We start from the raw sequence: 57,671 nt of genomic DNA, 5'->3' as shown, positions 1-57,671 counted from the left end.
ACTAACAGCCGGTGCACGGATCCTGTGGCGAGGGAGCTTTGATCGTTCCTCACGCTCCGCGTGGGAATGCCGCCAGGGACGCTCCGCGTTCCGCTTCTGGAAGGTGACGCAGAGCGTCACGGGATGCATTCCCACGCAGAGCGTGGGAACGATCAACGCCGACAGGAATCAGAGCTGGCTTATATAGGTACCCGTCCCCTTGAGGATGTTCTGCAACGTCAGTTCCACTTCCGCCAGGTCCGCCGCATCGGTGTCGTGGATGATCTCCAGCATGTCGTCGCCGTTCAACGCATCGGCATCCGCCGCCGCAATCTCAATCAGCAAGCGGGTAGGGCTCAGCGTGACTTTCACGCCGTCCAGCGTCGAAGGCTCGCCATCCAGGGCAATCTCCAGTTCGTCTTCGTCGGGGTAGCGGGTCATCAGGAACATTTCACCCTGGGCGCTGTGGCAGCAGAGCATGGCCATGTTGTCTTCTTCGTCGTCGCACGGATTGGCGATCAGCAGGGTGGTGGTCATTTGCATGGTGATGGCTCCTGGCTCGATGAGCCGAAAAAAGTGGATTTTGCCAGCCTGGAGGACTTTGCGGTGGATTACCGCAATCGGGCTGCGATTTCACACTGCCAGGTGCCGTTTCGCCCCTGGGCTGCTAGGGTTGTTCGATGAACTCGGGCCGGTTTAGCTTGCCGATGACCGAATATGTCGCAGCGCTGCAAGCAGGCACATTGTCGCACTCGTTAAGCTGCGCAACGGATGTGCACCTGCAAAGGCCACCCCGGAGTGGTTTTTGCAGGTGTCCATGACATGAAATTACATGGAAAAGGATGTGACCTGCCGGTCCTGTCCAGCTTCACCCACCTGTCATCCTGTTTCCTCTGCCCGAGAATCAGGAACGGGATGGCCGACAGCCCCGCAGGGGTTGCACGCGACGCTTCAATCAATAACAAGCCCAAGCGGAGTACCACAGATGGCGTTCTTCACCGCAGCCAGCAAAGCCGACTTCCAGCATCAACTGCAAGCGGCACTGGCGCAGCACATCAGTGAACAGGCACTGCCACAAGTGGCGCTGTTCGCTGAACAATTCTTCGGCATCATTTCCCTCGATGAACTTACCCAGCGCCGGTTGTCCGACCTTGCTGGCTGCACCCTGTCTGCCTGGCGCCTGCTTGAGCGCTTCGACCACACGCAACCGCAGGTGCGCGTCTACAACCCCGATTACGAACGCCACGGCTGGCAGTCGACCCACACGGCAGTGGAAGTGCTGCACCACGACCTGCCATTCCTGGTGGATTCGGTCCGCACCGAGCTGAACCGTCGCGGCTACAGCATCCATACCCTGCAAACCACCGTGCTGAGCGTGCGTCGCGGCAGCAAGGGCGAGTTGCTGGAAATCCTGCCCAAAGGCACCCAGGGCGACGACATCCTGCAAGAGTCGTTGATGTACCTGGAGATCGACCGCTGCGCCAACGCCGCCGAACTCAACGTCCTGAGCAAGGAACTTGAGCAAGTGCTGGGCGAAGTGCGCGTGGCCGTGGCCGACTTCGAACCGATGAAAGCCAAGGTCCAGGAAATCCTCGACAGCCTGGACAGCAGCGCCTACGCCATCGACGCTGATGAAAAGAGCGAGATCAAGAGTTTCCTGGAATGGCTGGTGGGCAACCACTTCACTTTCCTGGGCTACGAAGAGTTCGTGGTTCGCGATGAGGCCGATGGCGGCCACATCGAATACAACCCTGATTCGTTCCTGGGCCTGACCAAATTACTGCGCGCTGGCCTGACCGCCGAAGACCTGCGCATCGAAGACTACGCCGTCAATTACCTGCGCGAACCGACGCCGCTGTCGTTCGCCAAGGCCGCGCACCCGAGCCGCGTGCACCGTCCGGCCTACCCGGACTACGTGTCGATCCGTGAAATCGACGCCAACGGCAAGGTCATCAAGGAATGCCGCTTCATGGGCCTGTACACCTCTTCGGTGTATGGCGAGAGCGTGCGGGTCATCCCGTACATCCGCCGCAAGGTCGCGGAAATCGAGCGTCGCTCGGGCTTCCAGGCCAAGGCGCACCTGGGCAAGGAACTGGCCCAGGTGGTCGAAGTGCTGCCCCGTGACGACTTGTTCCAGACCCCGGTGGACGAGCTGTTCAGCACCGTCATGTCCATCGTGCAGATCCAGGAACGCAACAAGATCCGCGTGTTCCTGCGCAAAGACCCGTATGGTCGTTTCTGCTACTGCCTGGCCTACGTGCCACGCGACATCTACTCCACCGAAGTGCGCCAGAAGATCCAGCAAGTGCTGATGGATCGCCTGAAGGCCTCGGACTGCGAGTTCTGGACCTTCTTCTCCGAATCCGTGTTGGCCCGCGTGCAGTTGATCCTGCGAGTGGACCCGAAGAACCGTCTCGACATCGATCCGGTCCTGCTGGAAAAAGAAGTCGTGCAGGCCTGCCGCAGCTGGAAGGACGACTACGCCAGCCTGGTCGTCGAGAGCTTCGGCGAAGCCCAGGGCACCAACGTGCTGTCGGATTTCCCGAAAGGCTTCCCGGCCGGCTACCGCGAGCGCTTTGCCGCGCACTCGGCCGTGGTCGACATGCAACACCTGCTGAGCCTGAACGAAAAGAACCCGCTGGTCATGAGCTTCTACCAGCCGCTGGGCCAGGTCTCCGGCCAGCGTGAGCTGCACTGCAAGCTGTATCACGCCGACACGCCGCTGGCGTTGTCCGACGTGCTGCCGATCCTGGAAAACCTCGGCCTGCGCGTGCTGGGCGAGTTCCCGTACCGCCTGCGCCACACCAACGGCCGCGAGTTCTGGATTCATGATTTCGCGTTCACCGCCGCCGAAGGCCTGGACCTGGACATCCAGCAACTCAACGACACCTTGCAGGACGCCTTCGTCCACATCGTGCGTGGCGATGCCGAGAACGATGCGTTCAACCGCCTGGTGCTGACCGCCGGCCTGCCATGGCGCGACGTGGCGCTGCTGCGTGCCTACGCCCGTTACCTGAAGCAGATCCGCCTGGGCTTCGACCTGGGTTACATCGCCAGCACCCTGAACAACCACACCGACATCGCTCGCGAGTTGACCCGGTTGTTCAAGACCCGCTTCTACCTGGCGCGCAAACTCACTGGCGATGACCTGGAAGACAAGCAGCTGCGCCTGGAGCAAGCGATCCTCTCGGCCCTGGACGACGTCCAGGTGCTCAACGAAGACCGCATCCTGCGTCGCTACCTGGACCTGATCAAGGCCACCCTGCGGACCAACTTCTACCAGACCGACGCCAACGGCCAGAACAAGTCCTACTTCAGCTTCAAGTTCAACCCGCACCTGATCCCGGAACTGCCGAAACCGGTGCCCAAGTTCGAGATCTTCGTCTACTCGCCACGGGTCGAAGGCGTGCACCTGCGCTTCGGCAACGTTGCCCGCGGCGGCCTGCGCTGGTCCGACCGTGAAGAAGACTACCGCACCGAAGTGCTGGGCCTGGTAAAAGCCCAGCAAGTGAAGAACTCGGTGATCGTGCCGGTGGGCGCCAAGGGTGGTTTCCTGCCACGTCGCCTGCCATTGGGCGGCAGCCGGGACGAGATCGCGGCCGAGGGCATCGCCTGCTACCGCATCTTCATCTCGGGCCTGTTGGACATCACCGACAACCTGAAGGACGGCGCACTGGTACCGCCGGCCAACGTCGTGCGTCATGACGACGATGACCCGTACCTGGTGGTGGCGGCGGACAAGGGCACTGCGACCTTCTCCGACATCGCCAACGGCATCGCCATCGACTATGGCTTCTGGCTGGGCGATGCGTTCGCCTCCGGCGGTTCGGCTGGCTACGACCACAAGAAAATGGGCATCACCGCCAAGGGCGCGTGGGTCGGCGTGCAGCGCCACTTCCGCGAGCGCGGCATCAATGTCCAGGAAGACAGCATCACCGTGGTGGGCGTCGGCGACATGGCCGGCGACGTGTTCGGCAACGGCTTGTTGATGTCCGACAAGCTGCAACTGGTCGCGGCCTTCAACCACCTGCACATCTTCATCGACCCGAACCCCGAGCCTGCCAGCAGCTTTGCCGAGCGCAAGCGCCTGTTCGACCTGCCGCGTTCGGCCTGGAGCGACTACGACACCAGCATCATGTCCGAAGGCGGCGGTATCTTCTCGCGCAGCGCGAAGAGCATCGCCATCTCGCCACAGATGAAAGAACGCTTCGACATCAAGGCTGACAAGCTGACCCCGACCGAGCTGCTCAATGCCTTGCTCAAGGCACCAGTGGACCTGTTGTGGAACGGCGGTATCGGCACCTACGTCAAGGCCAGCACTGAAAGCCACGCCGACGTCGGCGACAAGGCCAACGATGCATTGCGCGTGAACGGCAACGAACTGCGCTGCAAGGTCGTGGGCGAGGGCGGCAACCTGGGCATGACCCAACTGGGTCGCGTCGAGTTCGGCCTCAATGGCGGCGGTTCCAACACCGACTTCATCGACAACGCGGGCGGCGTGGACTGCTCCGACCACGAAGTGAACATCAAGATCCTGCTCAACGAAGTGGTGCAGGCCGGCGACATGACCGACAAGCAACGCAACCAGTTGCTGGCGAGCATGACCGACGAAGTCGGTGGCCTGGTGTTGGGCAACAACTACAAGCAGACCCAGGCCCTGTCCCTGGCGGCGCGCCGTGCCTTCGTGCGGATCGCCGAATACAAGCGTCTGATGAACGATCTGGAAGGCCGCGGCAAGCTGGATCGCGCCATCGAGTTCCTGCCGTCTGAAGAGGCGATCAACGAGCGTGTCGCGGCGGGCCATGGCCTGACCCGTGCCGAACTGTCGGTGTTGATCTCCTACAGCAAGATCGACCTCAAGGAAGCGCTGCTCAACTCCCTGGTACCGGACGACGATTACCTGACCCGTGACATGGAGACGGCTTTCCCGCCGACGCTGGTGAACCAGTTCTCCGAGGCCATGCGTCGCCATCGCCTCAAGCGCGAGATCGTCAGCACCCAGATCGCCAACGACCTGGTCAACCACATGGGCATCACCTTCGTTCAGCGGCTCAAGGAGTCTACGGGCATGAGCCCGGCGAACGTGGCGGGTGCGTATGTCATCGTTCGGGATATCTTCCACCTCCCGCACTGGTTCCGTCAGATCGAAGCCCTGGACCACCAGGTCTCGGCCGACGTGCAACTGGAGCTGATGGACGAGTTGATGCGCCTGGGTCGTCGCGCCACGCGCTGGTTCCTGCGCAGCCGCCGCAACGAGCAGAACGCTGCCCGTGACGTCGCGCACTTCGGTCCGCACCTGGCCGCGTTGGGCCTCAAGCTCGACGAACTGCTGGAAGGTCCGACCCGCGAAGGCTGGCAGACCCGCTACCAGGCCTACGTGGCCGCCGGTGTGCCGGAACTGCTGGCGCGCATGGTTGCCGGCACCACGCACCTGTACACCCTGTTGCCGATCATCGAGGCGTCCGACGTCACCGGCCAGAACGCCGCCGACGTGGCCAAGGCCTACTTCGCCGTGGGCAGCGCCCTGGACATCACCTGGTACCTGCAACAGATCAGCGCACTGCCGGTGGAAAACAACTGGCAGGCACTGGCCCGTGAAGCGTTCCGCGATGACATCGACTGGCAGCAACGGGCGATCACCATCTCGGTCCTGCAGGACGGCGACGCGACCCAGGACGTGGAAACCCGCCTGGCGCTGTGGCTTGAGCAGCATCACGAAATGGTCGAGCGCTGGCGCGCCATGTTGGTGGACATCCGTGCCGCCAGCGGCACCGACTACGCCATGTACGCGGTCGCCAACCGCGAACTGCTGGACCTGGCGTTGAGTGGTCAGGCGGTCGTGACGGCCAACTGATCCGGCGTTGAATGAAAAAGCCCCGCATTGAGAGATGCGGGGCTTTTTTTTTAGATTCGCTGTGAGTCCCTGTGGGAGCGAGCAAGCTCGCTCCCACAGGGGGGCTGTGCTGGGGCCGTTAGTTTTTCAGCGGTATCAACACCGCTTCATCCTCACCCATCACCATGAACACCAACAATTTTGCCGGCTGGCTCGTGCTGGCGTTTCTCGAGACCAGGTGCTCGGACCCCGCCGCTTCATACCAGAACTCCCCAGCCTTGTAGGTCTTCGCCGGCTCACCCTTGACCTGGGAAGTGATGGCGCCTTCCAGTACGTAGGCCATGGCCGTGCCCTCATGCTTATGGGCAATGGACGCTTGGCCGGGGGCATAGTCGACGGAAAGCATCATGGTTTTTTTACCTGGAACGTTTTTCAGCAATTGCTCCTGCAGCACCGTGACCTTCTCCGAAGGCGCGGCTTCGTGGGCGTAGGCCTGGGTAATGGGCAGCAGACCGAGGGCGGCGATCAGACAGAGCGTTTTCATGAAGGTATGGCCTGTGTGGTTTCGAGTGATTTCGCGCTGTCGCGGCGATGGATTCACCCTAAGCCCCACGGTGGGGCAAGCAAACGTCCAATCTTTCGGAAGGTGGGTAGACCAATACCGCGATCCACCCAATTTGAAAGGTACCCCCTGTAGGAGCTGCCGAAGGCTGCGATCTTTTGATCTTTCGCTTGAGACTCAATTGGATTGGGCAAGATCGCAGCCTCGTTGCACTCGGCAGCTCCTACAGGCGCGGGGTGTCAGCTATTGAAGTCGACGCTGCGCGCCAGTCGGTTGTCGATCAGACTGATGAAGCCTTGCACTTCCGGGCAGTTGAAGTGGGCTTGCATGGCCGCTTCCGACTGCCAGCGGGCACTGACGTTCCAGCGGTCGCCATCGTCCGGGCAACGGTCGACCAGGTAGGCATCGCAGCCCGGCTGGGCACGCAGGGTCTCGACGATTTGCTGCAATTGCCGGCCCAGTTCTTCCGAGCGACCGGCGGCGGCTTGCACCTGTACGGTATTGATCACTTGACGAGACATTGTTCAGGCTCCTGAATCAAGTCGCAGGGGTTTGCTCAACATCAATCACACCCGTGCAGGATAGGCCCGCGGGGGCAAGGCTCAAACAGCCAATGGGCGGATAAATGCCCAGTCCAATCCCTCAGGCCACTTGCTGCAGAATGTCGCGCAAGCGGTCCAGGGCGATGTCGATGTCCAGGGTTTCGATCGCGCCGAAACCAAAGAACAGGCCTGGCCGCACCGGGGCCTCGTTGAAAAAGCCATCAAGGCGGTAGAGCCCGACTTCGGCTTTTTTCGCCAACTCGATCACCAATGCCAGGTCCACCGGGACCTTGCACAACACCGCCATATGAAAGCCCGCGGTGGTGGGCACGGCCTCGAACCAGGGCGACAAGTCCCCGCCCATGCGGGCCAGGATTCGCTCGCGGCGACCGGCATACAGGGTGTGGCAGCGGCGGATATGCTTGAGCAGGCAACCCTCGGCGATGAACTTCGCCAGCGCCCACTGGGGCAGGGTGGAGGTGTGCTGGTCGGTGAGGCGCTTGGCCAGGATCACCGCTTCAAGAATCGCTGGTGGCAGGATCGCATAGCCGAGGCGCAGTTCCGGCAATAAGGTCTTGGAGAAGGTGCCGACGTACGCCACGATCCCGCGCTCATCCATGCTCTGCAGTGAATCGGCGGGCCTGCCTTCGTAGCGGAATTCGCTGTCGTAGTCGTCTTCGATGATGATCGCCCCCAGCTCATAGGCCCGCGCCAGCAAGGCCTCGCGGCGGGCCTGGCTCATGGGCATGCCCAGGGGAAACTGGTGGGAGGGCGTCACATAAATCAACCGTGTGCCGTCGGGAATGAGGTCGATCCGCATGCCTTGCTCGTCCACCGGCACTCCGACCACCGTGGCGCCCTGGGAGCCGAACAGCAAGCGCGCCGGCGGGTAGCCCGGATCTTCCATGGCCACCAGGCTGCCGGGCCGGGTCAACACTCGCGAGATCAGGTCCAGGGCCTGCTGCGCGCCGTTGCACACCACCACGTCTTCATCCTGGCAATTGACCCCGCGGGAAAACGCGATGTGCCGGGCAATGGCATTGCGCAGCGACGGCAGGCCTTCGGGCTGGCTGTAGAAGCCCTTGGCGCTGGCGATCTGGCGCAGCGCGTGGGCCGTGCAGCGCCGCCAGTCGTCCAGCGGAAACTGGCCCTTGCCCGTGGCGCCGCCGATGAAGTCGTAGCGCAACGCACCTTCGAGGGTGGGATGGCGCATCAGGTCGGGCATGGTGCGCCAGGCTTCGACGACGTCGGCGCCGGCCAGCTCGCGGTGGCTCTGTTTGCGCACGATCCTGGCCGGCCGTGCGTTGACGTAGGTGCCTTTGCCGATGATGCCGGTGAGCAGGTTTTCGTAGGTCAGTTGGGCATAGGTGTCGGAGACGGTCTTGCGCGAGACTCCCAGTTGTTCGGCCAGCAGGCGGCTGGGTGGCAGTTGCGTGCCGGCCGCCAGGCGACCGCTTTCGATGGCGCTGCGTAATTGTTGATACAACTGGCTCGACAGGTCCTTGCGGCCGTTGATGACAACATGAAGTTCCATACCCGCAAGCTCCTGGGCGATTGTTGGGCCGCCAGCGTCAAAGGCGCAAGATTACCCGCATTGTGCGACTGCATAGAAGTTGCGTGGGGAAAATCCTGCCCATTGGACTTGTCTCCGGGTTTTTCGGGATATTGGACCTGTCATTGGCCGGTCCCAGGGCCTAGCGTGAAGGTCTCGAATACCACGGAGCCCGCCATGAGCCCGCGTCTGGATTACTACACTGCATCGCCTGGGGCGATGAAAGCCATGATCGGCCTGGAAGCCCTGACCAGTCGCCTGAGTATCGAACCGGCGCTGCTGCACCTGATCAAGATCCGCGCTTCACAACTCAATGGCTGTGCCTTTTGCACCGACATGCATTCGGTGGAGGCGCGACGCCAGGGCGAGACCGAGCGGCGGCTCTACGCGGTGGCGGTGTGGCGCGACAGCGGTTTTTTCACCGCCCGCGAACGCGCCGCCCTGGCCTGGACCGAGGCGGTGACGCTGTTGGCTGAGAGCCAGGTGCCGGACGACGTCTATGCCCAGGCCCGGGCCTGCTTCAGCGAGGAGGAACTGGTGGACCTGACCCTGGCGATCAGCACCATCAACAGCTGGAACCGGCTGGCGGTGAGTTTTCGCCAGAGTCCGGGTGGCTGATCCGCGAGGGCCAACTGTGGGAGCAAGGCTTGCCCGCGATGAACGATGATGAGGTGAATCTGGCGGACCGTGTCGCCTGGATCGCGAGCAAGCTTTGCTCCCACAGAGCAGGTCTGTCGTATGCCTCTATTTATTTCCATTGGGCAGCGGCGAGGTGTTGGTCGGAGCCGGCGGCCGCTGGGGCTTGACCGAAGTGCCAAACGTATTGCCCATGCGCACGCCAGTGGCCGCCGGGGTTGCCAGGCCGATGCTGTTCGGCGCGCGTTCGTTGATCGGCACACTCATGGCGTCCTGGGCCCGTTGCGCAGCTGTTGCAGCCTGCGGGTCGTTGCCCATCTGCCGGCTCAGGCAGTTGTAGTCGGGGGTCTTGTAGCCACCGACGGTCACCTCGATACACGCCGGGGCTTCTTCGCCCTGGGCCCACGGCAGGGCCAGGAGCAGCCCGAGGCCGGCCATCATTTTCGTCCACTGGTTCATCATCGACCTCCTGCCCGTCACACCCGACGGTTCGTTGTCTGGGCACCAGTCTAGTGCGGCCCGGAGGATTTGTATCAGATGTCATACGACATTCATAAACACCCCTCAGGATGACGGTTTTCAACGGATACGTCAGTCGTGCAGCAGGGCAGAGCCGGGGGCGGACGCGGGCGTGGATTGACCAGGGCGCCCTTGCGGTGGCTGATGGTGGTGCTGTGTCTGCTGGCCGGGCCGATCCAGGCGGTCGGCCTGGTGGACCTGGACATCGCGCCCCAGGAACTGACCACGGCGCTGGAGCAGTTCAGCCGGGCGACGGGCATGGCGGTGCTGGTGGACCACCAGTTGTCGAGCCAGCGCCATACGCTGGGTGTCCAGGGGCAATTCACACCTTCCGAAGGGTTGAGGGTGTTGCTCAGCGGCACCGGGCTGGCGGCGCACTATGCCCGGGAGGATGCGTTCACGTTGCAGCCGGTGCAGGTCCGCGAGGTGCCGCTACCTCCCGGCGTCACCCCAGGCTTGAGTGACAGCAACTACGCGGCAGCGATCCAGACGGTCATCCAGCGCAATTTGTGTCGTTCACCGTTGACCCGCCCAGGCAGTTTCCGGGCGGTGCTGCAAGTGTGGATCGGCCGGGACGGCGTGGTCCAGCACAGCCGCCTGGTCAGTTCCACGGGCGATCTGATGCGGGACAAGGCCTTGGTCAACAGTTTGCAAAACCTCAGGATCGACCGCCCGGCGCCCAGCTCGTTGCGCCAGCCGGTGACCCTGCTTTTGTTACCCGACTCATCAGGAAGAAGCATGGAATGCATAGCAGGGGAAGGGGTGTCCGGGCGATGAAAGACTCCGGTCGCAGCCCGTTGGTGAAGTTGTTCCTCACCTCGTACGAGGATTTCAAGGTGCGCCTGCGCAGACGCCTGGGCTCCGAGGAACTGGCCAACGATGTGTTGCATGAAACCTACCTGCGGGTCGATCGCATGGTCGATACCCAGGAGATTGCCCAGCCCAACGCTTATTTATATCGCATGGCCCTGAACATCGCCGCCGACCGTCGACAGGCCGATGCGCGTCTGCTCACCGGCGATGAAATCGAGGAATTGCTGCAGGTCTCGGATGAAGCGCTGGATCCGGCCCGGGTGGTGGGCGGGCAGAAGGAGTTGCAGACCCTGCTCAAGGCCTTGTACGAACTGCCGTCGCGCCGTCGCAGGATTTTCATCGCCGCACGCCTGGAGGAAGCGCCGCACCTGGAAATCTCCCAGCGCTTCGGTATTTCCACGCGCATGGTGGAGAAGGAAATCAAGGCTGCGTTGGGGCACTGCGCCCTGCGCCTGGAAAGAAAAGTCATTCAGCGGTTCGGTCCCGGCGCGGGAAAACCGTCTTGAGAGTAGAGACCCGACCCTTTCGTGAGTGTGTGTGCGCTTGAACATCTTCAGCATCACTTCCCCTGACGCCACGCCCCAGGCCCGATTGGCCAGCGAGGCCCGAGACTGGCTGATCCTGCTGACCTCGGGACGCGCCACCGTGGCCGATGCCCGGGCCTTGCGCCTGTGGTGCGGGCAAAGCCCTGAACATGCCCGGGCCTTCGAACAGGCCAAGGCGCTGTGGCAGGGGCTGCAACCTGCCGCCGCGGCGGTGCAGGCGCCCCGGCATTTCGGTCGTCGGGCGTTGTTGGGTGGCGCCATCGCGGCGTCGGCGGCTTTGCTGTTGATCCGCGCCACGGTGCCCGGTGGTGTTTCCGGGCTGGGAGCCGACTACGTCACCGACGTCGGCGAACAGCGCCGGGTGGAACTGGCCGAGGGCGTCAGCCTGGAACTCAATACCCAGACCCGCCTCAGTCGCCGCGCGCTGGCCGATGGCGGACAAGGACTGGAATTGCTCAGTGGTGAGATTGAAGTGCAGGGGCGCAGTGCCGAGGTGGTCAGCATCCAGGCCGGTGCCGGCTGGATCAGCGCTGCCCGGGCACGCTTCAACATCCGCTACACCGACCAGAGCGTCTGCGCGACTTGCCTTGAGGGTGTGGTGCAGGTCGAGGTACAAGGCCAGCGGTTTCGCCTGGAGCCGGGCATGCAGCTGACTTACGACCCTGGCCGGGTGGACGCTCCCAAGCGTGCCGATGTGTCGGCAGCGATTGCCTGGCGTGAGCAGGTCCTGGTGTTCAACGACGCGACCCTGGCCAGTGTCATTGATGAGATAAACCGCTATCGGCCTGGCATGTTGCTGCTGCTCAACCGCGAACTGGGCCAGCGCAAGGTCCAGGCGCGGTTTCGCCTCGATCAACTGGCGGGCGTGGCGCTGTTGATCCGCGATGCCTACGGCGCCAAATGCACTGAATTGCCGGGTGGGGTGGTGGTGCTGAGCTGAGGCCAGTGGCGTCTGGGCAGGCCTCATCGCGAGCAGGCTCGCTCCCACAAGAGCCCGGTGCTTGGCCCAAATCTAGAGTTCACCCAATACCCCTGTGGGACCTGTGCTGTGCCAAGCCTTGAAGGTCACCCAATAATCTGGGGGGCTATTCCAATGGCCCCAGCACCTGTCGATATTTCTCTACGCCCTGAGGCGTCTGGCGAGTCAGGCTGATTTCGATGCCCATCGGGTTTTCCTGGCGGTTGCCGCTGAGCTTGCGCCAGCCTTTTTCCTTGTCCCAGAACCGCAGTCCGGCGTCGCTGACGTCACTGAGCACCGCCACGCCCGGGCCGGGCGCGGGCAGTGGATAGCGACTGCGGGCCTGGCCTTGGGCGCGGTAAAGCGTGTCGCCCTTGAGCCACCAGCGCACCCGTTGCAACTCGCCCTCCTGGGTCGCCGCCACGCGGATCACATCCAGGCGGAACCCCCGGCCTTCGGTACTGCGCACGGTGAGGGCGGGCGGGGCGGTCGAGGGCGGGTCGTCGACGCCGGGCTTTACCGGTTCACTCAGCTCGATGCTGGCGCGCAGGGCCACGTCGCGCTCCAGTTGGTTCAATACCCGCAACAAGGCTTCGGTCTGTTCGGTACTGGCCTGCAAGTGGCTGTCGGCACGGGTCACGCTGTCCAGCCCGCGCCAGGCGATCAGGCTGACCACCGCCATCAGCAGGATCGCCACCATCACTTCCAGCAAGGTGAAGCCTGTCTGCCGGGCGCTCATTGAAGTTGCACCCGCCCGGCGGCACTGCGTTGCACCGTGAGACTGTTCAGGCCGTCCGACAAGCGGATCTGCCAGGGCTCGCCGATCCACTCGGCATTGAGTACGACCCGCTGCCTGGGTTCCACGCGAACCTCCATCGACGGGCTCTGCCAACGACGTGGATGCAGTTGCGGGTCGTCCTTGAAGCGATCCAACCCGGTGCCTTGATCGGCGCGGCGACTGAAGCCAAACCCCTTGGCATCCCAGCGCCAGGTAATCGGCCGCCCGTCGGTGCGGGCTTCGGTCTGGGCCAGTTGCAACAGTTGCACCAGCCGCTCACCGTCCTGGCGCAGCAACTTCAACGGATCCGGCTTGATGCTCAGGCTCACGGCGGCGCTGGCAATGCCGATGATCACCAGCACCACCATCAATTCGATCAGAGTGAAACCGCGTTGCTTGCCGAGGTTCATGCGCGCTCCTTTGCGTGAAAGCCATCCTGCACGGTGAAGATGATAAGGATGTGAAATAAAACGGAGAGAATTGACGCGTACGCTGGACGCTGGAACCAAAAAAAGGAGATTCAGGCCATGGCGTTCATCGAGCGTGTGTCCCCGGCGCAAATCGTCCAGGCCGTTGGCCTGTTGGCGGCGTTGGCCGGGGTGGCGACCTGGTCTTCGCTGCTGCTCACGTCGGCCGAGTCGCGCACGCCGGATGTCGCCCCGCAACGCATGGCCGAGCGTTCCGATAACCCGGCGTTGCAATGGTTCTCCAACCAGCCGGCGCCAGTGGACATCAAGGTCAGCGGGGTGATGGCCGGCGCGCGCGCGCCCGTGGCCATCCTCAGCCTCAACGACGGACCGCCGCGCAGTTTCCTGGTCGGTGAACGCGTGGCCCAAGGGGTACGGCTGGTGGCGATCGAGGCGCAGGCGGTGGTCATCGAACGCGGCAATGAACAGACTCGGTTGGCCCTTGCCCGATTGCCGGACTCAGTGAATTTGCCTTCCCTGTGGGAGCAAGGCTTGCCCGCGATGAAGACGACGCAGTCTCCGAGGAAATGAGGCGCCTGCATCGCGGGCAAGCCTTGCTCCCACAGATAAACCCCTCGCCACAAAGGATGTGTTAGCCCACGCCGCTCAAGGTTTCTCTCGGCTGACCAACGTCTCCAACCGAGCCAACGGCGGTGCTTCGCGACTGCGGTCCGACACGCTCAGTTCAACCCGCAGCAACCGGCCGTTTTCCGCCGGTCGCAGGTTCTGTTCGCAACGCAGCAACAGTCGTCCCTGGTCGCATTCGAACACTTTCGAGCCCTGGGTAAAACGGCCTTCCAGACGCAACTGCGCCAGCTGGCTGCGGGCGGCCAGCAGGGCGATGGATTTGTCGCGCAGCAGGCCGTTGCTCTGGGTCATCACCGCAGCCACGCGCACGGCGGCCGACATGGCCACGGCGATGATCGCCAGGGCCACCAGTACTTCGATCAGGGTGAAGCCGGCTTGTGGCGCGGGGCGTGACATGGCGCGGGCTCGGCGGCGAGGGCAGCCTTCAAGGCTAGCCGCCGTTCATGACCAGTTGACGACGCAAGCTCCTGAGCAATTTCAATATCACTGACATATATTCTTGCAACACTGCGCCTCGAATCGAATCCAGCGAAGGACCGTCGAGATGCAGATCGCCCGTTACAACGCCCGTTCCCAAGGCCCTCGCGGGCAGCGGGGTTTCACTCTGATCGAAATCATGGTCGTGGTGGTGATCCTCGGCATCCTGGCGGCGATGGTGGTGCCCAAGGTGCTCGACCGTCCCGACCAGGCGCGGGCAACGGCGGCGAAACAGGACATTGGCGGCCTGATGCAAGCCTTGAAGCTGTATCGCCTGGATCACGGCAGTTACCCGAGCATGAACCAGGGCCTCAAGGTGCTGGTGGAAAAACCGGCCGATGCGAAAAACAGCACCTGGCGTTCTTATCTGGAGCGCCTGCCCAATGATCCGTGGGGACGTCCCTACAACTACCTCAACCCCGGTGCCAACGGCGAAGTCGATATCTTTTCCCTCGGTGCCGACGGCCAGCCTGACGGCGACGGCGTGAATGCCGACATTGGCTCCTGGCAGTTGTAAGGGCCGTGATGCAGACGGATTCGCCCCTCGCGGCGAAGCAGCGCGGCATGGCGGTCATCAGCGCCTTGCTGATCGCTGCCGTGGTGGCAGTCATCGCCGGCGGCATGCTGACCCGCCAGACCCTGTTCACCCGCAGCCTGGAGGCCGAGCAGTTGCGCGTCCAGGGCACGGCGCGGTTGCAGGGCGGTTTGCAACTGAGTCGCCAGTTGCTCTGGGACGCCCGCCAGCGCGATCCGCTGACGCGCTTTGGCCAACCCTGGGCCAAACCCATCGTGATGCCGGGCTCGGGCCAGATCGACACGCCGTTCGAAGGCCAGCTGGAAGATGAACAAGGCAAGTTCAACCTGCGCAATCTCGTCGCCAATGAGCGTGTGGACGAAGAACAAGTGCGCGCCTTCGAACGCCTGTGCCAGCAGTTGGGCGTGGCACAAGCGGTCCGCACACGCATCGTCGAAAGGGTGGTCGAGGCCTATCCGCGCCTGTTGAATCCGCCGCGGGCGGACCAGGCGCCGAAGGCCAACACCTTCAACAGCGGCCGCGAAACCTCGCCACAGGCCGACAACACGCCGCAGGCACCGACACGCCCGATGCTGCGCACCTTGCAAGACCTGCGCAGCGTCAAGGGCGTCACCACGCGGTTGCTGGACACACTGGCGCCGTACGTGACGATCCTGCCGACCAACACCTGGCTCAATGGCAACACCGCCAGCGCCCCGGTGCTGGCCGCCTACGTGCCGGGGCTGTCGCTGCAACGGGCCGAGGCACTGGTCAGGGAGCGCGACGGCGGCCACTGGTTTATCAATCGTGGGGATTTCGTCAATCGCCTGCGCATGCCGGAGCTGGACACCGCCAGCGTCAAGGTTGGCATCACCAGCGACTGGTTCCGCCTGCGGGGCCAGGCACGCAGTGGTCAACGGCAGGTCGAACTGGAGGCGTTGCTGCAACGCACCGAGGACCGCTTGCCCCTGGTGATCTGGTCCAGGGTGGGCGTATGACGCGCTTGCGCATCGCCCTGGCGCCGCTGGGCAGCCTGGATCTCGACAGTGAGGTGGCATTTGCCTGGCTGGATCGCCAGGGCCAGGTTCGCGAGCAAGGCCGCAGCAGCCTGCGGGCATTGGGCCAAGGCGGTAAGAATATTTCGGTGGAATGCTTCCTTCATCCCCGCGACAGTTTGCTGACCCGCCTGGAGTTGCCGTTGTTGCCAGCGGCCAAGATCACCGCCGCAGTGACGTGTGCAGCCCAGGCCCTGATGCTCGGTGCCAGCGAACACATGCAGGTGGCGCATAGCCAGCGCGGGGTCGACGGGCAGGTGCAGATCGCTTGGCTGGACCGTGAATCCCTCGCCACGCTGGGCCGGCTTGTGCACCAGGCTGGCATGAAATTGCGCGGCCTCTACCCGGCGGCCTACGCCTTGCCGGTGCTGTCGGGGCCGGTGGCCTGTATCGAGAACGGCCACCTGCTGGTGCGCCACGACCTGCAGCACGCCGTGGTGCAACCGTTGCAGGAGGAGGCGCTGGACGAGTGGCTGCTGGAAACGGGGCCCGGGTTGCACTGGGTGGGCGAGGCGTCGCCGCAACCTTCGATCAGCACCTTGGCCGAAACCCAACGCTGGACTGGCCCGGCGCCGGGCTGGGGCTTGCATGCCGGCCTTGCACGCAACGCGGCCGAGCGCGGCGGTTGGGGCCGGGCGGCGGCGATCTGCGCGACGGCGCTGGCGGTATGGGTGATTGGGCTGAACCTCTACGCCGCCCGCGAAGCGGCCCAGGGCCAACGGCTCAAGGCGCAGATGAGCCAGCGGGTAAAGCAGGCGTTTCCCGAGTTGCCGGTGATTCTCAACCCGCTGCAACAGGCGCGCCAGCAAATCGCTGCGCGCCAGAGCGGTGCGGCGACCGACCCGACACAACGCTTCGCCAGCCTGGTGCAACAGGCGGGCAGCGCCATGCCGTTCATGAGCGGCAATGTCCAGGCGCTGGTGTTCGAGAACGGTGAGTTGCGCCTGAATGTCGTGGCCGAGGCGCAGAAAACCACCGCCGTTGAGGATTGGAAAATCCCCCTGGCCCAGGCTGGCATTGACGTCGCCGCCATCGATCAGGGCTGGACCCTGCGCGTGGCCCCGGCCGGCCAGGGCAGCCAGGACACCTCCGACGAAACCCCGGACGCCGAAGATGAATAAGCAATCCCTGGCCCTGGCGTGGGGGCGTTGGCAAGTCTATCGCACGGGTTTGCGCACGTTCTGGCAGGGGCTGGCGGTGCGCGAGCAAGCCGCCGTGGCCCTGGCTGCGCTGGTGTTGGGCGGCTGCCTGGTCTGGCTCGCACTGATCCAGCCGCCGCTCAAGACCATCGCCTACTGGCAAGCCGAAACCCCGAAGCTGCGTTCACAGACCGAAGCCCTCGAAGTGCTGTTGCGTGACGTCAGTGGGCCCGCACCAGACCAGCCCCTCGAAGCTGCCTTGCGCCAGACCCTGGATGCCAGCGGCTTGAGCGAGCACTACCAGTTACAACCACCGGGCGCTGAGCCCCCCAAGGCCTGGCAGCTCACGTTCGACAATGCCCCGGCGGACGCGGTGATCAACTGGCTGCTGGTTAATCCACGGCAATTTTCCCTGGAAGTGATCGAGGCCCGTTTGCAGCGCTCGGCCCCGGCCAATCCCGACAACCTCGACAACACCGCCGGCACACTGTCCGGAACCGTTCGCATGGATCAGGCGCAAGGCGCTAAGGAAGCTTCATGAAAGGGGCCAGATACCCACGTCATTGGCGCAAGGCTGCACCGCTGTTGTTGCTCGCGTTGAGTGCGTGCAACAGCACGCCGCCCGCGTCGCAGCCACCGTTGCTGGTGGACAGCGAACTGGGCATTCCGTTGGGGAGTACCCAACGCAGTGGCGATGCGCTGCTCGATCGCCAGCGGGCCCAGGACCTGCGTGAACGCAAGCCTGCGGTGCGGCATCAGGTCGACCTTACCGCCCGTGCCCGTGAGCCGCGCAGCACTGCGCCGGCGCGCACGCCCCTGGGGGATCAACCGGTGACGCTGAATTTCGTCGAGGCCGATATCCAGGCGGTGGTGCGGGCCTTGTCCCGCTCCACCGGCCAACAGTTCCTGGTAGACCCGCGGGTCAAGGGCAACCTGACGCTGGTGTCCGAAGGCCAGGTCCCGGCCCACCAGGCCTACGACATGCTGCTGGCCGCGCTGCGCATGCAAGGCTTCAGCGTGGTAGACGTCGGCGGCGTGGCCCAGGTGGTGCCGGAGGCCGATGCCAAGCTGTTGGGTGGGCCGATCTACAGCGCCGACAAACCGGCCGGCAACGGCATGCTGACCCGCACCTTCCGCCTGCAATATGAAAACGCCGTGAACCTGATCCCGGTGCTGCGCCCGATCGTGTCGCCGAACAACCCGATCAATGCCTACCCGGGCAACAACACCATTGTCGTCACCGATTACGCCGAGAACCTGTCGCGTGTGGCGCAACTCATCGAAGGCATCGACACCCCCAGCGCCATTGACACCGACGTGGTGCCGATCCACAACGGCATCGCCGTCGACATCGCGCAAATGGTCTCCGACCTGCTGGAAACCCAGGGCGGCGACCAGACCCAGAAGATCAACGTGATCGGCGACCCGCGTTCCAATTCCATCATCATCCGCGCCGGCAGCCCCGAGCGCACGGAGCTGGCGCGCAACCTGATCTACAAACTCGACAACGCCCAGAACAACCCGAGCAACCTGCATGTGGTGTACCTGCGCAATGCCCAGGCCGGCAAACTGGCCCAGGCCCTGCGTGGTTTGCTCACCGGGGAAAGCGAAGGCGAGAGCAGCGACAACTCGCGTTCGGTGCTCAGCGGCATGGGCGGCAACACCAATGGTCAGAGCGGGCAGAGCAGCACTGGCGATGGCACCAGCACCACCACCGGCGGCAGTGCGTCGACCAGCGGCAACGGCTACGCCCAAGGCAGCAACGGCACGACTTCCGCTTCGACGAAAAATGAACAGGGCACTGCCTTCAGCGCTGGCGGCGTGACCATCCAGGCCGACGCCACCACCAACACCTTGCTGATCTCCGCCCCGGACCCGCTGTACCGTAACCTGCGGGAAGTCATCGACCTGCTGGACCAGCGTCGCGCCCAGGTGGTGATCGAGAGCCTGATTGTCGAGGTCGGCGAGGACGACGCCAGCGAATTCGGCGTGCAATGGCAGACCGGCAACCTCGGTGGCAGCGGCGTGATCGGCGGGGTCAATCTCGGCGGCACGGCGCTCAACCTCAACGGCAAGACCAGCATCGATGTGTTGCCCCAGGGCCTGAACCTTGGCGTGGTCAACGGCACCGTGGACATTCCCGGTATCGGCAAGATTCTCGACCTCAAGGTCCTGGCCCGGGCCTTGAAGAGCAAGGGTGGCACCAATGTACTGTCGACGCCGAACCTGCTGACCCTGGACAACGAAGCGGCGAGCATTTTTGTCGGCCAGACCATTCCCTTTGTCAGCGGTAGCTACGTCACCGGCGGAGGCGGCACCAGCAACAACCCGTTCCAGACCGTGACCCGCGAAGAGGTGGGTTTGAAGCTCAATGTCCGGCCGCAGATTTCCGAAGGCGGGACGGTCAAGCTCGACATCTATCAGGAGGTCAGCAGCGTCGACAATCGCGCGTCGAGCACCACCGGCATCGTCACCAACAAGCGCGCCATCGACACCAGCATCCTGCTCGACGACGGCCAGATCATGGTCCTTGGTGGGCTGTTGCAGGATGGCTACAGCCAGAGCAACGACGCGGTGCCGTGGTTGTCGACCATTCCGGGGATCGGCGCGCTGTTTCGCAACGAGCGTCGGCAGATCACCAAGACCAACCTGATGGTGTTCCTGCGGCCCTACATCATCCGTGACACGGCGGCGGGCCGCGGCATCACCCTCAACCGCTACGACTTCATGCGCCGCGCCCAGGGCCTGCTGCAGCCGGAGCGCAGCTGGGCCCTGCCGGACATGCAAGCCCCGCAACTACCGGCCTCGGCCCGGGCCATCCCGGGGGCTGCGCCGGTGAGCTTGCAAACGCCCAGGGCGGTGATCAAGGCGGTGCCCGTAACAACGCCGGTTGGCCAATGAGCACCGTGGCGAGGGAGCAAGTTCGCGCTGGGTTCTGTAGGAGCTGGCGAAGCCTGCGATCTTTTGATCTTGATCTTTCGCTTGAGATTCAAGTGTCAGGGGAAAGATCGCAGCCTCGTTGCACTCGACAGCTCCTACACGGCGTAGATGCTTGCGCGGGAGTAAGCGCCCTCGCCGCGGGGTGCATGTCAGTCGGCATAGAGGAGGAGGCGCCATGAACACCCTCCCATACGCCTGGGCCAAGGCCCAACGCCTGGTGCTACGCCAGTCCGAAGAGGGCGCGGTGCTGATGGTGTGTCCGTCCACGCCGGGCTGGTCCATCAGTGAAGTGCGCCGCCAGTTTGGCGAGGTACGGCTGGAGCGGGTGCGCGACGAGGAGCTCGACGGGCTGCTCAACAGTGCCTATGCCGACACCGGCAGTGCCGCCGCAGTCGTGGGTGCGGCGGAAAACGAAGTCGACCTCGATCGGCTGATGCAGGACATCCCCGAGATCACCGACCTGCTGGACACCCAGGACGGTGCGCCGGTGATTCGCATGATCAACGCCTTGCTGACCCAGGCCGCACGGGACGAGGCCAGCGACATCCACATCGAACCCTACGAGAGCCATTCGGTGGTGCGCTACCGCGTCGACGGCACCCTGCGCGATGTGGTTTCGCCGCGCAAGGCCCTGCATGGCGCGCTGGTGTCGCGGATCAAGATCATGGCCCAGCTCGACATCGCCGAAAAACGCCTGCCCCAGGACGGGCGCATCGCCTTGCGCGTGGCCGGCCGACCCATCGATATCCGCGTTTCGACGGTGCCCACCGGCCACGGCGAACGGGTGGTGATGCGGTTGCTGGACAAGCAGGCCGGACGCCTGCAACTGGAAACGTTGGGGATGGACACGGACGTGCTGGGCAAGCTCGATCACCTGATCCGCCAGCCCCACGGCATCGTCCTGGTCACCGGCCCCACCGGTAGCGGCAAGACCACCAGCCTCTATGCCGCCCTGGCCCGGCTGGACGCCAGCGTGCACAACATCCTCACCGTGGAAGACCCGGTGGAATACGACCTGCCAGGCATCAGCCAGATCCAGGTCAACGCCAAGATCGACATGACCTTCGCCCTGGCCCTGCGGGCGATCCTGCGCCAGGACCCGGACATCATCATGATCGGCGAAATCCGTGACCTGGAGACCGCGCAAATCGCCGTGCAAGCCTCCCTCACCGGTCACTTGGTGCTGGCGACGCTGCACACCAACGATGCGGTGTCGGCCGTCAACCGCTTGATCGACATGGGCGTCGAGCCGTTCCTGCTGGCCTCGTCGATGCTCGGCGTGCTGGCCCAGCGACTGGTGCGCAGGTTGTGCCCGCAGTGCAAACAGCCCGATCCGGCCACGCCCGGCACCTGGCGCCCGGTGGGCTGCCCGACCTGTAACCAGACCGGCTACAGCGGCCGCACTGGCATCCATGAATTGTTCTGCATCGACGATGACATCCGCACGCTGATCCACCAGGGGGCAGGGGAGCAGGCACTGCGCGCCGCTGCCCGCCGAGCCGGGATGTTCAGCATGCGCGAGGATGGCGAACGCTGGGTGCGCAGCGGCACCACGGCCCCTGAAGAAATCCTGCGCGTAACACGGGACGCCTGATGAATCGCTACCGTTTCGAGGCCGCCGACGCCCAGGGCAAGATCGAATCCGGACACTTGGAAGCCGACAGCCAGGGCGCGGCCTTCAACCTGTTGCGCAGTCGCGGCTTGACCGCGTTGCAGGTGCAGCTTGAGCGCAACACGGCGCAAGCCAACGGCGGTGGCTTGTTCAGCGCCAAGCTCTCGGACAACGACCTGGCCTGGGCCACCCGCCAACTGGCGAGCCTGCTGGGGGCGAGCCTGCCGTTGGAAGCAGCGTTGAGCGCCACGGTGGAACAGGCCGAGCGCAAGCACATCGCCCAGACCTTGAGCGCGGTGCGCGCCGATGTGCGCAGCGGCATGCGCCTGGCCGAAGCCCTGGCGGCACGGCCGCGGGACTTTCCGGAAATCTACCGAGCGCTGATTGCCGCCGGTGAAGAGTCCGGCGACCTGGCCCAGGTGATGGAGCGCTTGGCGGACTACATCGAAGAGCGCAACAACCTGCGGGGCAAGATTCTCACGGCGTTCATCTACCCCGGGGTGGTGGGGCTGGTGTCGGTTGCCATCGTGATTTTCCTGCTCAGCTATGTCGTGCCGCAGGTGGTCAGCGCGTTCTCCCAGGCCCGGCAAGACCTACCCGCGCTGACCGTGGCGATGCTCACCGCCAGTGATTTCATTCGTGCCTGGGGCTGGTTGTGTTTTGGCGTACTGGCCGGTGGCTTCTGGAGTTGGCGCATGTACTTGCGCAAACCGGCGGCACGGTTGAACTGGCACGCGCGGGTGTTGCGCCTGCCGCTGATCGGGCGTTTTGTACTGGGCCTCAACACTGCACGGTTTGCCTCGACCCTGGCAATTCTCGGTGGAGCCGGGGTGCCGTTGCTGCGAGCCCTCGAGGCCGCGCGCCAAACCTTGTCCAACGACCGCCTGAGCCAGAGCGTCAGCGAGGCCACGGCCAAGGTTCGCGAAGGGGTCAACCTGGCGGCGGCGCTGCGGGTGGAAAAAGTCTTCCCGCCGGTGCTGATCCACCTGATCGCCAGCGGCGAGAAAACCGGCTGCCTGCCACCGATGCTCGAACGCGCCGCGCAAACCCTGTCCCGAGACATCGAACGCCGGGCGATGGGCATGACTGCGCTGCTGGAGCCGTTGATGATCGTGGTCATGGGCGGCGTGGTGTTGGTGATCGTCATGGCGGTGTTGTTGCCGATCATCGAGATCAACCAGTTGGTGCAATAGCCCACCGCGCAAAAAACCGTGGCGAGGGAGCTTGCTCCCGCTGGGCTCTGTAGGAGCTGGCGAAGCCTGCGATCTTTTGATCTTTTGATCTTTCGCTTGAGACTCAAGTGTTTGGGGAAAGATCGCAGCCTCGTTGCACTCGACAGCTCCTACACAGCTCCAAGCTCCCTCGCCACAAAAAAGCTGATCGAGCGGAAATTTTTGCAACGCTTGAGACACCTCCCGACCCTCGCCAGCGCCAAACTCGGGTTCCTCGTTCTGTCATTTTTCCGCGCCCGGCAACCACCCGCCGTCCTCTCCACCGCGCCCCCACATGGCATGGCCGTCAAACCCGCTCGAAACCCCAATCCAGAGCCCTCGAACACCCGAGAAAAATGCCTTGAAAACAGCCCTCAGCTCCCGAGGTTTTTTCCTTTATCTGTCACCGGAAACTGCGAATTTCTAACCCATGGCCTCACCCCATCGCCACCGGCACAGGACCGAGCGCCATGACGGCAAGCACGCGTCACCCAACCTACGTACGAACACGATGAAAGGAGATTCTTCATGTTTAAGCGCAACGTTCTCGCGGTATCCCTGACCCTCGCCGGCCTCTGCGCCGCTCAGGCCGCCATGGCTGATGTCAATGGCGGTGGTGCTACCTTGCCTCAGCCGCTGTACCAGACCTCCGGCGTACTGACTGCCGGTTTTGCCCCTTACATCGGCGTGGGCAGCGGTGCTGGCAAGTCGGCTTTCCTGACCAACGACTACACCAAGTTCGTGCCTGGCGACACCAGCGGCAAGAAAGTGCACTGGGCCGGTAGCGACTCCAAGCTCAGCGCCACCGAACTGAGCACCTACGTCAGCGCCCACGGTGCCGCCTGGGGTCCATTGATCCAGGTGCCTTCGGTCGCCACTTCGGTTGCCATTCCGTTCAACAAGACTGGTACTGGCAACGTCGATTTGAGTGTCAATCAGTTGTGTGGCGTGTTCTCCGGTCGTCTGAAGACCTGGAACGATATCACTGGTTCCGGTAGTACCGATCCAATTGTCGTGGTTTATCGTGCAGAGAGCAGCGGTACCACCGAGCTGTTCACCCGCTTCCTGAACGCCAAGTGCGCTGAAACCGGCACCTTTGCCATCACCACCAACTTTGCCTCCAGCTACAGCGGTGGTCTGCCAGCCGGCGCCTTATCCGCCACTGGCAGCCAGGCTGTAATGAACCTGATGAACGCTGGCCAGGGCCGTATCACTTACATGAGCCCGGACTACGCCGCTACCACCCTGGCCGGTCTGGATGACGCCACCAAGGTCGCTCGCGTTGCCGGTGTTTCCCCAGCCCCAGCCAACGTTTCGACCGCCATCGCTGCTGTTGCGGTACCGGCAGTTGCCAACCGTTCCAACCCGAACGCCTGGGTACCGGTGTTCGCCGCGACCACCAACCCAAGCGACCCTAGCGTCGTGGCCTATCCAACCACCGGCTATCCGATCCTGGGCTTCACCAACGTGATCTTCAGCCAGTGCTACGCCGATGCGACCCAGACCACTCAGGTTCGCAACTTCTTCAGCCGCCACTACGGTTCGTTGACCAACAACGACTCGGCCATCACCGCCAACCGTTTCGTGCCGCTGCCTTCGTCCTGGAAAACCGCCATTCGTGAGTCCTTCGTCACGACTTCCAATGGTCTGAGCATCGGCAATACCAACACCTGCAACGCCATCGGTCGTCCGTTGTAAGCCCAGCTTGAACGACCTGCAACACCCGGTCAGCAACGGTGAAAGCCGTTGCTGACTTTTTGCGTCATACCCGCACCAACACAGCCACATGAAATTTTCATGACAACCGTTCGGTCCCGAGCGGCTGTAACCGCCTATCCCCTATAACCAACGCTGGCAGCCTGACAGCACTGCGTTGTGCCCCCTTAGAGCAAACCGAAAGGATGAGTAGGATGCTGCGCTGCAAACCCCAGACGAACCTGAACGCCCCACGTCGCGATGGCGAGTTGTCGATGTTGCGGCTCAAGCCGCTGGCCCAGGCCATTGCTCTGCTGATGGTGGCCGGCAATGCCCAGGCGGCGACGGCGTTCAGTTCGGCCTGGTTTGCGGCCAAGGGGGCTACACAGGCCGGTGGCGCGGCGCGGCCTACGACCGCGCAGCCAGGCATGCCGCCGCCCCTGGCGCAACAGCAACGGGCCAATGCGCAGCTGCAGCGTTCGCTGACCAACCTGAATAACACCGTCGCCGCCATCGCGGCCCAACAGGCGGCCCAGGCCGCCGGACGGCAAGCCGCGCTCGGTCAGGTACAGGTCGTGCCTGACGGCTTGGGTGAGGGCGGGCTCAAGGTCGATAACAGCCTGACCCAGGGCTGGCTCAACGCCAAGGGACCGCAGCAGACCCAGGCCGGTGGCAAGACCACGGTGAAGATCGAACAGACCGCCGACAAGGCGATTCTCAACTGGGAAACCTTCAACGTCGGGCGCAACACCACGGTGGATTTCCAGCAGCAATCGGACTGGGCCGTGCTCAACCGGGTCAACGACCCCCAGGCGCGGCCAAGCCAGATCCAGGGCCAGATCAAGGGCAACGGCACGGTGATGCTGGTCAACCGCAACGGCATCATTTTCAGCGGCAGCAGCCAGGTCAACGTACGTAACCTGGCGGCGGTGGCGGCCAACATCAGCGATGAGCAATTCAGCAAGCGCGGCTTGTATATCGATGCCACCGGCAGCCAACCGACTTTCACCGACGCGGCGGGCAAGGTCGAAGTGCAGCAGGGCGCGCTGATCGAAACCCACCGTGCAGCTACCTCCACGGCCGGTGGCGGTTATGCCTTGCTGCTGGGTAGCGAAGTGGAGAACGCCGGCTCCATCATCACCGCCAAGGGCCAGACCACTCTGGCGGCGGGCGACAGCTTCTACATCCGGCGCGGCCAGGGCACCAGCGGCAACCTGCGTTCCACCACCCGTGGCAACGAGGTTGCGACCTCCCTCAAACCGGGCAGCAGCGCCGGTACGGTGATCAACAGCGGCCTGATCCAGGCCAGCACCGGCGACATCACCCTCACCGGACACCGGGTCGAGCAGAACGGCGTGGTCGTCGCCACCAGTTCAGTGGACACCCGTGGCACCGTGCACCTGCTCAACGCCTTCAGCGACAGCACCGGTAGCGTGACCCTGGGGCTGGGCAGTGCCACGGCGGTGCTGCTCGACGCCGCGGGCGGCAGTGCCCTGGACAGCCAGCGCAATGCCGGACCGGCCGGCCTGGATGGCACGCCGAACAACCTGATCACCGGCCAGTTCAACAACCTCAGCAGCGTGGTCGACCGCACCGATCAGTCGCGGGTCGAGATCGTCAGTGGCGCCAGCGTCGACTTCCAGAACGGCTCTATCACCCTGGCCACCGGCGGCCAGGTCGCGGTCAGCGCTGCCGGGCGCAGCCTGGTGCGCGATGGCGCGGTGATCGATGTGTCCGGCGCCATCGGCGTCAAGGTGGCGATGGAGTCCAATTCCATCAAGGTCAACGTGCAGGGCAATGAACAGCGCGACGCCCCGGTCAACCGCGACGGCGGCAAACTGACCAACAACGATGTGTGGGTGGACGTGCGTGACTTGATCTACGTGCCGGCGGGCACCAATGGTTACGGCACCGACCGTTGGTACACGGCGGGTGGGCTGTTGGAAGTTGGCGGTTATTTGGGGACCCGAGGCCACAGCGCCGGTGAATGGGCTGCTCAAGGCGGCACCCTGACGTTCACCGGCAACGACGTAGTAACCCAGCAAGCGGCGCAACTGAACCTGTCCGGCGGCACTCTGGATGTGCAGAGCGGCTACCTACGCCAGTCCTGGCTCAAGGGCCCTAATGGGCGTTTGTATGACTTGTCCAAGGCGCCGGGAGACATCCTCTACACCGGCGTCTACAAAGGCTACGAAGACCACAGCCAGCGCTGGGGCCAGACTGATTACTACTACAACCCGCTGATCGCCCCACGACAGCGCTTTGAAGCTGGCTACACCGTCGGCCGCGATGCCGGCAAACTGGTGGTGTCGACCCGCAACGCGGTGCTGGAAGGCCAGATTGTCGGCGAGGTCTACCAGGGCGAACGCCAGACCCAGGCACCCAATCTCAATCTCGACGGCTACCAGCAATCGCAAAACGCCGTGGCCCGACGGGCGCAATTGTGGGTGGGCAGCTACACGCCGATCTATGACAAGGCCAGCGGTGTGATCAACAGTGGCCTGAACTCCACCTTCGATCAGGTCACCGTCGGTAAGGTGGCCGAGAAAATTGCTGCGGGGCTGGACCTGACCTCGGCGGTTGGCACTGATCGGCAAGGCAAGCTGGTGCTGGATAATGAACTGCTCAATGGCTTCCAACTCGGCGCGGTCAAGGTGGCAGCTGCTGACGGCATAAAAGTCGATGGCACGCTCAAAGTGGCCGATGGCGGCGACATCACGCTTTATGCACCGCAGGTGGAAGTGAACGCCGACCTGACGGCCCGCAGCGGTCGCATTGCCTTGGGTAACGTGCTTAAACAGGTCAGAACCGATAATTTCAAGATTGAAGACGTCGTGCTTACGCCCGCCACCGGTCAGCGTGCCGCGGTTACGTTGGGCGAGGGCGTGACGTTGAACACTGCCGGGCGGTGGAGCAACCTGCTGCTTGACGGCGGCGACCGCCAGGGCTTGCCATTCATCAATGGCGGTACCGTGTCTGTGCGCAGCGGCGGAGATATCGACGTGGGCCAGGGCAGCCTGATCGACGTCAGCTCCGGCGCCGCCGTCATGGCCGATGGCAAGACCCGTGGCGGCAAGGGCGGTGATTTGACGCTGACCGCCAGTACCGGCGCGTCGTCTACTAAAGGCGCCTTGAACCTTGACGGTGAACTGCGCGGCACCGGGATGAGCGGTGGCGGGACCTTGAAGCTGGCGGCCAATAAAGTGCTGATCGGCAACAGTGGCTCGTCGCTTGAACCGGGCACCTTGCAACTGGGTGGCGATTTCTTCGACAAGGGTTTCTCGGCCTATGACATCACTGGCAACGAAGGCCTGACGGTGGCCGACGGGACCCGGGTCGATGTGACGATGCCGGTGTACCGCTTTGGCGAGCAGGCGTTGAGCACCGGCAGCGGCGCAGAAGCGGCCGATGCGTTGCAGCGCTGGACGCCCCAGCTGTACCAGGAAGATGCGATCAAAGGCGTCCTCACCCAGCGTCGCGGCGCAAGCTTGAGCCTCACTGCCGGTACCGCGAACTCCAGCGCGGCCGACATGGCGAGCACGGTGTTGAACCTGGGCAAGGGCAGCGTGATCAGCGTTGATCCGGGGCAGGGCATCGATGTGCGCAGCATCGGTCAACTGACCGCCAACGGTACCCTCAACGCCTGGGGCGGTCGGGTCAGTCTCACCGAGTTGAGCGTCGGCGATACGGTCCGCGATCAAGTCAATGCCCAGGGCCACGGTCATTCCATATGGCTGGGTGAACAATCACTGATCGATGTATCGAGCCGGGCCATAACAGCTCGGGACATGCGCGGTCAGACCTACGGCCTGGTGCGCGACGGCGGGCAGATTGTCATCGGCGGCCAGATCGATGCCGCGAAAGGATCGACTTCGGCGTCCGAATTGTTTGTGGTGGTGCGTGACGGTGCGCGTCTGCAAGCGGATGGCAGCCAGGCGACTCTGGATATTCCCGGCCAGGGACGCACGTCGGTGGCGAGCAATGGCGGCAGCATTTCCCTGGCGTCGGCCAATGGCCTGTACCTGGACGGTTCGTTCAGCGCCCGTTCGGGTGGAACAGGGGCCGCAGGCGGTAGCTTGTCGGTAGCGCTGGAAACGCCCTATTACTTCAAGAGTGCGGTCAATGATCGGGTGTTGAAGGTGCGTGAACTGGTGCTGGCGCGCGCTGCCCAGGCCAGCCCACTGAGCGATACGGCTGAAACCTCGGCGGATTCGCTGGTCTATGGTCACGGGCGGCTAGGTGTCGATCAGGTCCAGGCCGGTGGTTTCGATAGCCTGTCCCTGTTAAGCAACGGCCTGATGAGCGTCGATGGCGACCTGTCGATGTCCCTCGGCCAAAGCCTGAGCCTGTACGCCCGCAGCTTTGGATTGAGTGCAACCGCGCCAGCCAATACCCGGGTCGAGCTCAATGCACCCCATGTGTTGCTGGCACTTGCGACAGGGCTGGCGACCACTCGACCGAGTTTTGACCCCTATACCCGGCCAGTGGTCGATGGTGGCGGAGTGTCGCTATTGGCGAACAAGGCGGTGTTTTCCGTCAATGCGGACCTGCTGGATGTTCAGGGTAGCGTGATGTTCAGTAGCAAAGGCACGGTGAGGCAGGCCGACGGCGGTACCGTCGCGCTGGAACGCGCCGGTTTCGACAGGGTTCAGCTACGCAGCCGGGGTGATTTGCGATTCCTGGCAGGGTTATCCAGTGACGGATTGCCTACGGGCTTTACCACCCAATTGCTGACCCCCTCGGACATGATCCTGCAAGCGGCGCAGTTGTACCCGGCGACCGGCGTAGGGGCTCGGGTTTTGGCGGGATATATGCGCCCCGGCGCCCCGGTTTTCGATCCCGCGCGCAGTCTGGTCATTGAGCGTACTACCCAGGTCACACCTGCAGTGCCTTATTCGGCATTTGGCCGCTTGCAACTGGGTAGTGCGAAGATTGAGCAGGGCGGGGTGGTACGAGCACCGTTGGGGTTGATTGAAGTCGGCATAAACGATGGCTTAGGTATCACTGATCGAGTGGAGCTGTTACCGGGCAGTCTGACTTCGGTCAGTGGCCTGGGCCTGGTCCTACCTTACGGCGGCACCGTCGACGGCCAGAACTACGAGTACGCTGGCAAGAAGGTCGTGTTGCTGGGACAGGGAGCGACGCCCAACGACAACTCCGATTTGAACATCGGGGTGATTCTGGGCGGTCGATCTGTGGTGGCGCAAGAAGACGCGGTGCTCGATCTGTCCGGTGGCGGTGAATTGCTCGGCGCCGGTTTTATCTCTGGCCGAGGCGGCTCCACCGATGCTCGCTTCAACCCGCTGGTACAAATCGGCGCCAATGGCGGTTTCACCTTGCCGGGGCTGTCCAGCAATCCGGTCTACGCCATCGTGCCGGGCAATCAGAGCCAATACGCGCCGGTCGCCCCCGAAGGTGGAGCAGTGGATCCCAGGGTAGGTCAGCAAATTACCATTGGCGCCGGTGTGCCAGGGCTCGCCGCCGGTACCTATACCCTGATGCCATCCACCTACGCCTTGCTGCCGGGAGCGTTCCGGGTCGAAGTCAACGGTTTGGCGGGACAAGGCTCCACTTCAAGCGCGCAACAGATGCGCAACGGTTCCTGGGCCACCGCCGGCGTGCTGTCGGTGGCCAATACCGGGCAGCGCAACAGTTTGTCCAGCCCAGTCATCCTGACCTCGGGAGATGTGCTGCGTCGCTACTCGCAATACAACGAAACCAGCTACGCCCAGTTCGCCGTGGCCGACGCCGCGCGTTTGGGCGTTCCCAGGGCTTTGTTGCCAGTAGATGCCAAGATGTTGAAGTTGAACCTTGCAAAGGGCGCCGCAGATCAGGCTTTCTCCTTCCAGGGCATAGGCAAGTTCGCGCCTCAGACCGGAGGATACGGCGGAACCGTCGCGGTGGTCGCCAGCAATGGTACCGCGCTGGAGGTGGTCGCCGAAGGGCGGGGGGCTACGGCCGGCTTCGAGGGCGTAACCCTCAATGCCGAAAGCCTCAATGCATTGAATGCCTCACGCCAAGTGATCGGCGGCCAGTTTTCGGTGCTCTATGGCCAGGGTGGTAACTACATCACGCCGCAACGGGTGTCCCGTAGTGTCGCGCTGCGTGAAGGTGCGACCCTGTCGGCGCCTGAGGTATTCCTCCTGGCCAACGGTGGCGAGCTGTTGGTGGAACAAGGCGCTGCCATCAACACCATCGGACGGGGCAAGGCCGCTTACGATGCCCGTGATGGTTTTATCTATAACCTCAATGTGACGTACCAAAACTACAGCTTGCTGGCCGCCTCCAATGGCTTGCTCAATGTATTGGCCCCTCTGTCAGGCACCACCGGCACAGTCAACATCGGCGGGTGCAGCCTGACACCGTGCAGCGGCGTGACCCGGGTTCACTCCGAAGGCAGCATCGTTGCTGCGTCCGGCAGCAGCCTGGCGTTGGACGACCAGGTGCGCTACGGCACCCGTCACCTGACCCTGGCCCTGAGCAACATCAACGTCGGCACCGCCCAGGCCCTGAGCAACGCGGCGACAAGCCAGGTCCTGCCTGCCGGTCTGACCCTGAGCCAGACCGTGCTCGATCGCCTGTTGCGTGGAGACACCGAATACGGTGCTCCGGCCCTGGAAACCCTCGAACTGTCGGCCAGTCAGGCGCTGAATTTCTACGGCACCGTCAGTCTCGACACCTATGACCCGACAACAGGCAAGTCGCGCCTGAATAACCTGATGCTCAGCACTCCTGCCATCTATGGCGCCGGCAGCGCCAATGACGTGGCGACCATTCGCACCGCCAACCTGATCTGGAACGGCGCCGTTGGCGCACCGGGTTCGGTGATTACCGGCGGTGCCGGTACCGGCACCGGTCGCCTGGACATCCAGGCCCAGCGCATCGAATTCGGCTACGGTGACTTCGCCCAACCTAGCTCGGTCACGACCCTGGACCGTTTGGCGCTGGGATTCGCCAACGTCAACCTCAGCGCCAGCGAACGCCTGACCGCCAACCACAAAGGCAGCCTGGCGGTGTATCAAAGCCAGGGGGCCTATGACGCAAAAACGGGCTATGCCTACGGCGGCGGCAACCTGAATATCCTCACGCCATTGCTCACTGGAGAGGCCGGTTCGGTGAACCGCATCACGGCGGGTGGGGCGATCAATGTAACCGGCACGACCGCCAAGCCGGGCGCTGTCTCCGGGCTCGGGGGCGAGTTGTCCCTCAAGGGCCAGAGCCTCAACCTCGCCAGCGCAGTGGTGCTGCCCAGCGGCAAGCTCACCCTCAGCGCCACGGACGACCTGACCCTGACGGATGCGGCACAGATCGACCTGGCTGGGCGCGCAGTCACCTTCAACGATGTGACGCGTTACAGCGCCGGTGGCGAGGTGATCCTGCAAAGCCGCAACGGCAATATCCGCCAGGCGGATGGCTCAAACATCGACCTCTCGGCCCGTAACAACCAGGCTGGCCGGCTCAGTGCCGTGGCCTTGGACGAGGCCGCCGGGATCGTAGATTTGCAGGGGCGGATTCTCGGCAGCAGCACGGGCGAATATGACGCCGGCGGCACCGCCATGCCGTACCTGGCCGGCGGCGTGGAAATCCAGGCTCAGCGCCTGGGCGGCAACGGCAGCCTCAGCGAGCAGTTCGCGGCCTTGAACCAACGGTTGAACGACGGGCAGGTGTCCGGTTCCCGTGGTTTCCAGCTCAAACAGGGCGACCTGGTGATCGGCAACGAACTCAAGGCCTCGACCATCAGCGTGTCGGTCGACAACGGAAACCTGTTGGTCAATGGCAAGGTAGACGCCAGTGGCGAACGGGTCGGCAGCATCCGGCTCGCCGCTGGGCGCTCCCTGACGCTGGGCAGCAACGCGGTGCTCGATGCCCATGGCAATCGTCTGCGTGTAGACAGCTACGGCAAGATTATCGACTCACCGAACCGCGCCATGGTCGACCTGACCTCCCGGGGCGGCGTGCTGACATTGGCCGACGGCGCGCGCATCGATCTGCGCCATGGCACCGCAGCGCCTGCGGGGCAACATGATGGTCGCGCTCGCGGCACCCTGGAACTCAATGCCCGGCGCGCCGGGCCAGATGCCACCCATGGTGACATCGTCATCGACGCCAGCGGGAACCTGGATATCCAGGGCGCTCGCTCGATTGCCGTCAACGGTATGTGGCAGTACAGCGATGCCGACTATGGCAGCGACCCGGCGGCAAGTGGCCGTCCTTATCAGGTCATCGACCAGGACTACCTGAAAGACATACATGACGACAGCACCAAGTTCATCAAAGCCGCGCTGGACAACGACGACCTGATGCAGCGCAAGCTCGCCGGCCTGAACAACACGCGTTATGCCGATGCGTTCCACCTGCGGCCCGGTGTCGAGATTGTCAGCGCCACGGCCGACGGCGACCTGGTGGTGCAGGGTGACCTGGACCTGTCCGGTTATCGCTACGCCAGTGTGAACCCGCACACGCAGAAAACCGACATATACGGTTCCGGCGAGGCCGGTGCGCTGACCCTGCGCGCCGGTGGCGACTTGAGCATCTACGGCAGCATCAACGACGGTTTCGCGCCACCGCCGCCCACGCAGGATGACAAAGGCTGGGTGCTGCTGCCCGGCATCGATTTCACCGGTGGCGACATCGTCGTTCCCGGTGCCGGCGTGACGCTGGCCGACGGTACGGCGTTCCCGGCGGGAACCACGCTCAACTACGACTTGCCGATCAAAGATGTGACCCTGGCGGCCGGCACCCGGTTGCCAGTGGCGGCGATCCTGAAGCAACCCCTGGAACTGCCCGCTGGCACGGTATTGGCGGCAGCGGTGCACGACGCCTCCGGCAAGCTGCTGTTTGCCGCTGGCACTTTGCTGAGCCGGGCCCAGACCCTCGAAGCCGGCTCGCAATTGGGCGCTGGCAGCGTGTTGAGCGGTGCCGCCGCACTGCGCGGTTTCACCTGGCCCAAGGGCGTTGCGCTGCCCAACGTGGCAAACGCGGGCAATGCGCAGACCAATATCCTCAAGCTCGAAAACAGCCTTGTCTTGAACCGTGGTTCGCTGATCCCATCCGGCACCGACGTGAAGTTGCCGGATGGCGTCGAATCGGTGCAGTTGCGTCCGGAAATTGCAGGCAGCAACGGCCGCTTGTGGGCCATTGCCCCGATGCTCGCCGAGGGTTCGCAATCCTGGTCGCTGAGGTTGGTGGCCGGGGCCGATACGGCAGCGGCAGACAGTCGGATCGTCCAGCCTGACCCGGTGCGTGGCGATTTGCGTCTTGCCGATAGTCACTACGGCATGTTTGGCAAACCCGTACCGGGCAAGGGCACCTATCGGTGGACGGAACTAGCGGTCTCTGAACTGGCGGCCGCGGGATTCACGGTAGAGCTTGGCCAAACCGTCGAGCTGGATATCGTGAGCAATTTTGGCTACGACTCGGTTGACGCCTTCTGTGCGGATTTCGCCGGTATTTGCGCGCTTCAAGCTTCTTACAGATGGACCAAGGCAGCGGAGGAGGAATTGGCAGGTTCCGGCTTTGAGGTCAAGGCCGGCGAGCTGATCAGCCAGGCCGCTGCGCAGTTTTTCCAGTTTGATTCGGTTCAGTCACTCTGCGACGCGGCGCCGAGTGTCTGTGCCCCCGCAGACGTGGAGTATGAAGCGGTTGCCGGCAGTGTCCGTCCGAGCGTCATCCGCACCGGTACCGGCGACTTGGAGCTGCTCAGCGGTGGCAGCCTACGCATGGATTCGTTGTTCGGCATCTATACCGCCGGCACCTCATCAGCACCAACGTTCCCGGGCGATCCCTACAACCAGCCCAAGGCCCTGGGCGCCAACGACAAGGTGCTCAATGACCAGGAAGGCAGCAATGAGAAACTGGTCGATGGCGGCACTGAAAGTCTCTATCGCGCCTGGTATCCGGACGTGGGCGGCAACCTGTTGCTCAAGGTTGGCGGTGACCTCAGTGGCAACCTGACCGCGCCTGTCAACTCTGGCGGGCGACCGAACCCTACCGACATGGGCCAGGATTCGGCCAATGTGGGCAATTGGCTCTGGCGCCAGGGCAATGATGATTCAGCGAACAGCCAGCCGACCGCCTGGTGGATCAACTTCGGTAGTTATACCGCGTCGACGGTAACGGGGGGCGCTGATCAAATGGCCGCTTTCACCGGGTTCGGGACTTTGGGTGGCGGTGATCTGGATGTACAGGTGAAGGGTGACGCGGGCGTGTTGAACCGACTCGCCGGTAGCGACTTCAACTCAAACATCAACGCTCGTAGCCAGGGGCTGCTGTTGGCGGTCGGCAGCACCGGACGTGTGGGCGCTGATGGCAGCCTGCAATTGACCGGTGGCGGCGATCTCAATCTGCGTGTGGGTGGGGCGTTGAATCCCGATAGCGTGTTCGCCGACGGGCATCTGAACGGTGCGGTCATCAACCTGCGGGGCCACGCGCAGATTGACAGCGGCGCCATCGGTCGAATCGACCTTCAATACGGCAATGCTGTCGCAGTACAGTCCCCTGGAGAAACGCGGGCCTACGACTCCTTCAAATCCACACGAGGGTTTGCGACCGGCGGCCTGACCCTCATGCCGGGCGATGCTACCTTCGATCTGACGACTTCAGGCGACCTTGTGGTGATGGACGTCGCCGATCCGGGGCGGGCGCCGATGATGAGTGCCTCACGCTTCAAGGACGGTAACACCAACGGATCGGGCGTCAGTTGGTTCACGCTGTGGACGGCCAATACTGCGGTCGACTTGTGGTCGTCGGGAGGTAACCTGACACCTTTCACATCCAGTACCGCAACGGATCTGGCGGTGGTCTATCCGTCCATCCTGAGAGCTGTGGCAGCCAGTGGCAGTCTTTATTACGGGAAGTCCTCGGAGCTGTATGACACAGGCTACAACGGCAACAATCGCCCAGCCCTGTTGCTTGCTCCCGGCATCAACAGTGAGCTGCAATTCATGGCCGGCGATTCCATCTACGGCGGCGATATGTCGGTCAGTCGCTCCGGTGCATCGTCTGCAGCCCTGGCCACACCGTTTAGGCCAGCCTTTGTCGGTCTCGTCGAGACTGTCGAATACGGTCCCGTCATAAAGGCCAGCAATCTCTCCGCCGATGGCAACCTCGCTCGCCCTGATGCGAAAATATTGCCTCTGTTTGCCTTCGGCACCAGCAGCGCTTCCAGCGAATGGGCCCTCAATGTCGATCCTGCTCGCTTCTATGCGCTTGAAGGTGACTTGCTGGCAGTCGCCACTGGACGGTCGATGACATCAGTCTCCACGGGCAGATGGCCGGGGCGAATCGCATACGAAGGCGCCGGTGCTGTACGAATGATGGCTGGACGAGACATTGTCAGCAGCGGCATACCGCTGGGCGGGTCTCTGAATGAGAACCCCGACACGGGTAATTACACCAGCACCGGCAACCTCTTCATCCACAACAACCCCACCGACATCTCCATCGTGGCAGCCGGGCGCGACATCCTCTACAGCAACTTCAACGTCGCCGGTCCCGGCCTGCTGGAAATCACCGCCGGGCGCAATATCCTGATGGACGACAAGGTCAGCATCACCAGTATCGGCGCGGTGGTGCCAGGGGATTCGCGCCCCGGCGCAAGCCTGGTGCTGCAAGCCGGCGCGGGCCTCAATGGCGCGGATTACGAGCGCTTCGTCAAGGCGTACCTGGACCCGGCCAACCAGGCTCTGGCCGGTGTGCCCCTGGCGAACCAGGACGGCAAGGTTGCCAAGACCTACGAGGCTGAGTTGGTGGATTGGCTGGAGAAACGCTTCGGCTTCAGCGGCGACACCGGGCAGGCCCGCAGCTTCTTCGCGGCGCTGCCGGCGGAGCAGCAGCGGGTGTTTGCCCGCAATGTGTACTTTGCTGAACTCAAGGCCGGTGGCCGTGAGTACAACGAAGTGGGCGGCGTGCGCCAGGGCAGCTACCTGCGCGGGCGGGAGGCTATCGACTTGTTGTTCCCGAGCAAGGATGTGGCGGGTAACGCGATCACCTACAAGGGCGACATCACCATGTTCGGCGGGGCCGGGGTGCACACCGATTTCGGCGGCAGCATCCAGATGCTGACCCCGGGTGGTGGGCAGACCTTCGGCATCGAGGGCAACGCGCCGCCGTCCACCGCCGGGGTGATCACCCAGGGCGAGGGCGATATCCAGTTGTATGCGCAGAACAGCATCCTGCTGGGGCAGAGCCGGATCATGACCACCTTTGGTGGCTCGATCCTCGGCTGGTCGGCCCAGGGCGATATCAACGCCGGTCGCGGTTCGAAGACCACCGTGGTCTATACGCCACCCAAGCGCTTGTACGACACCTGGGGCAACGTGACCCTGTCGCCATCGGTGCCGAGCACCGGCGCGGGTATCGCCACCCTCAACCCGATTGCCGAAGTGGCGCCGGGGGATATCGACCTGATCGCGCCGTTGGGCACCATCGATGCGGGCGAGGCGGGGATTAGGGTGTCGGGCAACGTCAACATCGCGGCGTTGACCGTGGTGAACGCGGCCAACATCCAGACCCAGGGCAAATCCACTGGCGTGCCGCTGGCGGCTTCGGTGAACACCGGGGCCATCACCTCGGCCAGTTCGGCGGCGTCCTCGGCGACGCAGGCGGCGGAAGACGTGGCCCGTCAGCAACAGAACGCCGCGCGGCAGAACCAGGCGTCGGTGTTTACCGTGCAGGTGGTGAGCTTTGGCTCCGAGCAACTGGCCCCGTCCCGCGACGGCGCCAGCCGCGAAGCGCCTCGGGCCTACGATCCGGCCAGCCCGGTGCAGGTCCTGGGTGCGGGGCCTTTGGACGAGCGCAACCGCCAGCGGCTGACTGAGGAGGAGCGGGGGCGGTTGAGTTTGTAAGAGACCGAGCTTGCAGTGAGGTTGGCTGTGCTGGCCTCATCGCGAGCAAGCTCGCTCCCACAATAGGTCCAGCGGTGCACGCAGAGCTCATGAACACCCCACAGATCCCTGTGGGAGCGAGCTTGCTCGCGATAGCGGTGGGGAGGTGGGTTACAGCCACCGCGGCGTGGTGAAGAACGAGGCCATTTCCGAGCGGGCCAGGGCGGCGCCGAAGTAGGGGCCTTGGACATGGTCGCAGGCCACGTTGCGCAGTTGGCTGAATTGCCGGGCGTTTTCGATGCCTTCTGCGGTGACCATCAGGCCTACGCTGCGGCTCAAGCGGATCATCGCCAGGACGCCTTCCTTGTCATCCTCCAGGCCCAGCTGCGTGAGGATGTTGCGGTCGAAGCGGATGCCATCGAACGGCTGGTCCAGCACTTCGCGAAGGGAGGCGATGCTGGTGCCGAATTTGTCGATGTTGATCCGCACGCCGAGGTCCTTGAGCGCATGGAGGGTGCTGGCGACGGTCTTGTGGTCGGCCAGCAGGACCCCTTCGGCCACTTCCAGGGTCAGCCGGTGGGGCTCAAGGCCGCTCGTTTCGAGGGCCTCTTGCACCTGGTTGAGCAGGAAGCTGCTATTGAACCAGCGGGGTGAAACCGCGATGGAAACATTGACGGCGCTCGGCCAGGTGGCGGCCTCTTCACAGACGTTGATCAGCATCCAGGTGCCCAGCTCTTCAAGCTGGCCCGAGGTTTCGGCCACCGGTATGAAGTCGGCCCCACCCAATTCACCTTTCTCGGGGTGGTGCCAGAAGGTCTGGGCTTCGAAACCGTGCAGTTGCTCGGCGCTCACGTCGAAGCGAGGCAAGTAGCGCAGTTCCAGTTGATCCCGTTGCATGGCGTCGCGCAGTTGCTGCTCGTATTGCCGCCGGTCGCGGGCCAGGTTGCCCATGGCTTCCACGTACACGCGCCAGGTGTTGCGGCCGGCTGCCTTGGCCGCATACAAGGCAATATCGGCGTGGCGCAGCAGTTCATCGGCACGTTTTTCTCCGGGTTGCGACCAGGCAACGCCGATGCTCACCCCCAGGTACAGGGTATTGCCGTCCAGGTGCATGGGCCGTTGCATGCAATCGATCAGCCGTTCACAGAGTTGATCGAGATCGCCGGCATCGCCCGGGTCGGGCATGACAATGACAAACTCATCACCGCCCAGACGTGCCACCAGATCAGTGCCACGGACGTTTTGCTGGAGGATATGCGCCACTTCCTTGAGCACTTTATCGCCCACGGCATGGCCCAGGGAGTCGTTGACCGGCTTGAATCGGTCCATGTCCAGGTTCAGCAGCGCCAGGGGCGGGCGATCGGTCCGGTCCAGGTGTTCGCGCAGGCAATCGAACAAGCGGTTGCGGTTGGCCAGTCCGGTCAGTGGATCATGCAGGGAAAGGTGCTTGATCTGGGCCAGGGCTCGCAATTCGTCGGTGATGTCAGTGGCCGTGCCGCGAAACCCGAGGGTGCCAGCTTCGATGGCCCGCACCGAGAGTTTGCAGGTGCGGATGCGCTGGTTGCGCGCGGTGTACTCGCACAGCAGCGGTGCCGAAGAGACGCTGTTGGCCCCGCCGAGCAGCCATTGGGCAATCGAGATCGAGCCGCCATGGGGGTGAAGCAGCCGGTGCAGAGGTTTGCCCAGCCACTCCGTGGGGCTGAACCCGGTCACTTGTTCGAAGCGCTCCGACAGATAGGTCAGGGTCCCGGTCGAATCGACCTCCCACAACCAGTCGGATGAGACTTCGGCAATGTCGCGGAAACGTTCTTCACTGCGTTCCAGCGCCTTGCGGTGGGCCAGCAGGCTGGCGTACTGGCGTTCCTGGGCGCGGAGCATGGCCAAGGCATGGCGCAGAACGGCCAGGGCCAGAATCCCCAGCACCAGTAACGCCACGGCCAGCAACGGCAGGAGAAATTTGCGCAGGTCCTGGCCCGGGGTCTGCGGCCGCCAGGCCAAGGCTTCCAGGGTCAGGTCGTCGAGCAGCAGCTGGGCGGTATCGGCTGGGCCCGGGGTCCTGGCGATATGGGCATCGGGCAGGGCGAAGTCCCGCGCCAGGTTTTCCAGGGCTCCGGGATCAAGGACCTTGACGAAGAGCATCAGGCTGGGCGGGCCGGGGACTTCGGGCACGCTGCTGTCCGTGCCGATGGTGATGGCGGACGCGGCGACAAACGCAGGGGCGTCCTCGTGATGGAGCATCTCGACGATCACTTCCTCGTGATTTTCCGCAGCGCTGGCTTTTTTCAACAGCGCTCGCAAGTCGCCGGTCAGCCAGGTGTCGGCATCGACCTCACTCATCTGGCCATCGATCACCGAATAGACAGTCTGGCCGGTTGGCGAAATGACAAACACCGCCTGGTAGCCATAGAGCGAAAACACGCTGCTGCCGACGTTTTCCTGGTCATAGGCCCATTCCTTGTCCACGCTGACATGCAGGTGCCGGTAGGCGTCGCTCCACTTGGAATAATCGCTCAGGTCCCGTCCGATACCTTTGCGGATCCCCTCGATGGCCCGTTGGGCGAAAAACAGGCTCTGTTCACGGGCGCGCTGGTCCTGGGCCGCGGTGATGTTGAGCAGCACGGCGATCGCCAGTGCGGACATGACAAACAGCAGGAGCATGATGGCCGGGAAAGTGCGACGGGTGAAACTTCGGGTTGGCGAACCCGGGGAAAGGACAGTTGAGTCATTGCCAGCAATTTCAATCATAAAAATAAGTCATCAGCCAAAAAGCGATTTCATCCGCACCTGTCTTGTATCGGCTGGTGGGCTGATTTACTTAGACGTGATCGCACGGGAACTGGCGGATATGGGGGCTTGCATCAGGTGCGGGCCTTGAAGCGTAACGTCCATTCGAGGGCGAAATCCCGCTGGCGCAGGTAACTGACCCCGGCGGCGACCAGCAGGGCCATGAACGCGGCCAGCGCCGCCAGGGCCATGTCTTTTTGTGAATCCCACGGGTCCTGTTGGGCACCGACAAAGGCCTTGGCGGTATCGCCCCCGATGTAGGCGCCGCCCAGCCATTCGATGATTTCATAAATCGCCGACGACGCGAGAATCAGGCTCCAGGCCAGGAAATAACCCCTGAACCCCGTTGCTGGCGCAACCCGAAGCAAGGCCTCGCGCAGCGGATAGGCGAGCAGCAGGCCATAGCTGAAATGCACCAGCCGGTCGAATTGGTTGCGTTGGAAACCCATGAACTGATCAAGCGACTGGCCCCCTGTCAGGGCCTGCCACCACTGGTTGTAAGGCACCTTGGCATAAGTGTAGTGGGCGCCGACTTCATGGATGCAAAGGAACACGAACAACAGCGTCGCGGACAGTCGGGAAAAGCTGAATCGCCGATGAACGGTCACCAGCACGACCATCAACACAACGACCAGCAAGTTCTCCGCCAGCCAGTCGCTGCGTTTTACCGGCGCAATGGCCAGCCACCCCCACACCACGCAGAAAGCCAGGAGCAGGGACCGTTCATAGCGACGATGCAGCTCAACGATTGGCATATCGCGTCGTGCCTCACTCTTTATCCGTGCGCTGGCCCGGCAGCAGGCTGCTCAATACCTGCTTGGCGGTCTCCACCACGATGCCTCGCTCGTTCGGGTCGCCCTGGAGCAGGGTCGAGGCAAACTTTTTCGCCTGTTCCAGCTTGATGTGCGGCGGCAGCGGTGGCACGTCGGGGTCGGTGCGAAACTCGATCAGCACCGGACGATCCGCCGCCAGCGCGGTTTCCCAGGCCGTGGCCACGTCGTCCTCGTGCAGCACCAGGATGCCCTTCAAGCCAATGGATTCGGCGAACAGGTGGTAGGGCACATCGGGGATGTCCTGGGAGGCGGCGAATTTCGGATCGCCCTCCATGACCCGCTGTTCCCAGGTGACCTGGTTCAGATCCCGATTGTTGAATACCGCGCAGATCCAGGTGCCATTGGCCCAGGTGCGCCAGTATTTGGCGACGGTGATCAGCTCGGCCATGTTGTTCATCTGCATGGCGCCATCACCCACCAGGGCGATCACCGGCCGCTGCGGATGGCAGAACTTCGCCGCGATGGCATAGGGCACGGCCGCGCCCATCGACGCCAGGCCACCGGACAGCGAACACATCATGCCGCGCCGGATCTTGATATCCCGGGCGTACCAGTTGGCGCAGGAGCCGGAATCGCAGGTGATGATGGCGTGCTCCGGCAGCCGCGGCGACAGTTCGAAGGTGACCCGCTGCGGATTGATCGGCTTGGCGCTGACCCGGGCGCGTTTTTCCAGGGTCCGCTCCCAGCGTTCGCGCCAATGCTCGATCTTCTTGCGCCAGGCACGGTCGGTTTTTTCTTCGATCAGCGGCAGCAGGGCGCGCAAGGTATCGACGCTATCGCCGTGCAGGTTGACTTCCATGGGATAACGCAGGCTGAGCATGTCCGCCTGAATGTCGATCTGCACGCCCCGGGCCTGGCCTTCAGGTGGCAGGAACTCGGCGTAGGGGAAGCCGGAGCCGATCATCAGCAGGGTGTCGCAGCCGGCCATCAGGTTGTCGCTGGGCTCAGTGCCGAGCAGGCCGATGGTACCCGTGACCCAGGGCAGGTCATCCGTCACGGCGGCCTTGCCCAGCAGCGCCTTGGCCACGCCGGCGCCGAGCTTCTCGGCGAGGGCGATCACTTCGTCGCTGGCGTGCAGCGCTCCGGCACCGACCAGGATGGCGACTTTCTTGCCGGCATTGAGGACCTCGGCGGCCTTGCGCAGGTCCTCTTCGTAGGGAACGACGCTGGGCTTGCGGTAACCGACGCCGGAGTGAACCGTACCGTGTTTGTGGCGTGGTGCGGTGTACTCCATATCTTGGAGATCGTTTGGCAGGATCAACGCCGTGACCCGGCGCTCGCCCACCGCCGTGCGTACGGCGCGGTCCAGCAGGTGGCGGACCTGGGCGGGCACACTGGCTTGCTGCACGAATGCCCCGGCCACGTCCTTGAACAGGCTGACCAGGTCCAGTTCCTGCTGGTAATGCCCGCCCAGCGCGGCGCGCGCCTGCTGGCCGCTGATGGCGAGCACTGGCATGTGGTCCATCCGCGCGTCGTAGAGACCGGTCACCAAGTGGGACGCGCCGGGCCCGGAGGTGGCGATGCAGACGCCCAGCTCACCGGTGAACTTGGCGTGGGCGCAGGCCATGAATGCGGCCATTTCCTCGTGGCGGGCCTGGATGAAGCGGATTTTTCCCTGGGCGCGGTTCAAGGCGCCAAAGACGCCGTTGATGCCATCACCCGGATAGCCATAGATACGGCGAACCCCCCATTCGTAAAGACGTTCCACCAGAAAATCACCGACGGTCATGCTCATGCCTGTCCCTCGCTTCAGGCCGCCGTCGCTTGGCGCGACGTGCAGCGGTTGACGTTCATACAGGACTTGACCAGTGCTCGCCGTCCAAGGTTTCGATTTTTTCAACGCCAAGGCGCTGTGGCGCAGGCGCTATGTACGAGCTGTGTAGGAGCTGTCGAGCGAAGCGAGGCTGCGATCTTTCCCCAGACACTTGAGTCTCAAGCGAAAGATCAAAAGATCGCAGCCTCGCTTCGCTCGACAGCTCCTACAGGCCAGTCGCGTGTTGCGGTCGTTGGCGTCGCTGGGTGGCCTGGGCCAGCTTGCCCACCAGGCCGATGGCGGTGGCGGCGCAGATCAGGCCGAAGGGCAGCACATACCAGGCGCTCATGGGGATGCGTTTGAAGTTGGAATAGGCAAAGATCGCCGCCAGCACCCACATGCCGGTGACATGCAGGCGCTTCCAGGCCTTGAAACCGATCAGGCGGGTGGTGCTTTTGAACGAGGTCAGGGCCAGCAGCAGGATGAACACGTAGCCCACCGTGCCAGGCACGTTGCCAAGGGTGGTGCGGCCGGGCCAGAACTCGGGATTGAGCTGGCCATAGCTGTAGATCAGCACGGCATGGACCAGATGGGAAAACGCAAAGGCCAGCCCGATGAAGCGCCGTTCGCGCACCAGGGACCGGCTCAGGGGCGAGGGCACCAGCACTGCGAATGCCGAGGCGGTGAAGGCCAGCAGGAACAAGATAAAAGACGAACGCGCCGTGGCGCGAATGGCACTGCGCACGCCTTCGGTCAGGTCCGGGTTGAGCACCAGGATCAACCCGGTCATCAACAGCACCAGGGCGGCGAGCAGGCTGAAGAGCGACCAGCCCTGATAACGAAAGGGGGATGCAGTTGCGTTAGGCATGTAAAGGCTCCGTGGATGGTGAGACCCGGCCGTGACAGCAGCCGGGAACACGGGGGAGTCTTTCAAGCAGGTGTAAGCGGGGTGTGTCCGCCACGCAGCATTGTGCAAGTTTGTGTATGCCGATCATCCGCAGACACACTGGCATACAAATCGCCTCCAAATCCAACACCCAGCCCCTGTGGGAGCGAGCTTGCTCGCGATGGCGTCAGGTCAGTTGAACAGATGCTGGCAGACACACCGCCATCGCGAGCAGGCTCGCTCCCACAGGGGGATTGGGTAAGGCATCAATATTTGTGTTGAATGTGCAGCCGTCTTCGCGAGCAAGCTTTGCTCCCACAGGTCCTGCTCAAACAGATCTGATGGGTGTACGACCGGGAGAGCCAGGTCGGCTATAAGGCCGCCTCGCGGTGGACGTTGATCTCGGGCGCCCCGTCAACCATGTGTCCGGTCCGTACACGCTTTTCGAAAGTGACCCGCCGTCAGGGCGGAACCCTAAGCAGCCGTTACCGCAGCAATGGATATGTACTCAATCCAAAAATCCTGCTTAACCGTAAGGCCGCCATCGCGAGCAAGCCCGCTCCCACAAGGGCCGTGTCAGCTTGCGAATGCCAGGCGCAACTCGGCGCACAGGCCGCCGCCGTTGCGGTTGCTCAGGGTCAGTGAGCCGCCCATGGCGATCGCCAGTTGCTGGGCGATGGCCAAGCCCAGGCCGGTGCCGCCGGTTTCCCGGTTGCGCGAGCTTTCCACCCGGTAGAACGGCTTGAGCACTTCGGCCAGTTCCTGCTCGTTGATCCCGGGGCCGCGGTCCAGTACCTGGATCGCCAATTGCCCGTTGTCGGCGATTTGCACATGGATCTGCGCCGCGCCACCGAACTTCAGGGCGTTGTCCACCAGATTGACCAGCACCCGCCGCAGGGCATGGGGACGGGTGTCGATGACCGCGGCGTTTTTCCCGGTCAATTGCACGTCCTTGCCCGTGTCCTGGTAGTCGAACGCCAGGCTGTCGAGGAACGCATCCAGGCTGATCCGGCAACTGGCCTCGGTGGCACCGTGGATGCTGCGGGCATAGGCCACGCCTTCACGCACCAGGTGCTCCATTTCGCTCAAGTCGCTCCACAGCTTGTCCTTCTCGATCCCCTCGTCCATGAATTCGGCGCGCAGCTTCATGCGCGTGATGGGGGTCTGCAAGTCGTGGGAAATCGCCGCCAGCAACTGCATGCGCTCCTTGAGGTAGGCGGCGATGCGGTCCTGCATGGCGTTGAACGCTTTGGCGGCATGCACCACTTCGGTCGGGCCTTTCTCGTCCAGGCGTACGCTGTGGGCGTTCGGGTCGAGGGTTTCCACTGCCTCGGCCAGCCGGGTCAGTGGGCCGACGGCGAGGCGCACGGCCAGCCAGGTGCAGCCGATCAACAGCGCCAACTGCCCCAGCAACACCATCGGCAGCCAGGGGGAGAGGGGCGTCATCGCCGGGCGTACATCGATGATCAGCGGGCTGCCGTCGCCCAGGCGCAGGTGCACCTGATAGTGCATTTTCGGCCCGGGAATCTGCTTGAAGGTCAGGCCATAGGCCTGGCCGATGGCTTCCTGGATCGAACTGACCGAGATCGGCGCGTCGGCAAGATCCATCGGTTGCCCGGGCTGGCCTTCGTCGAGCAGGTAGCCATAGTTGCGCCGGGCGAGTTTCGGCAGCCAGGCCTGGCGTTCGGCGGCAGGCAGGCGGTCCAGAATGGCGACGGAGGTCGAGACGTCGGTTTCCAGGTTGCCGAGCATGGTCGACTTGGCGCTCTGGTAGCGCTCGTAGTACTGGACGCCGAAGGACAGCCCCTGGGCCAGGATCAGGCCAATCAGGAAGATCAGCGACAGCCTCGAAGCCAGCGTACGCGGCCAGCGCAGCGGCAGGCTCATACCGAGGCCTCGAGGATCTCCACCGGCAGCGAGAACACGTAGCCTTCGCTGCGCACTGTCTTGATGTAGGCCGGCTCCCGGGCATCATCGAGCAGGCGCTGGCGCAGGCGGCTGACCAGCAGGTCGATGGAGCGATCGAACAGGTCGGCATCCCGGCCCTGGGTCAGGTTAAGCAGCTGGTCGCGGTTGAGCACCCGTTGCGGATGGTCGAGGAAGACCCGCAACAAACGATATTCGGCACCGCTCAAGGCAACCATGGTGCCGTCGGTGTCCAGCAGGTGGCGGGCGGTGGTGTCCAGGCGCCAGCGCCCGAATGCCAGCAGGCGACCGCTCTCGGTGACCACCAGATTGGGCGGCAGCATGCGGGTGCGGCGCAGCACGGCGTTGATGCGCGCCAGCAGCTCCCGGGCGGCGAAGGGCTTGACCAGGTAATCGTCGGCGCCCATTTCCAGGCCGATGATGCGGTCCGTTTCGTCGTTGCGCGCGGTGAGCATCAGTACCGGCGTGGCCTTGTGCTTGCCGGCACGCAGCTCCCGGCACAGCACCAGGCCGTCGTCGCCGGGCATCATGATGTCCAGCACGATCAGGTCCACCGGGGTGGTTTCCAGGAAGGCGCGCATTTGCCGGCCATCGGCAACGACAGTGGTGCGCAGGCCGTTCTTTTTCAGGTAGTTGCCAACCAGCTCTCTGATCTCGCGATCGTCATCCACTATCAACACGTGATCGACATGATCCATGGTGTCCAGCTCCTCGGCGTTTCGTTGTGAGCAGTCTACAGGCGCCGGCCGGTACGGCTCGCGGCGGTTTGTATTGCAGTGTATCTGGCGCGCGACGGATACACAGCGATGCAAAAAGCCACCTGGCTCGATACAGGCGTGATACCTGCGCGGCATTCAATGGCGTCCATCGAGGCAACACCACAGGCCTCGGCAGATAAAACCATTGAATCGAGGAATCGCCATGAACAGCAAAGCCATCTACGCCGCCTGCCTCTTCGCTGCACTGAACATTTGCACCCTGTCGGCCCGGGCCGAAAGCAACGTGCAAGCGCAGACCTACACCTACGGCACCCACCTGGACATCCAGAAGGTGCTGTCCCTTAGCGAAGACGCCAACCCGACCTGCGGCGTGGTCAACGCCCAGATGACCTACCTGGATTCGGCAGGCCACAAGCAGGCGCTGGACTATCGCAAGCTTTCCGACAACTGCAGCAACCAGAATTGATCTGCTTTTGTGGCGAGGGAGCTTGCTCCCGCTGGGGCGTAGGAACTGTGTAGGAGCTGTGTAGGAGCTGTGTAGGAGCTGACGAGTGCAACGAGGCTGCGATCTTTCCCCAGACACTTGAGTCCCAAGCGAAAGATCAAAAGATCGTCCGAACGCGGCCCGAGCCTTCGGCAGCTCCTACACAAGCCCAGCGGGAGCAAGCTCCCTCGCCACAAGTTCTACGTCAGCCTTTTATATTGAGGTGTTGCCATGCTTCTGATCGCTTTTCTCGGCGGGATCCTGACGATCCTCAGCCCCTGCATTCTTCCGGTGGTGCCGTTTCTGTTTGCCCGGGCCGATCGCTCCCGTGGCTCGGTGCTGCTGACCCTTGGTGGCATGGTGCTGACGTTTGCCCTGGTCTCCAGCCTGGCGGTGGTCAGCAGCGAGTGGGTGCTGCGTGCCAGCAGCGTCGGCCGCCAAGTGGCCTTGGTGGTGATGGTGGTGTTTGCCTTGTCGCTGATCTTCAGTCGGGTCGGCACTTGGCTGGCGCGGCCGCTGGTCAGCCTGGGCAATCGCCTGGACGCCGGCGCCGGGCGGATGGCCGGGCCTGTGGCTTCAGTGCTGATCGGGGTCGCCACCGGGCTGCTCTGGGCACCGTGCGCCGGACCGATACTCGGGGTGATCCTGACCGGGGCCATGCTGCAAGGCGCCAGCGCACAAACCAGCCTGCTGCTGCTCGCCTACGGCCTGGGCAGTGCCTTGTCCCTGGGCACGCTGATCCTGGCCGGGCGTGGACTGGTCGGACGCCTGAAACTCTCGCTGCCGATCACCACCTGGCTGCGCCGGGGAACGGGAGCTGTGGTGTTGCTGGCGGCCGTGGCGATTGGCACCGGGGCGGATGACCGCTTGTTGGCGGCGACTTCCTCCCAACAATCGGCCAGCCTGGAAAAAAGCCTGCTGGAGAACGTGCCCAAGGCCATCGACTATGTGGTGAGCAAGGCTGGCGCAAGTTCCATGCCGGCCCTCGAATCCCAGGGCGCCATGCCTGCGTTGGACGGCGCGGTGCAATGGCTGAACTCGCCCCCGCTGAGCAGCGAATCACTCAAGGGCAAGGTGGTGCTGGTGGACTTCTGGACCTACGACTGCATCAACTGCCAGCACACCTTGCCCTATGTGAACGGTTGGGCGAAGAAGTATGAAAAGGACGGGCTGGTGGTGATCGGTGTCCACACCCCGGAGTACGGCTACGAGAAAATCATCGACAACGTGCGCGAGCAGGTGCGCAAGCTGGACATCCACTACCCGGTGGCGATCGACAATCAGTATGCGATCTGGCGCGCCTTCAACAATCAGTACTGGCCGGCTCATTACTTCATCGATGCCAAGGGGCAGGTGCGCTACAGCCATTTTGGCGAAGGACGCTATGGCGAGCAGGAGCAGGTGATCCAGCAACTGCTGCAGGAGGCGAAGGCGGGCCAATGACCCCCGGGCGAGGGAGCTTGCTCCCGCTCTGTCGAGTGCAACGAGGCTGCGATCTTTCCCCAGACACTTGAGTCTCAAGCGAAAGATCAAAAGATCAAAAGATCGCAGCCTTCGGCAGCTCCTACACAAACCCAGCGGGAGCAAGCTCCTTCGTCACAGGAGTGCATGCGGATTCGAGAATGGCGTGAAAATGCTGGCCCCTTGCTCAGTTACATAAGGTCAAACTTCTTTCCTTTCAGAAAGTTGGGCGACAAACCTATGCGTATTTCTATGTGGGTCGTGGCGACGTTTCTCCTGGCCGCCGTTTCGCTTGAGGCCCAGGCCAGGGCGCTGACGCAAAACCAACAGTCGGTGTGCCGCTGGGGTTCGGACATCGCGGCAGGGGCGCAGGCGTCGAAGCTTTCCGGCGTCAGCCTGTACGGCGCGCGCAAGAAGCTGCAAGTGCGCAAGTTTCCCCGGCCCTGGATGCGCATGACTGCCCTGGGCATTACCGAGCAGACCTACAACAGCGCCTCGCGTCTCAAGCCGGTCGCGGTCAAGCAGACCTACTACGAACAATGTGTGCGTCATGAGTTGGCGCGACGATAGGCCCTCAGGCTGGGCTGCGGCCTGGCATTTCGATGCCATGCAGGTTTACCCGTCGATACAGGGTCGCCCGGGAAATGCCCAGGGCCCGGGCGGCTGCGGTGGGTTTCCAACGGTGGCGCACCAAGGCATCGAGCAGTGCCTGGCGTTCCGGGCTGGCGCTCGGTTCCGGTCCGTGGTCGGTGGCGTCCACGCGGTGCATTGACTCGGGCAGGTGGCTGAGCTGGACCACACTGGCTTCGCACACCGCGCACGCATAACGCAGCACATGGCGCAGCTGGCGCACATTGCCCGGCCAGTGATAGCCGAGCAGGCATTCCAGGGCCGCGCTGCTCAATTGCACGGTTGCCCCGCACAGCGCCGACTCCTCGGCAAGAATTCGATTGATCAACGCCAGCCGGTCGCTGCGTTCGCGCAACGGTGGCAGTTGGAAGCGCGCGCCACCCAGGCGGAAATACAAATCCTCGCGAAACTCGCCGGCGGCCACCAGGGTCTCCAGGTCGCGGTGGGTGGCGCAGATCACCTGGATGTCCACGGCCTTGCGGCGGGACGCGCCCAGCGGCGCCACTTCACCCTCGGCCAATACGCGTAGCAGGCGGGTCTGCAAGGCCAGCGGCATGTCGCCGATTTCATCCAGGAACAAGGTGCCGCCATCGGCCTGTTGCAACAGGCCCTGCATGCCCTTGGCCGAGGCGCCGGTGAAGGCGCCGGCGACGTAGCCGAACAGTTCGCTCTCGATCAGGCTTTCGGGAATGGCGGCGCAGTTCAACGCCACGAAAGGGCGATCACGGCGCTGGCTGGCCTGGTGTAACTGACGGGCGAACACTTCCTTGCCGGAACCGGTTTCGCCCTGGATCAGCACCGGCAGGTTGCGATCTTTCACCCGCACCGCCAGGCGCAGGCTGTCGGCCAGGCGTGGATCGATCTCCAACGGGGTCATCGCCACCCGCGAACGTGAACTGGCCCGCTGGCGCGGCGCGCTCAAGCGCCCGTGCATGGCGTGGTCGAGCGAGCAGAGGCTTTCGTCCCGGGCACGGTGCAGCAACTGCTGGTTGAACACCTGGCCGATGTGTTGCGGCAACTGCCCGTAATGTTGCAGCAGGTACTGGCGGGCGGCCGGGTTCAAGGCTTGCAGGCAACCGTCGTCGTCCCAGGCGAACAGGAAGTCCGGCTGGCTGTCGACGTAGCCGGCGTTGCGATGGGCCCGCAGCACCCAGTAACCCTGGGCGCTGCTCATGAAAAACGCCTGTTCGATCTCCCGGGCGCTCTGCACCACCATTTGCCGGATCAGGTGCTGCGAGCGCCGATCATCCGGCGAGCGCACCGCCGAGACGTCCAGCACCCCGAGCAATTCGCCCTGGGGATCGAAGACCGGTGCGGCGGAGCAGGTCAGGCCAATGAACGCCGCCCGGAAATGGTCGCGCTTGTGCACCGTTACCGGGGCCTTGGCCGTGAGCACTGCCGCCACGCCGCAGGTGCCTTCCTCGCCCTCCGACCAACAGGTGCCCAGGTACAGCCCGGCCTTGCGGCAGTCATTGCGAATCGTGGTTTCCACCCGATAGTCGATGGTCTGGCCCTGGGCATCGGTCAGCAGCACGCAGTAGTCGGCATCGCGGACCCGGCCATGGAGGCGGGCCACTTCTTCGCTGGCGATATTGAGGAACAGCTCGGAGCGCTCACGGCATTGCTTGAGCACGTCCTGGGACAGGATGCGCGGGCCCTGCAGCGAACCGGGGTCCAGGTGATGTTGCTCCATGGACCGGCGCCAGGAGTCGAGGATCAGGTCCGGGACGGGCAGTTGTGGCAATTGGTTCGCGTTTTTCACCACGCGGCTGACGCAATCCACGTGCGCCCGGGAGTGAGCGGAAAGCATAGAGGCCTCCGATTCAGCTTCTTATCGTTGTGCGCACATTAAGCGCCGTTCGCCGGGTGCAGACAAGCTCGACGGGTTCTTCGGGCGGTGTGAGACGCCACGTCTCAGCGTCTCGCCGAAACCTCGTGCAGGCTGACATGGGGCGTCTCACCGGGGCTCGGTTCGCTTCATCGAAAATCCCATGGGGGGCGCTCTGGCCCGGGCTTTGAGCAGGTTTTTTTCACAACTGGCACCGCCCTTGCTCTACCTCTGGGGCCCGCTCGACGGGTCATCCAATAATAACAACGAGGTGTCTATGGTTTCCTGCCCAGGCCGTGTGCCTGCCCCCTCCACGGTGGCGTCATGAGTCGCCGGCCACTGACCGTGGGCATCATCGCCAACCCCGCATCGGGCCGTGATGTGCGGCGCCTGACCGCCAATGCCGGGCTGTTTTCCAGCACTGACAAGGTCTCGGTGATCCAGCGCCTGCTGGCCGCTTTCGGCGCCACCGGCATCGAACAGGTGTTGATGCCCACCGACATGATTGGCATGGCCGCCGCCGTGCTGAAGAACAGCCACAGCCGCCAGGCCCGCAGCAGCCACTGGCCGGCCCTGGAGTTCCTCGACCTGACCCTGCGCCAGACCGTCGAAGACACCCGCCGGGCCGCACGCCTGATGGCCGAGCGCGAGGTGGCGTTGATCGCCGTGCTTGGCGGCGACGGCACCCACAAGGCGGTGGCCGCCGAAGTGGGGGACATCCCGTTGCTGACCCTGTCCACCGGCACCAACAACGCCTTTCCCGAACTGCGCGAGGCCACCAGTGCCGGCTTGGCCGGAGGGTTGTACGCCAGTGGCCGGATCCCGGACTCGATCGGCTTGCGCCGCAACAAACGCTTGTTGGTCTGTGATGCCGGACGTGGCTTGCGCGAAGTCGCCCTGGTGGACGTCGCCGTGTCGCCGCTGCGCTTTGTCGGCGCCCGGGCGATCAGTCGCGCACAGGACCTGGCTGAAGTCTTCGTGACCTTCGCCGAACCGCAATCCATTGGCCTGTCGGCGCTGTGCGGCTTGTGGTTTCCGGTGTCGCGCCAGGCACCGGGTGGCGCCTGGATGCGCCTGGACCCGCAATCCCCCGAAGCGCTGCTGGTGCCGCTCGCGCCAGGGCTACTGCAAGGCTGTGGCGTGCTCGCTGCCGGGCCCCTGGAACCTGGCGTCGCCCACGGCCTGTCGCTCTCCAGCGGCACCCTGGCCCTGGATGGCGAGCGGGAAATCGAATTCAACGCGCAGGACCGGCCCACGGTCACCCTCGATGCCGGCGGCCCGCTGAGCATCGACGTCAACGCGGTGCTGGCCTACGCCGCGCAACAGCGTTTGCTGGCCATCGGCCGCGAACACCCGCAACACCCTCTGAATCTTCAAGAAGACACCCCAGGAGAATAAAAATGTCGACACCGCTCACCCACGATCAACTGCTGCACGCCTACCAGGTGATGCGCACCATCCGCGCCTTCGAAGAGCGCCTGCACGTGGAGTTCGCTACCGGCGAGATTCCCGGTTTCGTCCACCTGTATGCCGGCGAAGAAGCCTCGGCCGCCGGCGTCATGGCCCACCTGGGCGATGACGATTGCATCGCGTCCAACCACCGTGGTCACGGCCATTGCATCGCCAAGGGCGTGGATGTCTACGGGATGATGGCCGAGATCTATGGCAAGAAAACCGGCGTCTGCCAAGGCAAGGGCGGTTCGATGCACATCGCCGATTTCGAGAAGGGCATGCTCGGTGCCAACGGCATTGTCGGTGCCGGCGCGCCGCTGGTGGTCGGCGCCGCGCTGGCGGCCCGGCTCAAGGGCACCGACAGCGTCGCCGTGGTGTTTTTCGGCGACGGCGGCTCCAACGAGGGCGCGGTGTTCGAAGCCATGAACATGGCCTCGGTGTGGAACCTGCCGTGCCTGTTCATCGCCGAAAACAATGGCTACGCCGAAGCCACCGCCTCCAATTGGTCGGTGGCCTGCGATCACATCGCCGACCGTGCGGCCGGGTTCGGCATGCCCGGGGTGACGGTGGACGGTTTTGACTTCTTTGCCGTGCATGAGGCCGCCGGGGCCGCCGTCGAACGCGCCCGTGCCGGGGAAGGGCCGTCGCTGATCGAGGTCAAGCTGACCCGCTACTACGGCCACTTCGAGGGCGACGCCCAAACCTATCGGGCGCCCGACGAGGTCAAGCATTTTCGCGAGAACCAGGATTGCTTGATGCAGTTCCGCGAGCGCACCACCCGGGCCGGCTTGCTCACCGTCGAGCAGTTGGACCAGATCGACAAGGAAGTGGACATGCTGATTGAAAACGCCGTGAACAAGGCCAAATCCGATCCCAAGCCCACCGCGGCGGACCTGCTGACCGACGTCTACGTCAGCTATCCCTGAACGCCCTCCTGAATAACAACAATAGAGAATCCCATCATGGCGAGAAAAATCAGCTATCAGCAGGCAATCAACGAGGCCCTGGCCCAGGAAATGCGCCGCGACTCCAGCGTCTTCATCATGGGTGAGGACGTGGCCGGTGGCGCTGGCGCACCCGGTGAAAACGACGCCTGGGGCGGCGTGCTCGGCGTTACCAAGGGGCTTTACGACCAGTTCCCCGGACGCGTGCTGGACACGCCGCTGTCGGAAATCGGTTACGTCGGCGCGGCGGTCGGGGCCGCCACCTGCGGCGTGCGCCCGGTGTGCGAACTGATGTTCGTCGACTTTGCCGGGTGCTGCCTGGACCAGATCCTCAACCAGGCGGCGAAGTTTCGCTACATGTTCGGCGGCAAGGCCTCCACGCCCCTGGTGATCCGCACCATGGTCGGCGCCGGCCTGCGCGCCGCCGCCCAGCATTCGCAGATGCTCACGTCGTTGTGGACGCACATTCCGGGACTGAAAGTGGTCTGCCCATCGTCGCCTTACGACGCCAAGGGCCTGCTGATCCAGGCGATCCGCGACAACGACCCGGTGATTTTCTGCGAGCACAAGTTGCTCTACAGCATGCAGGGCGAGGTGCCGGAAGAGCTCTACACCATTCCCTTTGGCGAGGCCAACTTCCTGCGTGACGGCAAGGACGTGACCCTCGTGTCCTACGGGCGCACCGTCAACACCGCGATGGACGCGGCGCGCAGCCTGGCCGGGCGTGGCATCGACTGCGAAGTCATCGACCTGCGCACCACCAGCCCATTGGACGAGGACAGCATCCTGGAAAGTGTCGAGAAGACCGGGCGCCTGGTGGTGATCGATGAGGCCAACCCACGCTGTTCCATGGCCACCGATATTTCGGCGCTGGTGGCGCAAAAAGCCTTTGGCGCGCTCAAGGCGCCGATTGAAATGGTCACCGCGCCGCACACCCCGGTGCCGTTCTCCGATTCGCTGGAAGACCTGTACATCCCTGACGCGGCGAAGATCGAACAAGCCGTGCTCAACGTGATCGAGTGGAGCAAGCGCTGATGAGCCAGATTCATACCCTGACCATGCCCAAGTGGGGCCTGTCGATGACCGAGGGCCGGGTCGATGCCTGGCTCAAGGAGGAGGGCCAGGCCATCACCAAGGGCGATGAAGTGATGGACGTGGAGACCGACAAGATCTCCAGCAGCGTCGAGGCACCGTTTTCCGGCATCCTGCGTCGCCAGATCGCCCGCCAGGATGAAACCCTGGCGGTCGGCGCCTTGCTCGGCATCGTGGTCGACGGCGAAGCCAGCGATGCCGATATCGATGCGGTCATCGAGCAGTTCCAATCGACCTTTGTGCCCGGCGATGCGGCCGACGAAGACAGCGGGCCGAAACCGCAGAAAATCGAGTTGGACGGCCGGGTGATCCGCTATTTCGAGCGGGGCGAGGGCGGTACGCCGTTGTTGCTGGTGCATGGTTTCGGCGGCGACCTGAACAACTGGTTGTTCAACCATGAGGCGTTGGCGGCTGGGCGTCGAGTCATTGCGCTGGACCTGCCGGGCCACGGCGAATCTTCGAAAGCCCTGCAACGCGGCGATCTGGACGAATTGAGCGGCGTGGTGCTGGCCTTGCTCGATCACCTGGACATCAACGCTGTGCATCTGGTGGGGCATTCAATGGGTGGGGCGGTGTCGCTTAACGCCGCACGCCTGATGCCCCAGCGAGTCCGGTCGCTGACCTTGATCGGCAGCGCCGGGCTGGGCGCGCAGATCAACGGCAGCTACCTGCAAGGGTTTGTCGAAGCGGCCAACCGCAACGCCCTCAAGCCGCAACTGGTGCAGCTGTTTTCCAATGCCGAACTGGTCAACCGCCAGATGCTCGACGACATGCTCAAGTACAAGCGCCTGGAGGGCGTGGACGCGGCGCTGCAGCAACTGTCAACGACGCTGTTCGCCGACGGCCGCCAACAGATGGACTTGCGCGAAGTGGTGCAGGCCGGCCATGTACCGACCCTGGTGATCTGGGGCAGTGACGACGCCATCATCCCGGCGGCCCACAGCGAGGGGCTGAGTGCCCAGGTCGAGGTGCTGTCCGGCCAGGGCCACATGGTGCAAATGGAAGCGGCCGAGCAGGTCAACCGGCTGATCCTCGGCTTCATCGAGCAGCACTGATCAAGCGGGCGGCGACAGGCGTCGTCGTCCCTACAAAATTCTGGAGGCAACGTTATGAACGTTTCAATCAAGCCGACCCGCAGCATGCGCGCCGCCGTCTGGCATGGCCGCAACGACATCCGCGTCGAAGACGTGCCACTGCCGATTTCGCCGCCCGCCGGTTGGGTGCAGATCCGCGTGCAATGGTGCGGTATCTGCGGCTCCGACCTGCATGAATACGTGGCCGGGCCAGTGTTCATTCCGGTGGACGCGCCACACCCGCTGACCGGGATCAAGGGCCAGTGCATCCTCGGCCATGAGTTCTGCGGCGAGATCGTCGAACTGGGTGCGGGCGTCGAAGGCTTCACTGTCGGCGAGCCAGTGGCGGCGGACGCCTGCCAGCACTGCGGCACCTGCTATTACTGCACTCACGGGCTCTACAACATTTGCGAGAACCTGGCCTTCACCGGGCTGATGAACAACGGTGCGTTCGCCGAACTGGTCAACGTACCGGCCAACCTGCTCTACAAACTGCCCGCCGATTTCCCGGCCGAGGCCGGTGCGTTGATCGAGCCATTGGCGGTGGGCATGCATGCGGTGAAAAAGGCCGGCAGCCTGCTGGGCCAGAACGTGGTGGTGGTCGGTGCCGGGACCATCGGCCTGTGCACCATCATGTGCGCCAAGGCCGCCGGCGCGGCCCAGGTGATTGCCCTGGAAATGTCTGGTGCGCGCAAGGCCAAGGCCCTGGAAGTCGGGGCCAGCCATGTGATAGATCCGAACGAATGCGACGCCCTGGCCGAAGTCCGCCGCCTGACCGGTGGCCTGGGGGCCGATGTCAGTTTCGAATGCATCGGCAACAAGCACACCGCCAAACTGGCCATCGACCTGATCCGCAAGGCCGGCAAGTGTGTGTTGGTGGGAATCTTCGAGGAACCGAGCGAGTTCAACTTCTTTGAGCTGGTCTCCACGGAGAAGCAAGTGCTGGGCGCGCTGGCCTACAACGGTGAGTTCGCCGATGTGATTGCCTTCATCGCCGACGGACGCCTGGATATCTCGCCGCTGGTGACCGGGCGCATCCAGTTGGAGGAGATCGTCGGGCAGGGCTTCGAGGAGTTGGTCAACAACAAGGAGCACAACGTGAAGATCATCGTGTCTCCCGCACGGATCTGAGAGCGCCTGACGTGGGCGATTTGGCGGTGGCCGGCAGCGGCCATCGCATTTTTTTCAGGTGTAGTTCAGGTATAGGCCAGCAATCGACCGCAGAGAATGACCGAGATCCATAGTGCCATGGACACCAGAGCTTGAATTCTGGCCAGACCGGGCGCCTTGTGACCGGTGTCCCATTGCTCGACTGAACGGTAGGTTCCAACGTGGAACAGCAGGGCGTTGAGGCCCGCCGCCGCGATCAGGCAGAGCTTGAGGATGAAGACGTTGTTGCCGGCGAAGTCGTGGGGATGCGCACTGAACATCATCAACCCGGCAGGCACGATCAATAGCAGGGCCGCAACGGCCCAGGGCAGCAGGTGGCGGGCCAGTGCGGTCACGGCGATGCCCTTGGACAGCCCGAGGAGGCGCAGGTCGAACATCACCACCGCGCCGACCAATATCGAAAAGCCGATAATGTGCACCACTTCCACCAGGGGATAGAGCCACAACTCGCTGCGCATGGCCAACGCCAGGGACGAATCGCTCAGCCGGTCCATCCAGCCTTGGGCTGAGCCTGCCTGGGAGGCCTGCATCAGCGCAACTCGGTGGTCTTGTCGTCGATGGTGATGCGTTCGGCGCGTAACTCGTCGGGTTTGTTGCGGTTTGCATAGCCGACCACGCTGGCGCGGTTACCCGCTTTGAGCATGTCTTTGCTCAGGCCCCGATTTTCCATGCGTGACGGCGGGGCCAGCACGACGGTCCAGGTTTTGTCGGTGGTTTGCAGGCGTACGTAGCCATGGGGATGGGAATAGCCGGCTTCCTTTATCGTGCCTTCGAGCGTCAGGGGATTGCTGGCGTCGTATTCGCTCCAGCCGTGGTGGGCGAGTGCCGCCGTGGTGATCAGCATCAACGCCAAACCGATGCTACGAAGCATGAAGTTCATGGCAAGGTCTCCTTTGGGTGGTCGGTTCAACCAGGCTGGTATTGGCGCCAGACCCGCCGTTCATCCAATTGAAGCAGTTGGTCCTCGTTCTTGCGAAACGGTCGGTCGCAGTCGAGAAAAAACTCATCGAGTTGTGGCGGCGCGACGTGGGTGGCGCTGAGCATGCTGTGGACCTGTCCACGATGATGGATCTGATGTTCGAACAGGTGCAACAGCAGCCGGTCGATTCGTTCGCGCACCACACCGTCGGCGCGCACCAGGTCGACGGAGCGGGCGAGGTCGTCTTCCCGCAGCGCTTCGCAAAACGCCACCAGCCGCTGATCGGTCTGGGTTTGGCTTTGCTTCAGTTGGGCAAAGGCCAGGGTTTCGGAAAAGTCCTTTACCTGGCCATCGCGGTCGCCTTCCAGGGCAGTGAGGTAATAGCGGTCCACTTCCAGGATGTGGCAAAGCGTGGCTTGGATGGACGGGAAGAACCCCGTGCGCGGCGCCGCGTAGTCAGCCTCGCTCAACCGCGCGC

At 63.6% G+C, this 57,671-nt stretch carries 42 protein-coding genes (2 of these 42 cut by a window edge); 24 read left to right on the top strand and 18 right to left on the bottom strand.

Translation table 11 applies throughout. From position 1 onward, the window contains the following. On the top strand, positions 1 to 5 hold the end of the coding sequence (locus ASC85_RS27835; RefSeq protein WP_057452200.1) for a WG repeat-containing protein. Its footprint begins 2,149 nt before the window's first position; only the last 5 of its 2,154 coding nucleotides appear in the window; its start codon lies beyond the left edge, outside the window; its stop codon occupies positions 3 to 5. Positions 6 to 168: 163 nt separating this feature from the next. Here the strand turns inward: ASC85_RS27835 and ASC85_RS27830 are convergent, their stop codons facing one another. Beyond that, positions 169 to 522: a hypothetical protein gene (locus ASC85_RS27830; protein WP_057452199.1), complete on the bottom strand. Its 354-nt coding sequence runs from the start codon at positions 520 to 522 to the stop codon at positions 169 to 171. Positions 523 to 964: 442 nt separating this feature from the next. Between ASC85_RS27830 and ASC85_RS27825 the strand changes: the two genes are divergently transcribed. Beyond that, a complete protein-coding gene (locus ASC85_RS27825; RefSeq protein WP_057452198.1) occupies positions 965 to 5,833 on the top strand; it encodes an NAD-glutamate dehydrogenase in 4,869 nt (1,622 codons plus the stop codon). A gap of 118 nt (positions 5,834 to 5,951) precedes the next feature. Here the strand turns inward: ASC85_RS27825 and ASC85_RS27820 are convergent, their stop codons facing one another. The 3 genes from ASC85_RS27820 to pdxR all read right to left on the bottom strand — a co-directional run bounded on the left by ASC85_RS27820 (position 5,952) and on the right by pdxR (position 8,450). Beyond that, a complete protein-coding gene (locus ASC85_RS27820) occupies positions 5,952 to 6,356 on the bottom strand; it encodes a cupin domain-containing protein (protein WP_057452197.1) in 405 nt (134 codons plus the stop codon). Between the two features lie 257 nt (positions 6,357 to 6,613). After that, complete coding sequence (locus ASC85_RS27815) at positions 6,614 to 6,895, bottom strand: antibiotic biosynthesis monooxygenase family protein (RefSeq protein ID WP_018614356.1); 282 nt, start codon at positions 6,893 to 6,895, stop codon at positions 6,614 to 6,616. Positions 6,896 to 7,016: 121 nt separating this feature from the next. Then, complete coding sequence (gene pdxR / locus ASC85_RS27810) at positions 7,017 to 8,450, bottom strand: MocR-like pyridoxine biosynthesis transcription factor PdxR (RefSeq protein WP_057452196.1); 1,434 nt, start codon at positions 8,448 to 8,450, stop codon at positions 7,017 to 7,019. A gap of 195 nt (positions 8,451 to 8,645) precedes the next feature. On the opposite strand from pdxR, the gene ASC85_RS27805 reads away from it, so the two are divergent. Next, positions 8,646 to 9,086, top strand: coding sequence for a carboxymuconolactone decarboxylase family protein (locus ASC85_RS27805; protein WP_003202631.1), 441 nt, complete (start codon positions 8,646 to 8,648; stop codon positions 9,084 to 9,086). Between the two features lie 126 nt (positions 9,087 to 9,212). Here ASC85_RS27805 and ASC85_RS27800 read toward each other — a convergent pair whose 3' ends face one another. After that, positions 9,213 to 9,566, bottom strand: a complete 354-nt coding sequence (locus tag ASC85_RS27800; protein ID WP_057452195.1) for a hypothetical protein — start codon at positions 9,564 to 9,566, stop codon at positions 9,213 to 9,215. 201 nt (positions 9,567 to 9,767) lie between these two features. Here ASC85_RS27800 and ASC85_RS27795 point away from each other — a divergent pair, with 201 nt between their 5' ends. From ASC85_RS27795 to ASC85_RS27785, 3 genes are read left to right on the top strand one after another with little or no spacing between them, the layout of a single operon-like run. Next, positions 9,768 to 10,400 (top strand): secretin and TonB N-terminal domain-containing protein, encoded by a 633-nt coding sequence (locus ASC85_RS27795; RefSeq protein WP_046062742.1) that lies wholly within the window; start codon positions 9,768 to 9,770, stop codon positions 10,398 to 10,400. Continuing rightward, the gene (locus ASC85_RS27790) at positions 10,397 to 10,942 is read left to right on the top strand and encodes a sigma-70 family RNA polymerase sigma factor (RefSeq protein ID WP_057452194.1); all 546 of its coding nucleotides are present in this window, start codon (positions 10,397 to 10,399) and stop codon (positions 10,940 to 10,942) included. Before ASC85_RS27795 ends, ASC85_RS27790 begins: the two co-directional genes overlap by 4 nt. 37 nt (positions 10,943 to 10,979) lie before the next feature. Then, positions 10,980 to 11,921 carry a FecR family protein gene (locus ASC85_RS27785; RefSeq protein WP_057452336.1) on the top strand — a complete coding sequence of 314 codons (942 nt, stop codon included), beginning with the start codon at positions 10,980 to 10,982 and terminating at the stop codon, positions 11,919 to 11,921. Positions 11,922 to 12,066: 145 nt separating this feature from the next. Here the strand turns inward: ASC85_RS27785 and ASC85_RS27780 are convergent, their stop codons facing one another. Together ASC85_RS27780 and gspH are read right to left on the bottom strand one after the other, a co-directional pair. Then, positions 12,067 to 12,678 (bottom strand): type II secretion system protein GspJ, encoded by a 612-nt coding sequence (locus ASC85_RS27780; protein WP_057452193.1) that lies wholly within the window; start codon positions 12,676 to 12,678, stop codon positions 12,067 to 12,069. Then, entirely contained in the window at positions 12,675 to 13,127 is a 453-nt protein-coding gene (gspH, locus tag ASC85_RS27775; RefSeq protein ID WP_057452192.1) for a type II secretion system minor pseudopilin GspH, read from the bottom strand. Before gspH ends, ASC85_RS27780 begins: the two co-directional genes overlap by 4 nt. A gap of 117 nt (positions 13,128 to 13,244) precedes the next feature. On the opposite strand from gspH, the gene ASC85_RS27770 reads away from it, so the two are divergent. Further along, positions 13,245 to 13,715, top strand: coding sequence for a type II secretion system protein N (locus ASC85_RS27770; protein ID WP_057452191.1), 471 nt, complete (start codon positions 13,245 to 13,247; stop codon positions 13,713 to 13,715). 75 nt (positions 13,716 to 13,790) lie between these two features. Here the strand turns inward: ASC85_RS27770 and gspI are convergent, their stop codons facing one another. Then, a complete protein-coding gene (gene gspI, locus ASC85_RS27765; RefSeq protein WP_057452190.1) occupies positions 13,791 to 14,168 on the bottom strand; it encodes a type II secretion system minor pseudopilin GspI in 378 nt (125 codons plus the stop codon). A gap of 148 nt (positions 14,169 to 14,316) precedes the next feature. Between gspI and gspG the strand changes: the two genes are divergently transcribed. The 9 genes from gspG (at position 14,317) to ASC85_RS27720 (ending at position 37,260) form a co-directional block, all read left to right on the top strand. Next, entirely contained in the window at positions 14,317 to 14,766 is a 450-nt protein-coding gene (gspG, locus tag ASC85_RS27760; protein WP_046062736.1) for a type II secretion system major pseudopilin GspG, read from the top strand. Between the two features lie 8 nt (positions 14,767 to 14,774). Next, positions 14,775 to 15,761 carry a type II secretion system minor pseudopilin GspK gene (gene gspK / locus ASC85_RS27755; RefSeq protein ID WP_057452189.1) on the top strand — a complete coding sequence of 329 codons (987 nt, stop codon included), beginning with the start codon at positions 14,775 to 14,777 and terminating at the stop codon, positions 15,759 to 15,761. Beyond that, entirely contained in the window at positions 15,758 to 16,939 is a 1,182-nt protein-coding gene (gspL, locus tag ASC85_RS27750) for a type II secretion system protein GspL (protein WP_057452188.1), read from the top strand. Before gspK ends, gspL begins: the two co-directional genes overlap by 4 nt. Next, a complete protein-coding gene (gene gspM, locus ASC85_RS27745) occupies positions 16,932 to 17,498 on the top strand; it encodes a type II secretion system protein GspM (RefSeq protein WP_057452187.1) in 567 nt (188 codons plus the stop codon). Before gspL ends, gspM begins: the two co-directional genes overlap by 8 nt. Beyond that, on the top strand, positions 17,495 to 19,858 hold the full coding sequence (gene gspD / locus ASC85_RS27740) for a type II secretion system secretin GspD (protein ID WP_057452186.1): 2,364 nt from the start codon (positions 17,495 to 17,497) through the stop codon (positions 19,856 to 19,858). The genes gspM and gspD overlap by 4 nt, the downstream gene beginning before the upstream one ends. Before the next feature lie 214 nt (positions 19,859 to 20,072). Then, a complete protein-coding gene (gene gspE / locus ASC85_RS27735) occupies positions 20,073 to 21,491 on the top strand; it encodes a type II secretion system ATPase GspE (RefSeq protein WP_013693536.1) in 1,419 nt (472 codons plus the stop codon). Continuing rightward, positions 21,491 to 22,702, top strand: a complete 1,212-nt coding sequence (gene gspF, locus ASC85_RS27730; RefSeq protein WP_057452185.1) for a type II secretion system inner membrane protein GspF — start codon at positions 21,491 to 21,493, stop codon at positions 22,700 to 22,702. The genes gspE and gspF overlap by 1 nt, the downstream gene beginning before the upstream one ends. Before the next feature lie 546 nt (positions 22,703 to 23,248). After that, on the top strand, positions 23,249 to 24,418 hold the full coding sequence (locus ASC85_RS27725) for a substrate-binding domain-containing protein (RefSeq protein ID WP_057452184.1): 1,170 nt from the start codon (positions 23,249 to 23,251) through the stop codon (positions 24,416 to 24,418). A 212-nt stretch (positions 24,419 to 24,630) separates the two neighbouring features. Next, complete coding sequence (locus ASC85_RS27720; RefSeq protein WP_057452183.1) at positions 24,631 to 37,260, top strand: filamentous hemagglutinin family protein; 12,630 nt, start codon at positions 24,631 to 24,633, stop codon at positions 37,258 to 37,260. A 150-nt stretch (positions 37,261 to 37,410) separates the two neighbouring features. Here the strand turns inward: ASC85_RS27720 and ASC85_RS27715 are convergent, their stop codons facing one another. From ASC85_RS27715 to ASC85_RS27690, 6 genes are all read right to left on the bottom strand, one after another. Then, on the bottom strand, positions 37,411 to 39,984 hold the full coding sequence (locus tag ASC85_RS27715; protein WP_057452182.1) for a bifunctional diguanylate cyclase/phosphodiesterase: 2,574 nt from the start codon (positions 39,982 to 39,984) through the stop codon (positions 37,411 to 37,413). A 113-nt stretch (positions 39,985 to 40,097) separates the two neighbouring features. After that, positions 40,098 to 40,778: a DUF2238 domain-containing protein gene (locus ASC85_RS27710; protein ID WP_057452181.1), complete on the bottom strand. Its 681-nt coding sequence runs from the start codon at positions 40,776 to 40,778 to the stop codon at positions 40,098 to 40,100. A 13-nt stretch (positions 40,779 to 40,791) separates the two neighbouring features. After that, positions 40,792 to 42,591, bottom strand: coding sequence for a thiamine pyrophosphate-requiring protein (locus tag ASC85_RS27705; protein WP_057452180.1), 1,800 nt, complete (start codon positions 42,589 to 42,591; stop codon positions 40,792 to 40,794). A 244-nt stretch (positions 42,592 to 42,835) separates the two neighbouring features. After that, complete coding sequence (locus ASC85_RS27700; RefSeq protein ID WP_057452179.1) at positions 42,836 to 43,477, bottom strand: ferric reductase-like transmembrane domain-containing protein; 642 nt, start codon at positions 43,475 to 43,477, stop codon at positions 42,836 to 42,838. 594 nt (positions 43,478 to 44,071) lie between these two features. Further along, the gene (locus ASC85_RS27695) at positions 44,072 to 45,382 is read right to left on the bottom strand and encodes an ATP-binding protein (protein WP_057452178.1); all 1,311 of its coding nucleotides are present in this window, start codon (positions 45,380 to 45,382) and stop codon (positions 44,072 to 44,074) included. Then, complete coding sequence (locus tag ASC85_RS27690; protein ID WP_003202589.1) at positions 45,379 to 46,119, bottom strand: response regulator; 741 nt, start codon at positions 46,117 to 46,119, stop codon at positions 45,379 to 45,381. The genes ASC85_RS27695 and ASC85_RS27690 overlap by 4 nt, the downstream gene beginning before the upstream one ends. Positions 46,120 to 46,342: 223 nt before the next feature. Between ASC85_RS27690 and ASC85_RS27685 the strand changes: the two genes are divergently transcribed. The 3 genes from ASC85_RS27685 (at position 46,343) to ASC85_RS27675 (ending at position 48,655) form a co-directional block, all read left to right on the top strand. Then, positions 46,343 to 46,606 carry a DUF2790 domain-containing protein gene (locus ASC85_RS27685; RefSeq protein WP_057452177.1) on the top strand — a complete coding sequence of 88 codons (264 nt, stop codon included), beginning with the start codon at positions 46,343 to 46,345 and terminating at the stop codon, positions 46,604 to 46,606. A gap of 249 nt (positions 46,607 to 46,855) precedes the next feature. Beyond that, the gene (locus ASC85_RS27680) at positions 46,856 to 48,067 is read left to right on the top strand and encodes a cytochrome c biogenesis protein DipZ (RefSeq protein WP_057452176.1); all 1,212 of its coding nucleotides are present in this window, start codon (positions 46,856 to 46,858) and stop codon (positions 48,065 to 48,067) included. A gap of 258 nt (positions 48,068 to 48,325) precedes the next feature. After that, on the top strand, positions 48,326 to 48,655 hold the full coding sequence (locus ASC85_RS27675) for a hypothetical protein (RefSeq protein WP_027911912.1): 330 nt from the start codon (positions 48,326 to 48,328) through the stop codon (positions 48,653 to 48,655). Positions 48,656 to 48,659: 4 nt separating this feature from the next. On the opposite strand, the gene ASC85_RS27670 is transcribed toward ASC85_RS27675, so the two are convergent. Beyond that, positions 48,660 to 50,525, bottom strand: coding sequence for a sigma-54-dependent Fis family transcriptional regulator (locus tag ASC85_RS27670; RefSeq protein WP_057452175.1), 1,866 nt, complete (start codon positions 50,523 to 50,525; stop codon positions 48,660 to 48,662). A gap of 342 nt (positions 50,526 to 50,867) precedes the next feature. On the opposite strand from ASC85_RS27670, the gene ASC85_RS27665 reads away from it, so the two are divergent. The 5 genes from ASC85_RS27665 to ASC85_RS27645 all read left to right on the top strand — a co-directional run bounded on the left by ASC85_RS27665 (position 50,868) and on the right by ASC85_RS27645 (position 56,235). Next, complete coding sequence (locus ASC85_RS27665; protein ID WP_014339120.1) at positions 50,868 to 51,941, top strand: ATP-NAD kinase family protein; 1,074 nt, start codon at positions 50,868 to 50,870, stop codon at positions 51,939 to 51,941. Positions 51,942 to 51,943: 2 nt separating this feature from the next. Continuing rightward, on the top strand, positions 51,944 to 52,921 hold the full coding sequence (locus ASC85_RS27660; protein WP_003202577.1) for a thiamine pyrophosphate-dependent dehydrogenase E1 component subunit alpha: 978 nt from the start codon (positions 51,944 to 51,946) through the stop codon (positions 52,919 to 52,921). 36 nt (positions 52,922 to 52,957) lie between these two features. Continuing rightward, a complete protein-coding gene (locus ASC85_RS27655) occupies positions 52,958 to 53,974 on the top strand; it encodes an alpha-ketoacid dehydrogenase subunit beta (RefSeq protein WP_014339122.1) in 1,017 nt (338 codons plus the stop codon). Further along, positions 53,974 to 55,086 carry an acetoin dehydrogenase dihydrolipoyllysine-residue acetyltransferase subunit gene (locus tag ASC85_RS27650; protein WP_057452174.1) on the top strand — a complete coding sequence of 371 codons (1,113 nt, stop codon included), beginning with the start codon at positions 53,974 to 53,976 and terminating at the stop codon, positions 55,084 to 55,086. The genes ASC85_RS27655 and ASC85_RS27650 overlap by 1 nt, the downstream gene beginning before the upstream one ends. A gap of 84 nt (positions 55,087 to 55,170) precedes the next feature. After that, the gene (locus ASC85_RS27645; protein WP_236712423.1) at positions 55,171 to 56,235 is read left to right on the top strand and encodes a 2,3-butanediol dehydrogenase; all 1,065 of its coding nucleotides are present in this window, start codon (positions 55,171 to 55,173) and stop codon (positions 56,233 to 56,235) included. A gap of 65 nt (positions 56,236 to 56,300) precedes the next feature. Here the strand turns inward: ASC85_RS27645 and ASC85_RS27640 are convergent, their stop codons facing one another. The 3 genes in view from ASC85_RS27640 to ASC85_RS27630 are tightly spaced (at most 26 nt apart) and all read right to left on the bottom strand, a layout consistent with a single transcriptional unit that may run on beyond the window. Further along, on the bottom strand, positions 56,301 to 56,804 hold the full coding sequence (locus ASC85_RS27640) for a DUF6644 family protein (RefSeq protein WP_057452172.1): 504 nt from the start codon (positions 56,802 to 56,804) through the stop codon (positions 56,301 to 56,303). Next, on the bottom strand, positions 56,804 to 57,154 hold the full coding sequence (locus tag ASC85_RS27635) for a DUF6152 family protein (RefSeq protein WP_057452171.1): 351 nt from the start codon (positions 57,152 to 57,154) through the stop codon (positions 56,804 to 56,806). Before ASC85_RS27635 ends, ASC85_RS27640 begins: the two co-directional genes overlap by 1 nt. 26 nt (positions 57,155 to 57,180) lie before the next feature. Then, positions 57,181 to 57,671, bottom strand: partial view of a DinB family protein gene (locus ASC85_RS27630; protein WP_057452170.1) — the 3' portion only. Its footprint extends 64 nt past the window's final position; 491 of the gene's 555 nt are visible here — the last part of the coding sequence; the start codon falls outside the window, past its right edge; the stop codon is at positions 57,181 to 57,183.

Source organism: Pseudomonas sp. Root401, assembly GCF_001425105.1.
Classification (GTDB): domain Bacteria; phylum Pseudomonadota; class Gammaproteobacteria; order Pseudomonadales; family Pseudomonadaceae; genus Aquipseudomonas; species Aquipseudomonas brassicacearum.
This window is presented reverse-complemented; position numbering and strand designations above follow the sequence as displayed.

Coding starts and splice junctions, on each gene's coding strand:
- ASC85_RS27830 (WP_057452199.1), bottom strand. CDS start 522: ATGCAAATGACCACCACCCTGCTGATCGCCAATCCGTGCGACGACGAA.
- ASC85_RS27825 (WP_057452198.1), top strand. CDS start 965: ATGGCGTTCTTCACCGCAGCCAGCAAAGCCGACTTCCAGCATCAACTG.
- ASC85_RS27820 (WP_057452197.1), bottom strand. CDS start 6,356: ATGAAAACGCTCTGTCTGATCGCCGCCCTCGGTCTGCTGCCCATTACC.
- ASC85_RS27815 (WP_018614356.1), bottom strand. CDS start 6,895: ATGTCTCGTCAAGTGATCAATACCGTACAGGTGCAAGCCGCCGCCGGT.
- pdxR (WP_057452196.1), bottom strand. CDS start 8,450: ATGGAACTTCATGTTGTCATCAACGGCCGCAAGGACCTGTCGAGCCAG.
- ASC85_RS27805 (WP_003202631.1), top strand. CDS start 8,646: ATGAGCCCGCGTCTGGATTACTACACTGCATCGCCTGGGGCGATGAAA.
- ASC85_RS27800 (WP_057452195.1), bottom strand. CDS start 9,566: ATGATGAACCAGTGGACGAAAATGATGGCCGGCCTCGGGCTGCTCCTG.
- ASC85_RS27795 (WP_046062742.1), top strand. CDS start 9,768: ATGGTGGTGCTGTGTCTGCTGGCCGGGCCGATCCAGGCGGTCGGCCTG.
- ASC85_RS27790 (WP_057452194.1), top strand. CDS start 10,397: ATGAAAGACTCCGGTCGCAGCCCGTTGGTGAAGTTGTTCCTCACCTCG.
- ASC85_RS27780 (WP_057452193.1), bottom strand. CDS start 12,678: ATGAGCGCCCGGCAGACAGGCTTCACCTTGCTGGAAGTGATGGTGGCG.
- gspH (WP_057452192.1), bottom strand. CDS start 13,127: ATGAACCTCGGCAAGCAACGCGGTTTCACTCTGATCGAATTGATGGTG.
- ASC85_RS27770 (WP_057452191.1), top strand. CDS start 13,245: ATGGCGTTCATCGAGCGTGTGTCCCCGGCGCAAATCGTCCAGGCCGTT.
- gspI (WP_057452190.1), bottom strand. CDS start 14,168: ATGTCACGCCCCGCGCCACAAGCCGGCTTCACCCTGATCGAAGTACTG.
- gspG (WP_046062736.1), top strand. CDS start 14,317: ATGCAGATCGCCCGTTACAACGCCCGTTCCCAAGGCCCTCGCGGGCAG.
- gspK (WP_057452189.1), top strand. CDS start 14,775: ATGCAGACGGATTCGCCCCTCGCGGCGAAGCAGCGCGGCATGGCGGTC.
- gspL (WP_057452188.1), top strand. CDS start 15,758: ATGACGCGCTTGCGCATCGCCCTGGCGCCGCTGGGCAGCCTGGATCTC.
- gspM (WP_057452187.1), top strand. CDS start 16,932: ATGAATAAGCAATCCCTGGCCCTGGCGTGGGGGCGTTGGCAAGTCTAT.
- gspD (WP_057452186.1), top strand. CDS start 17,495: ATGAAAGGGGCCAGATACCCACGTCATTGGCGCAAGGCTGCACCGCTG.
- gspE (WP_013693536.1), top strand. CDS start 20,073: ATGAACACCCTCCCATACGCCTGGGCCAAGGCCCAACGCCTGGTGCTA.
- gspF (WP_057452185.1), top strand. CDS start 21,491: ATGAATCGCTACCGTTTCGAGGCCGCCGACGCCCAGGGCAAGATCGAA.
- ASC85_RS27725 (WP_057452184.1), top strand. CDS start 23,249: ATGTTTAAGCGCAACGTTCTCGCGGTATCCCTGACCCTCGCCGGCCTC.
- ASC85_RS27720 (WP_057452183.1), top strand. CDS start 24,631: ATGCTGCGCTGCAAACCCCAGACGAACCTGAACGCCCCACGTCGCGAT.
- ASC85_RS27715 (WP_057452182.1), bottom strand. CDS start 39,984: ATGATTGAAATTGCTGGCAATGACTCAACTGTCCTTTCCCCGGGTTCG.
- ASC85_RS27710 (WP_057452181.1), bottom strand. CDS start 40,778: ATGCCAATCGTTGAGCTGCATCGTCGCTATGAACGGTCCCTGCTCCTG.
- ASC85_RS27705 (WP_057452180.1), bottom strand. CDS start 42,591: ATGAGCATGACCGTCGGTGATTTTCTGGTGGAACGTCTTTACGAATGG.
- ASC85_RS27700 (WP_057452179.1), bottom strand. CDS start 43,477: ATGCCTAACGCAACTGCATCCCCCTTTCGTTATCAGGGCTGGTCGCTC.
- ASC85_RS27695 (WP_057452178.1), bottom strand. CDS start 45,382: ATGAGCCTGCCGCTGCGCTGGCCGCGTACGCTGGCTTCGAGGCTGTCG.
- ASC85_RS27690 (WP_003202589.1), bottom strand. CDS start 46,119: ATGGATCATGTCGATCACGTGTTGATAGTGGATGACGATCGCGAGATC.
- ASC85_RS27685 (WP_057452177.1), top strand. CDS start 46,343: ATGAACAGCAAAGCCATCTACGCCGCCTGCCTCTTCGCTGCACTGAAC.
- ASC85_RS27680 (WP_057452176.1), top strand. CDS start 46,856: ATGCTTCTGATCGCTTTTCTCGGCGGGATCCTGACGATCCTCAGCCCC.
- ASC85_RS27675 (WP_027911912.1), top strand. CDS start 48,326: ATGCGTATTTCTATGTGGGTCGTGGCGACGTTTCTCCTGGCCGCCGTT.
- ASC85_RS27670 (WP_057452175.1), bottom strand. CDS start 50,525: ATGCTTTCCGCTCACTCCCGGGCGCACGTGGATTGCGTCAGCCGCGTG.
- ASC85_RS27665 (WP_014339120.1), top strand. CDS start 50,868: ATGAGTCGCCGGCCACTGACCGTGGGCATCATCGCCAACCCCGCATCG.
- ASC85_RS27660 (WP_003202577.1), top strand. CDS start 51,944: ATGTCGACACCGCTCACCCACGATCAACTGCTGCACGCCTACCAGGTG.
- ASC85_RS27655 (WP_014339122.1), top strand. CDS start 52,958: ATGGCGAGAAAAATCAGCTATCAGCAGGCAATCAACGAGGCCCTGGCC.
- ASC85_RS27650 (WP_057452174.1), top strand. CDS start 53,974: ATGAGCCAGATTCATACCCTGACCATGCCCAAGTGGGGCCTGTCGATG.
- ASC85_RS27645 (WP_236712423.1), top strand. CDS start 55,171: ATGCGCGCCGCCGTCTGGCATGGCCGCAACGACATCCGCGTCGAAGAC.
- ASC85_RS27640 (WP_057452172.1), bottom strand. CDS start 56,804: ATGCAGGCCTCCCAGGCAGGCTCAGCCCAAGGCTGGATGGACCGGCTG.
- ASC85_RS27635 (WP_057452171.1), bottom strand. CDS start 57,154: ATGAACTTCATGCTTCGTAGCATCGGTTTGGCGTTGATGCTGATCACC.